At 68.1% G+C, this 56,040-nt stretch carries 61 protein-coding genes (1 of these 61 only partly in view); 27 read left to right on the top strand and 34 right to left on the bottom strand.

Annotated features, from left to right (window positions below; genetic code table 11):
• Together VGC47_03905 and VGC47_03900 are read left to right on the top strand one after the other, a co-directional pair.
• Positions 1-1,231: the 3' portion of a glucodextranase DOMON-like domain-containing protein gene (locus VGC47_03905; GenBank protein HEX9854434.1), read on the top strand. 1,847 nt of this gene lie to the left of the window's left edge; 1,231 of the gene's 3,078 nt are visible here — the last part of the coding sequence; the start codon falls outside the window, past its left edge; the stop codon is at positions 1,229-1,231.
• 121 nt (positions 1,232-1,352) lie between these two features.
• Positions 1,353-2,633, top strand: coding sequence for a DUF222 domain-containing protein (locus VGC47_03900; protein HEX9854433.1), 1,281 nt, complete (start codon positions 1,353-1,355; stop codon positions 2,631-2,633).
• Between the two features lie 40 nt (positions 2,634-2,673).
• Here the strand turns inward: VGC47_03900 and VGC47_03895 are convergent, their stop codons facing one another.
• The 3 genes from VGC47_03895 to VGC47_03885 all read right to left on the bottom strand — a co-directional run bounded on the left by VGC47_03895 (position 2,674) and on the right by VGC47_03885 (position 5,336).
• On the bottom strand, positions 2,674-3,228 hold the full coding sequence (locus VGC47_03895; protein HEX9854432.1) for an HD domain-containing protein: 555 nt from the start codon (positions 3,226-3,228) through the stop codon (positions 2,674-2,676).
• Entirely contained in the window at positions 3,225-4,352 is a 1,128-nt protein-coding gene (locus VGC47_03890; protein ID HEX9854431.1) for a TauD/TfdA family dioxygenase, read from the bottom strand. Before VGC47_03890 ends, VGC47_03895 begins: the two co-directional genes overlap by 4 nt.
• A gap of 225 nt (positions 4,353-4,577) precedes the next feature.
• A complete protein-coding gene (locus VGC47_03885) occupies positions 4,578-5,336 on the bottom strand; it encodes a hypothetical protein (GenBank protein HEX9854430.1) in 759 nt (252 codons plus the stop codon).
• An 82-nt stretch (positions 5,337-5,418) separates the two neighbouring features.
• Here VGC47_03885 and VGC47_03880 point away from each other — a divergent pair, with 82 nt between their 5' ends.
• The 3 genes from VGC47_03880 (at position 5,419) to VGC47_03870 (ending at position 8,549) form a co-directional block, all read left to right on the top strand.
• Complete coding sequence (locus VGC47_03880; protein ID HEX9854429.1) at positions 5,419-5,760, top strand: hypothetical protein; 342 nt, start codon at positions 5,419-5,421, stop codon at positions 5,758-5,760.
• Positions 5,761-5,920: 160 nt separating this feature from the next.
• Positions 5,921-7,363 (top strand): aldehyde dehydrogenase family protein, encoded by a 1,443-nt coding sequence (locus VGC47_03875; protein HEX9854428.1) that lies wholly within the window; start codon positions 5,921-5,923, stop codon positions 7,361-7,363.
• Positions 7,364-7,373: 10 nt separating this feature from the next.
• Positions 7,374-8,549, top strand: a complete 1,176-nt coding sequence (locus VGC47_03870; protein HEX9854427.1) for an acyl-CoA dehydrogenase family protein — start codon at positions 7,374-7,376, stop codon at positions 8,547-8,549.
• A 12-nt stretch (positions 8,550-8,561) separates the two neighbouring features.
• Here the strand turns inward: VGC47_03870 and VGC47_03865 are convergent, their stop codons facing one another.
• Positions 8,562-9,746: an aromatic ring-hydroxylating dioxygenase subunit alpha gene (locus VGC47_03865; protein HEX9854426.1), complete on the bottom strand. Its 1,185-nt coding sequence runs from the start codon at positions 9,744-9,746 to the stop codon at positions 8,562-8,564.
• Positions 9,747-9,787: 41 nt separating this feature from the next.
• On the opposite strand from VGC47_03865, the gene VGC47_03860 reads away from it, so the two are divergent.
• On the top strand, positions 9,788-11,164 hold the full coding sequence (locus tag VGC47_03860; protein HEX9854425.1) for an aspartate aminotransferase family protein: 1,377 nt from the start codon (positions 9,788-9,790) through the stop codon (positions 11,162-11,164).
• A 174-nt stretch (positions 11,165-11,338) separates the two neighbouring features.
• The gene (locus tag VGC47_03855; GenBank protein HEX9854424.1) at positions 11,339-12,451 is read left to right on the top strand and encodes an ABC transporter ATP-binding protein; all 1,113 of its coding nucleotides are present in this window, start codon (positions 11,339-11,341) and stop codon (positions 12,449-12,451) included.
• Between the two features lie 7 nt (positions 12,452-12,458).
• On the opposite strand, the gene VGC47_03850 is transcribed toward VGC47_03855, so the two are convergent.
• From VGC47_03850 to VGC47_03835, 4 genes are all read right to left on the bottom strand, one after another.
• Positions 12,459-13,355, bottom strand: coding sequence for an ABC transporter permease (locus VGC47_03850; GenBank protein HEX9854423.1), 897 nt, complete (start codon positions 13,353-13,355; stop codon positions 12,459-12,461).
• The gene (locus VGC47_03845) at positions 13,352-14,275 is read right to left on the bottom strand and encodes an ABC transporter permease (GenBank protein HEX9854422.1); all 924 of its coding nucleotides are present in this window, start codon (positions 14,273-14,275) and stop codon (positions 13,352-13,354) included. The genes VGC47_03850 and VGC47_03845 overlap by 4 nt, the downstream gene beginning before the upstream one ends.
• A 22-nt stretch (positions 14,276-14,297) precedes the next feature.
• Positions 14,298-15,587, bottom strand: coding sequence for a spermidine/putrescine ABC transporter substrate-binding protein (locus VGC47_03840; protein ID HEX9854421.1), 1,290 nt, complete (start codon positions 15,585-15,587; stop codon positions 14,298-14,300).
• A gap of 87 nt (positions 15,588-15,674) precedes the next feature.
• Positions 15,675-16,319 carry a TetR/AcrR family transcriptional regulator gene (locus VGC47_03835; GenBank protein ID HEX9854420.1) on the bottom strand — a complete coding sequence of 215 codons (645 nt, stop codon included), beginning with the start codon at positions 16,317-16,319 and terminating at the stop codon, positions 15,675-15,677.
• Positions 16,320-16,420: 101 nt separating this feature from the next.
• Between VGC47_03835 and VGC47_03830 the strand changes: the two genes are divergently transcribed.
• The 4 genes from VGC47_03830 to VGC47_03815 all read left to right on the top strand — a co-directional run bounded on the left by VGC47_03830 (position 16,421) and on the right by VGC47_03815 (position 22,058).
• The gene (locus VGC47_03830) at positions 16,421-18,535 is read left to right on the top strand and encodes an acetate--CoA ligase family protein (GenBank protein HEX9854419.1); all 2,115 of its coding nucleotides are present in this window, start codon (positions 16,421-16,423) and stop codon (positions 18,533-18,535) included.
• On the top strand, positions 18,532-19,731 hold the full coding sequence (locus tag VGC47_03825; protein ID HEX9854418.1) for an aminomethyltransferase family protein: 1,200 nt from the start codon (positions 18,532-18,534) through the stop codon (positions 19,729-19,731). Before VGC47_03830 ends, VGC47_03825 begins: the two co-directional genes overlap by 4 nt.
• The gene (locus tag VGC47_03820; protein ID HEX9854417.1) at positions 19,731-21,320 is read left to right on the top strand and encodes an NAD(P)/FAD-dependent oxidoreductase; all 1,590 of its coding nucleotides are present in this window, start codon (positions 19,731-19,733) and stop codon (positions 21,318-21,320) included. Before VGC47_03825 ends, VGC47_03820 begins: the two co-directional genes overlap by 1 nt.
• 123 nt (positions 21,321-21,443) lie before the next feature.
• Positions 21,444-22,058 carry a hypothetical protein gene (locus tag VGC47_03815; GenBank protein HEX9854416.1) on the top strand — a complete coding sequence of 205 codons (615 nt, stop codon included), beginning with the start codon at positions 21,444-21,446 and terminating at the stop codon, positions 22,056-22,058.
• Here VGC47_03815 and VGC47_03810 read toward each other — a convergent pair.
• Entirely contained in the window at positions 22,041-22,226 is a 186-nt protein-coding gene (locus VGC47_03810) for a hypothetical protein (protein ID HEX9854415.1), read from the bottom strand. The two genes, VGC47_03815 and VGC47_03810, sit on opposite strands and share 18 nt — an antisense overlap.
• 61 nt (positions 22,227-22,287) lie before the next feature.
• Here VGC47_03810 and VGC47_03805 point away from each other — a divergent pair, with 61 nt between their 5' ends.
• The 4 genes from VGC47_03805 (at position 22,288) to VGC47_03790 (ending at position 27,585) form a co-directional block, all read left to right on the top strand.
• Positions 22,288-23,472: an acetyl-CoA C-acyltransferase gene (locus tag VGC47_03805; protein HEX9854414.1), complete on the top strand. Its 1,185-nt coding sequence runs from the start codon at positions 22,288-22,290 to the stop codon at positions 23,470-23,472.
• Between the two features lie 5 nt (positions 23,473-23,477).
• Positions 23,478-25,082, top strand: a complete 1,605-nt coding sequence (locus VGC47_03800) for an amidohydrolase (protein HEX9854413.1) — start codon at positions 23,478-23,480, stop codon at positions 25,080-25,082.
• Between the two features lie 86 nt (positions 25,083-25,168).
• Positions 25,169-25,723 (top strand): LemA family protein, encoded by a 555-nt coding sequence (locus tag VGC47_03795; protein ID HEX9854412.1) that lies wholly within the window; start codon positions 25,169-25,171, stop codon positions 25,721-25,723.
• Positions 25,724-25,776: 53 nt separating this feature from the next.
• Positions 25,777-27,585, top strand: a complete 1,809-nt coding sequence (locus tag VGC47_03790; GenBank protein HEX9854411.1) for a DUF2207 domain-containing protein — start codon at positions 25,777-25,779, stop codon at positions 27,583-27,585.
• A 13-nt stretch (positions 27,586-27,598) separates the two neighbouring features.
• Here the strand turns inward: VGC47_03790 and VGC47_03785 are convergent, their stop codons facing one another.
• Positions 27,599-28,192, bottom strand: a complete 594-nt coding sequence (locus VGC47_03785; protein ID HEX9854410.1) for an NAD(P)H-dependent oxidoreductase — start codon at positions 28,190-28,192, stop codon at positions 27,599-27,601.
• A 110-nt stretch (positions 28,193-28,302) separates the two neighbouring features.
• Here VGC47_03785 and VGC47_03780 point away from each other — a divergent pair, with 110 nt between their 5' ends.
• Entirely contained in the window at positions 28,303-28,890 is a 588-nt protein-coding gene (locus tag VGC47_03780; GenBank protein HEX9854409.1) for a M48 family metallopeptidase, read from the top strand.
• A gap of 243 nt (positions 28,891-29,133) precedes the next feature.
• On the opposite strand, the gene VGC47_03775 is transcribed toward VGC47_03780, so the two are convergent.
• From VGC47_03775 to VGC47_03765, 3 genes are all read right to left on the bottom strand, one after another.
• Positions 29,134-30,114, bottom strand: coding sequence for an LLM class F420-dependent oxidoreductase (locus VGC47_03775; protein HEX9854408.1), 981 nt, complete (start codon positions 30,112-30,114; stop codon positions 29,134-29,136).
• Positions 30,115-30,199: 85 nt separating this feature from the next.
• Positions 30,200-31,354 (bottom strand): M20 family metallopeptidase, encoded by a 1,155-nt coding sequence (locus VGC47_03770; GenBank protein HEX9854407.1) that lies wholly within the window; start codon positions 31,352-31,354, stop codon positions 30,200-30,202.
• Positions 31,355-31,395: 41 nt separating this feature from the next.
• Positions 31,396-31,782: a nitroreductase family deazaflavin-dependent oxidoreductase gene (locus tag VGC47_03765; protein ID HEX9854406.1), complete on the bottom strand. Its 387-nt coding sequence runs from the start codon at positions 31,780-31,782 to the stop codon at positions 31,396-31,398.
• Positions 31,783-31,871: 89 nt separating this feature from the next.
• Here VGC47_03765 and VGC47_03760 point away from each other — a divergent pair, with 89 nt between their 5' ends.
• Positions 31,872-32,378 carry a DoxX family protein gene (locus tag VGC47_03760; protein HEX9854405.1) on the top strand — a complete coding sequence of 169 codons (507 nt, stop codon included), beginning with the start codon at positions 31,872-31,874 and terminating at the stop codon, positions 32,376-32,378.
• Here the strand turns inward: VGC47_03760 and VGC47_03755 are convergent, their stop codons facing one another.
• Both VGC47_03755 and VGC47_03750 read right to left on the bottom strand, forming a co-directional pair.
• Complete coding sequence (locus VGC47_03755; protein HEX9854404.1) at positions 32,379-33,521, bottom strand: acyl-CoA dehydrogenase family protein; 1,143 nt, start codon at positions 33,519-33,521, stop codon at positions 32,379-32,381.
• Between the two features lie 120 nt (positions 33,522-33,641).
• Positions 33,642-34,820: an acyl-CoA dehydrogenase family protein gene (locus VGC47_03750; GenBank protein ID HEX9854403.1), complete on the bottom strand. Its 1,179-nt coding sequence runs from the start codon at positions 34,818-34,820 to the stop codon at positions 33,642-33,644.
• Positions 34,821-34,894: 74 nt separating this feature from the next.
• Here VGC47_03750 and VGC47_03745 point away from each other — a divergent pair, with 74 nt between their 5' ends.
• The gene (locus tag VGC47_03745) at positions 34,895-35,878 is read left to right on the top strand and encodes a pyridoxal-phosphate dependent enzyme (GenBank protein HEX9854402.1); all 984 of its coding nucleotides are present in this window, start codon (positions 34,895-34,897) and stop codon (positions 35,876-35,878) included.
• Here VGC47_03745 and VGC47_03740 read toward each other — a convergent pair.
• Genes VGC47_03740 through VGC47_03720 form a run of 5 tightly spaced genes read right to left on the bottom strand, consistent with a single transcriptional unit; the run spans position 35,871 to position 40,009 of the window.
• The gene (locus tag VGC47_03740) at positions 35,871-36,272 is read right to left on the bottom strand and encodes a DUF126 domain-containing protein (GenBank protein HEX9854401.1); all 402 of its coding nucleotides are present in this window, start codon (positions 36,270-36,272) and stop codon (positions 35,871-35,873) included. The genes VGC47_03745 and VGC47_03740 overlap by 8 nt on opposite strands.
• Positions 36,260-37,486, bottom strand: coding sequence for an aconitase X catalytic domain-containing protein (locus VGC47_03735; protein HEX9854400.1), 1,227 nt, complete (start codon positions 37,484-37,486; stop codon positions 36,260-36,262). The genes VGC47_03740 and VGC47_03735 overlap by 13 nt, the downstream gene beginning before the upstream one ends.
• 1 nt (position 37,487) lies before the next feature.
• Positions 37,488-38,189, bottom strand: coding sequence for a ribonuclease HII (locus VGC47_03730; GenBank protein HEX9854399.1), 702 nt, complete (start codon positions 38,187-38,189; stop codon positions 37,488-37,490).
• Positions 38,190-38,242: 53 nt separating this feature from the next.
• Complete coding sequence (locus VGC47_03725; protein HEX9854398.1) at positions 38,243-38,791, bottom strand: YqgE/AlgH family protein; 549 nt, start codon at positions 38,789-38,791, stop codon at positions 38,243-38,245.
• A gap of 33 nt (positions 38,792-38,824) precedes the next feature.
• On the bottom strand, positions 38,825-40,009 hold the full coding sequence (locus tag VGC47_03720; GenBank protein ID HEX9854397.1) for an AI-2E family transporter: 1,185 nt from the start codon (positions 40,007-40,009) through the stop codon (positions 38,825-38,827).
• Between the two features lie 113 nt (positions 40,010-40,122).
• Here VGC47_03720 and VGC47_03715 point away from each other — a divergent pair, with 113 nt between their 5' ends.
• Entirely contained in the window at positions 40,123-41,175 is a 1,053-nt protein-coding gene (locus tag VGC47_03715; protein HEX9854396.1) for an adenosine deaminase, read from the top strand.
• 13 nt (positions 41,176-41,188) lie between these two features.
• Here VGC47_03715 and VGC47_03710 read toward each other — a convergent pair whose 3' ends face one another.
• The 14 genes from VGC47_03710 to VGC47_03645 form a co-directional block, all read right to left on the bottom strand.
• Entirely contained in the window at positions 41,189-41,998 is an 810-nt protein-coding gene (locus VGC47_03710) for an alpha/beta hydrolase (protein ID HEX9854395.1), read from the bottom strand.
• Positions 41,999-42,020: 22 nt separating this feature from the next.
• Positions 42,021-42,773: an ROK family protein gene (locus VGC47_03705; protein ID HEX9854394.1), complete on the bottom strand. Its 753-nt coding sequence runs from the start codon at positions 42,771-42,773 to the stop codon at positions 42,021-42,023.
• Positions 42,770-43,294, bottom strand: coding sequence for a hypothetical protein (locus tag VGC47_03700; GenBank protein HEX9854393.1), 525 nt, complete (start codon positions 43,292-43,294; stop codon positions 42,770-42,772). The genes VGC47_03705 and VGC47_03700 overlap by 4 nt, the downstream gene beginning before the upstream one ends.
• 15 nt (positions 43,295-43,309) lie before the next feature.
• Positions 43,310-44,365: a glycine cleavage system aminomethyltransferase GcvT gene (gcvT, locus tag VGC47_03695; GenBank protein HEX9854392.1), complete on the bottom strand. Its 1,056-nt coding sequence runs from the start codon at positions 44,363-44,365 to the stop codon at positions 43,310-43,312.
• A 13-nt stretch (positions 44,366-44,378) separates the two neighbouring features.
• Entirely contained in the window at positions 44,379-44,828 is a 450-nt protein-coding gene (locus tag VGC47_03690; protein HEX9854391.1) for a hypothetical protein, read from the bottom strand.
• A gap of 38 nt (positions 44,829-44,866) precedes the next feature.
• Positions 44,867-45,358 carry a MerR family transcriptional regulator gene (locus VGC47_03685; GenBank protein HEX9854390.1) on the bottom strand — a complete coding sequence of 164 codons (492 nt, stop codon included), beginning with the start codon at positions 45,356-45,358 and terminating at the stop codon, positions 44,867-44,869.
• A 143-nt stretch (positions 45,359-45,501) separates the two neighbouring features.
• The gene (locus tag VGC47_03680; GenBank protein ID HEX9854389.1) at positions 45,502-45,993 is read right to left on the bottom strand and encodes a bifunctional nuclease family protein; all 492 of its coding nucleotides are present in this window, start codon (positions 45,991-45,993) and stop codon (positions 45,502-45,504) included.
• 12 nt (positions 45,994-46,005) lie between these two features.
• Positions 46,006-46,599, bottom strand: a complete 594-nt coding sequence (gene hpt / locus VGC47_03675) for a hypoxanthine phosphoribosyltransferase (protein HEX9854388.1) — start codon at positions 46,597-46,599, stop codon at positions 46,006-46,008.
• Positions 46,596-47,633, bottom strand: coding sequence for a D-alanyl-D-alanine carboxypeptidase family protein (locus tag VGC47_03670; GenBank protein ID HEX9854387.1), 1,038 nt, complete (start codon positions 47,631-47,633; stop codon positions 46,596-46,598). Before VGC47_03670 ends, hpt begins: the two co-directional genes overlap by 4 nt.
• Before the next feature lies 1 nt (position 47,634).
• Positions 47,635-48,336, bottom strand: a complete 702-nt coding sequence (locus tag VGC47_03665; GenBank protein HEX9854386.1) for a MerR family transcriptional regulator — start codon at positions 48,334-48,336, stop codon at positions 47,635-47,637.
• Positions 48,329-48,739, bottom strand: a complete 411-nt coding sequence (locus VGC47_03660) for an FHA domain-containing protein (GenBank protein HEX9854385.1) — start codon at positions 48,737-48,739, stop codon at positions 48,329-48,331. Before VGC47_03660 ends, VGC47_03665 begins: the two co-directional genes overlap by 8 nt.
• Before the next feature lie 57 nt (positions 48,740-48,796).
• Positions 48,797-49,180, bottom strand: coding sequence for a glycine cleavage system protein GcvH (gcvH, locus tag VGC47_03655; GenBank protein HEX9854384.1), 384 nt, complete (start codon positions 49,178-49,180; stop codon positions 48,797-48,799).
• 64 nt (positions 49,181-49,244) lie between these two features.
• Positions 49,245-49,790, bottom strand: coding sequence for a CDP-alcohol phosphatidyltransferase family protein (locus VGC47_03650; GenBank protein ID HEX9854383.1), 546 nt, complete (start codon positions 49,788-49,790; stop codon positions 49,245-49,247).
• A 1-nt stretch (position 49,791) separates the two neighbouring features.
• On the bottom strand, positions 49,792-50,199 hold the full coding sequence (locus VGC47_03645) for a hypothetical protein (protein HEX9854382.1): 408 nt from the start codon (positions 50,197-50,199) through the stop codon (positions 49,792-49,794).
• 95 nt (positions 50,200-50,294) lie between these two features.
• On the opposite strand from VGC47_03645, the gene VGC47_03640 reads away from it, so the two are divergent.
• The 8 genes from VGC47_03640 (at position 50,295) to VGC47_03605 (ending at position 55,550) form a co-directional block, all read left to right on the top strand.
• Positions 50,295-51,560: a metallophosphoesterase gene (locus VGC47_03640; GenBank protein ID HEX9854381.1), complete on the top strand. Its 1,266-nt coding sequence runs from the start codon at positions 50,295-50,297 to the stop codon at positions 51,558-51,560.
• Between the two features lie 19 nt (positions 51,561-51,579).
• Positions 51,580-52,227: an endonuclease/exonuclease/phosphatase family protein gene (locus VGC47_03635; GenBank protein HEX9854380.1), complete on the top strand. Its 648-nt coding sequence runs from the start codon at positions 51,580-51,582 to the stop codon at positions 52,225-52,227.
• A 46-nt stretch (positions 52,228-52,273) separates the two neighbouring features.
• Positions 52,274-52,654, top strand: coding sequence for a hypothetical protein (locus VGC47_03630; protein HEX9854379.1), 381 nt, complete (start codon positions 52,274-52,276; stop codon positions 52,652-52,654).
• A gap of 66 nt (positions 52,655-52,720) precedes the next feature.
• Positions 52,721-54,052, top strand: a complete 1,332-nt coding sequence (gene xylA, locus VGC47_03625; protein ID HEX9854378.1) for a xylose isomerase — start codon at positions 52,721-52,723, stop codon at positions 54,050-54,052.
• 104 nt (positions 54,053-54,156) lie between these two features.
• Entirely contained in the window at positions 54,157-54,405 is a 249-nt protein-coding gene (locus VGC47_03620; GenBank protein HEX9854377.1) for an AbrB/MazE/SpoVT family DNA-binding domain-containing protein, read from the top strand.
• Entirely contained in the window at positions 54,402-54,794 is a 393-nt protein-coding gene (locus tag VGC47_03615) for a PIN domain-containing protein (GenBank protein ID HEX9854376.1), read from the top strand. Before VGC47_03620 ends, VGC47_03615 begins: the two co-directional genes overlap by 4 nt.
• Positions 54,795-54,912: 118 nt before the next feature.
• The gene (locus VGC47_03610; protein ID HEX9854375.1) at positions 54,913-55,155 is read left to right on the top strand and encodes a type II toxin-antitoxin system prevent-host-death family antitoxin; all 243 of its coding nucleotides are present in this window, start codon (positions 54,913-54,915) and stop codon (positions 55,153-55,155) included.
• The gene (locus VGC47_03605) at positions 55,152-55,550 is read left to right on the top strand and encodes a PIN domain-containing protein (GenBank protein ID HEX9854374.1); all 399 of its coding nucleotides are present in this window, start codon (positions 55,152-55,154) and stop codon (positions 55,548-55,550) included. Before VGC47_03610 ends, VGC47_03605 begins: the two co-directional genes overlap by 4 nt.
• The last annotated feature ends 490 nt before the right edge of the window (positions 55,551-56,040 follow it).

Below are 56,040 nucleotides of genomic sequence, written 5' to 3'. Positions count from 1 at the left end.
GATCGACGGGATCGTCGGGGACGAGGAGTGGCGAACGGCGGGCCGGTACGAGGGAGGAGACGGGCAGATCGCCCGTCTCTCCTTCGGATACGACACTGCCAACCTGTTCATCAGGATCGACTTCGGCACGTCAGGGCCGGGCCCGGTGGAGCTGTACGTCGGATCGCCCGGTATGGAGAGGACGCGCGGCACGACCCTCGACGGCGCAGTTCTCGGACACTCGGCCGGGGCACTCGTGCTGTGGGCGCCGGACGACGGGGATGCGGCGTGCGTGCTCACCGGCCTTCCCGAGGTAGGCGACGAGGACCGCCTCGGAGAGTGTCGAATGGACGCAGCAGGATTCGACGGGACATCCGTGGAGCTCGCCGTCCCGCTCGACGACATCGGCCCCGTCGAGGCGGGCGACGGTGTGCTCTTCAGCGCCATCTCTCCGGACGGGTCACGCCTCCCTGGAGACGGTCCGGGGCTGGCGGCTGTGCCCGACATCTCCAACGTGGAGGCCTTCCTCGAGGTCATCGATCCCGCCGAGGACGACCACGGCCCCGGGACGTACGTGTACCCGACTGACGCCGTCTTCGACGAGCGGAGCTTCGACCTCACGTATTTCGAGGCAGGCACCGAAGGTGACGACATCGTGTTCACGTTCGAGATCGGGACGGCGATCGGGAACCCGTGGGGCTCGCCGAACGGTCTCGCCCTCCAGACGCTCGACATCTACGTCGACGTGGATCCCGGCGCAGGAACGGGCGCCAGGGTCCTGTTGCCGGGGAGGAACGCAGCACTCGAGGAGGGGAACGGCTGGGAATACGGCATCACCGTGGAGGGGTGGGAGCCCGCCGTGTACGTGGCGAGTGTCGGCGGCACGACGACGGAGACGAAGCCTTCGTTCAGGGTGGCCGTGCTCGGTGACCGAGGCAAGGCGATCGTTCGGATCCCGAGGTCTGTCTTCGGGGAGGGAGACCCGTCCACCTGGGGCTATGCCGCAGCCATCCTGAGCCAAGAGGGATTCCCTTCGCCCGGGGTTCGTCGGGTCCGCGACGTCGGCCCGTTCGCCGAGCAGTGGATCGCCGGGGGCGCGACCGACGGCGACAACCACACCCGCATCTTCGACCTCGCCTGGCCCGACGTTGGCGTCCAGGAGATCCTGCTGAGCGACTATCCCCCGCTCCGCGGGTCTGCCGACGACTTCGGGCCGGACGACCTGCCGCAGGTTCCCTTGTTGCTCCGCTGACCCCCCGGCCGGGCAGAGCGGAGGCCTCGAGGCAGTCCATTGTAGATGGTGCTTGTTGCCGCTTGTCCTTGTCATCTGCTCGTAGTATGATCGAACACATGTTCGCTGAAGTAAGGCCATCGTGAAGACCGCCACGGCTGAGGTCGTCCAACTCGGAGGGGTGATCCCTGCCGGTCTGGACGACATGCCACCGGGACCCGAGCTGGCGGCGGTCTTGGGATCGATCGACGTCGCCACGCTTCCCGGCCGTCATCGGGTGACCGTGTTGAAGGCGCAGCAGCGCATGGTGTCGCATTACCAGGCGGCGTCGTACCGCACGATGGGCAGCATCGTCGACAGCGAGGCGGACGTCGAAGGACTCACCGACCCGGTGTCGTGTGCGGAATCGGCTGCCGCGGAGATCGGGTTGGCGTTGCGCCTCACCAGGCGATCGGCCGACATGGAGCTCGACCTGGCGTTGGACCTCAGGGATCGTCTGCCGGCCGTGTGGCACGCGCTCCACGTCGGGATGGTGGATCTGCGCCGCGTCCGGGTGCTCGTCTACGGCACCGGCCACGTGTCGGACTCGACGGCTCGCGAGGTCGTCGGACCGCTGCTCGAGGCCGCGGGGATGCTCACGACGGGCGAGTTGAGCGCTCGGCTGCGACGCCTGTGCATCGCGAAGGACCCGGACGACGCTGCCCGCCGCTACGAGCTCGGCATCGATGCTCGCCGCGTCGTGGCAGAGCCGGACCCGTCCGGGACATGTCACCTGCTCGGTCTCGATCTCCCTCCCGATCGGGTCGCGGCGATCACCGGCAGGCTCGATCGCATCGCCCGCAACCTGAAGAGGGCGGGCGAGGCTCGCAGCATGGACAACCTGCGTGCCGACGCCTTGCTCGACCTGTTGGACCCGGCTCGGCAAGGCACCTGCAACGCCACGGAGCCGAGGGGTGTCGTGGAGATCACCGTCGGTCTCGACACGCTGGCGCGATTGTCGGACGATCCCGGGGATCTCGCAGGGTATGGCCCTGTCCTGGCCGACATCGCCCGTCAGGTTGCAGACCGCCGGCACGACGCCCTGTGGCGGTTCGTCGTCACCAACACGGACTCGGGCATACCCATCGTCACCGGGACCACGAGGCGTCGACCGACGGCGAGTCAGCGCCGGGACGTCGCAGCGCTCAACCGCACGTGCGTCTTCCCGGGATGCCGCATGCCGGCGTCCAACTGCGACGCCGACCATCGCACCAGATGGGTCGACGGCGGCGCCACGCGGGTCGACAACCTCGCCCCTCTATGCCGCCGCCACCACCGCATCCGCCACTCACCGGGATGGGGCTACGAGCGCCTGCCGAACGGCGACTATCTGTGGACGACCCCACTCGGCCACATGTACACCAAGAGCGGGCGCCCTCCTTGATGGCACGTCACCGCGGCCGCCGACCTTCCCCGGCGTCAGGTCACGGTGTCGGCCACCGTCGCTCGCCGAGGAGACGCCGGACGATCGGCTCGAAGAACTCGAGCGGCAGCGTGTCGTAGTCGGGGTCGAAGCAGTTCTGGTCGAAGTCCCGGCAGAAGTCGACGGTGTCGTCGTACCACTGATGGTCGACGTAGCGATCGCGGGCGTTCCGGTCCTCCCCGAAATGATGGAAGTAGTAGTAGCCCTGGAACAGGCCATGGTGCTTCACGATCCAGTAGTTCCTCTCGGACACGTACGGCCGCAGCAGCGCGGCGGCGACCTCGCTGTGGTTGAAGGGCGCCAGCATGTCCCCGATGTCGTGGAGGAGGCAGCAGACGACGAACTCTTCGTCCTTGCCCGCCCGGTGGGCTCGAGTTGCAGACTGGAGCGAGTGCCCGAGCCTGGTGATCCGGTACCCGGAAGGGGTGTCCATGGATCGCAGCCAATCGAGCACCCTGTCCGGGAAATCGGCGTGTTCCCTCTCTTCGATGGCGGCCAGGTACTCGTACTCCTCCTTGGTGCCGTCCTCCATGCGGATGAAGTCGACGGTCCTCATGACGGTCCTCCGATCGAAGCAGGACGCGGCTGATGGATGCCGAGCAGGACGCGGCGTCTCGCCATGAGGTCGTCGAACTCCATGTACACGTCCTGGAGGTGCCGGGCGCCGCTCCCGACGACGAAGCCGCGTCGCCCGTGGAGCACCCGGTGCCCATGCACGGTGAGCAGGTCGCCGTTGCTCGTCTTGAAGGTGTTGCGGTACTCGGCCGAGTCCATCATCCGGCCGAGCTTCCGGTACGCCTCGTAGAACGGCGCAACGTCCTCGAACGGCAGATCCAGCGGTTGAGCGAGTTGATTCGAGAACCGGATCGTCGACACCCGGCCGGCGGTGTCTAGCTGGATCATCGGAGCGACCGCGTAGGTGTCTTCCGTCGCCGAGAACAGCTGGTAAGGCACCGGGCACCTGACGAGGACATCGAATGCCTCAGGATCCTGGCGGCGGAGATCGTCGACCACCCTCCACCCGTCGACGACGATCGACTCGCCGCCCTCCGCCTCGTTGACGAGGAAGTGGAGGAGCTGAATGCTCGGCGGCCAGTGGTACGAGGGAAAGTCGGCGTGCGGCTTCAGCTCGAGGTTGGTGTGAGCCACGTTGTAGCCCGCCGGGTCGTGCATGACGTTGTGGACTCGCTCGAATGCCACCTCGCGCACGTGGCCCAGCTTCTCGGCGAATCGCTCGACCTCGTGATCGACACTCGGGACGCCTGTCACGAGCGCAACGCCGAGGTCGCGGATGGCGTCGAGGTAGGCCAGTTGCCCGGCCGACGTCCCGACGACGGCTTCGTGCTCGAACCGAGGCACCTCGAGCGAGGAATCCCACAGGGTCGGCTCGTGGGCACGTAGTTTCCTGGCATCCGCCGAGTAGTCGTGCCTCCGCAGCCACTCGTGGTTGAACGTCGACACGTGCCCGTCGGACCAGCCGACCTCGATCCCACCCTCCACCGGTGCGGCGCTCACGATGGACAGTTCGTCCGGGATCTCGGCGGTGAACAGCCGCCGTTCGGCCGTCTGCGTGACCCGGCAATCGTCACACCAGCAATTGTCGCGCAGCCAGACGGTGTGGAAGCGCGACGTCCGGTCGCCGAGATCGACTGCGACGACTCCTCTATCGACGGTGACCATGTGCCCTCCGGTGAACGACCTGAAGTCTCGAGGATTCTAGGGAGTCTCGATCTGCGAGCTGAATGGTCGTTCAAGGCTATCCGGTCGGCCGGTCGGCTCACCAACTCGGAAGGGAGCCGCCCATGTGCCCTCCGGTAGACGGCCTGAATGGTCGTTCAAGGGTATCCGGTCGGCTCCACCTGGCGGGGATGCGGCCCTCGAGGTGGGCGCGGTCGCGCCGTGAGCTCAGTCCGGCGTCCGCTCCCACACGTCGAGCCACGAGCTCGGCAGGGAGCCGCCCTCGTCGACGGCGGCTCCCAGCGCGCCGTTGACCGTCCGGCGGATGCCGCGGGCCACCCGCTTCACCCATGAGACGACGGTGACGATACCGGCCACGAACAGGCCGAGGAACACGAGACCGCCGAAGGCGGAGCCGAACAACGACGCGATCAAGAATGCGCCGACGATCCATCTCCACGCTTTCAAGCGCGCCGGCCGGGTGTCGACGTCGACGCCCACCAGGTGGCGATCAGGTCGGTTCTGGGTGACCGACCACACCTCGATCGGCCCTCCCGAGCCACCACCCACCCACGCCACTCGCCGGCCGGCGGGGTGCGGCGCTCTCTCCGACCGGAGCTGGCTCCTGATGCGCTCGACCACCTCGTCGAGGCTGCCCGACGCGATCACGCCGCCCCGGATGACGCCGGGCATCGTGGCCCACTCGACGGCCGTCGCATTGTGGTCCTTGTCGGTGTCGAGCTCCTCGAGGATCGCCTTCTTGAGAGAGTCCTCGGTGATCCCCACCTCGGCAGCGACGTCTCGCAGCGTGTCGTAATCCATGGTGTCGGCCGCTGCTTCGGCGGCGGCGCGTGCTTCGCTGTCGAACTCGATCGCCCGGCCGAGCACCCGGTTGGCGAGCGGAAGGGTGAGCGCGTCGAGGCGCTCGGCCAGCTCATCGGTCGCCACCTGTTCGCGCTCTCGTTTGGTGGGCACCTGACGATCCACCGCGACATTCTGCCAGCGGCAGGCCGGGTGTATCTGCCTCCCGTCTACCAACTCACGTTCTCTCGTGAGCGGAAGGAGCGGCATGTCCAGCCTCGTGGTCTCGGTTGCCCTGCTGCTTTGCCTCGCCGGGCTCGACCTCGTCGCCAGCGTGCTCGCCAAGGAATGGTCGACCGGGAGACCGGCCGTCTGGTTCTGGGCCGGCGCCATCGTCCATCTCGCCCTCTTCGCCGTGTACGCCAGGACGCTGACGCTCATGCAGCTCACCGTCGTGACCTTCGGCTGGATCGTGCTCCTCCAGATCGGGGTGGTCCTCGTCGACCGGGCCCGGTACGGGACCTCGCTCGGGGCCGGGCAGCTCACTGCGCTGGTCGCCATGCTCGCCCTGCAGATGTACGTCATGACCGCCGGCCCGTCCCCGACCTGATCCGTCGCCTCCGGCGACGCATCGCCTCTGGCGACGCATCGCCTCCTGCAGCGCCGGATCGGACGCGACGATCGGTACTACGCTCGCCGTCCGGTGCCATGGCGGCCGGCACCTCCCACTTGGACGGCATGCGCACCAGGCCGGTCGGAGAGAGGTCAACGTGACGAGGAAGCTGTTCATCGACGGGGGCTGGGTGGACCCGGCCGAAGGCGAGACGTTCGAGACGCTCGACCCGGCCACCGGCAACGTGATCACGACCGTGGCGGCGGCGACGTCGCCAGATGTCGATCGGGCCGTAGCGGCAGCCAGACGCTCCTTCGACGACGGCCCTTGGGGTCCCGAGTCGGCGCCGCGCCGGCGCGCCTCCATCCTGCTGCGGGCGGCCGAGCTCATCCGAGAGCGCCAGGAGGAGTTGGCAACGATCGAGGTGGCGGACTGCGGCAAACCGATCGGCGACGCACGAGAGGACGTGGCAGAAGCGGCCTACATGTTCGAGTACTACGCCGGGTGGGCAACCAAGGTCATGGGCTCGATTCCACCGATCGGACCCGAGGCGGTCAGCCTGGTCGTGAAGGAACCGGTCGGCGTCGCCGGGCTCATCACGCCGTGGAACTACCCCATCCTCATGGCGTCCCAGAAGGTCGCCCCGGCGCTGGCGGCAGGATGCAGCGTCATCCTCAAGCCGGCGGAGCAGACGCCGCTGACCGCCCTCGAGCTGGCGACGATCCTCGCCGAGGCGGGACTGCCTCCGGGGGTCCTCAACGTGCTGACCGGCTTCGGAGAGACGGCGGGTGACGCCCTCGTGCGCCATCCCATGGTCGACAAGATCTCGTTCACGGGCTCCGTCGAGGTCGGCAAGCTCATCACGAAGAACGCCGCCGACACGCTGAAGCGGGTGACCCTCGAGCTCGGCGGCAAGTCGCCGAACATCGTGTTCGCCGACGCCGACTTCGACGCGGCGATCTCGGGAACATGTGCCGGGATCTTCGGGAACCAGGGCGAGGTCTGCTCGGCGGGAAGCCGGGTCCTCGTCGACGCCACCCTCTACGAGGAGGCCCTGGCCGCCTTCACCAGGGAGGCGCACTCCATCAAGCTCGGGAGCGGCATGGACCCCGACTCGACCATGGGCCCGCTGATCACCGCCGAGCATCGCGACAAGGTCGTCTCGTACATCGGGTCCGGCAAGGAGTCGGGCGCCCGGCTGGCGTACGAGGGCTCCCTGCCCGTCGACGACGGCCTGGCGGGAGGTTTCTTCGTCCCTCCGACGATCTTCGCCGACGTCGACAACGACATGGAGGTCGCCCGTGACGAGATCTTCGGCCCGGTGATGGCGGTGATCCCGTTCCGAGACGAGGACGAGGCCGTCCGGATCGCCAACGACACCCGCTATGGCCTGGCGGCGGCCGTGTGGACCTCCGACATCAAGCGCGCCCTGCGCATCGGTAGGGCCCTTGCCGCGGGCGTCGTCTGGGTGAACGACTCACAGCCGGCGCCGACGGAGTCGATGTGGGGCGGCTACAAGCAGTCGGGGGTCGGCCGGGAGCTCGGGCCCTGGGGCATCGAGGCGTACCTCGAAGAGAAGCAGATCTACATCAAGCTCTAGGAGAGCACTCATGGCACTCGACCTGTCCCCGGCGGATCGCGAGGTCCAGGCGCGGGCCCGCTCCTTCGTCGACGACGAGTTGATCCCCTGGGAGGTGCACGCCGAGCTCCACGATGGCGAGGTGCCGCCCGAGGTCGGCGAGCGGCACCGTTCGGAGGCCGCCCGTCTCGGATTCAGGGCGATCAACATGCCGGTCGACCTCGGCGGGGGCGGCTACACCGTCCTGCAGCAAGCGCTCATCCAGGAGCAGACCGGCCGTGTCACGAACGGTCTCGGGTGGGTGGTGTCGACCCCGGCAGGCTGGCTTCCGAGGATCGCCACCGACTACCAGATGGCGAGCTACGTGCTGCCCACCATCACGGGTGAGAAGCACGAGTGCTACGCCATCACCGAGGAGGGAGCGGGCTCGGACGTCGACGCCATCGAGGCGACCGCGGTCCATGATGGCGACGAGTACGTGCTCAACGGCGTCAAGTGGCATGTCACATCCGCCAACTTCGCCGACTACGTGTTCTTCCAAGCGAAGCTCGGCGACGGTCCCAACGCCGGGCGCCACGCCATGTTCATCGTCGACATGGACACCCGAGGCGTGCGCTGCGTGCGGGTGCCGGCCTACACCCACACCTATGCCCACCACCATTGGGAGATGGCCTTCGAGGACGTGCGGGTCCCGGCCGCTCACCTCGTGGGCGAAGAGGGCGACGGTATGGCGTTCACCCACGAGTGGTTCCGTTACGAGCGGGTCATGATCGCCGCCCGCTGTTGCGGGGCGGCCGAGCGGCTCATCACGGAGGCCATGGCCTTCGCCGAGGATCGCAAGGCCTTCGGGTCGCCGATCGCCGACTACCAAGGCGTCCAGTTCATGCTGGCCGACAGTCTCACGGAGCTGCTGGCGGCCCGGCTGATGACATACGAGACGGCCCGGGCCATCGACGGCGGCGCCGAGGTGAAGCTGGTCCACGCCATGTGCTCGATGGCGAAGCTGTACGCCTCCGAGATGGCGAACCGGGTGGCAGACAGGGCCGTCCAGATCTTCGGAGGTCGGGGCTACATGCGGGAGAACGTCGCCGAGCGCTTCTTCAGGGAGCTGCGGGTCGACCGAATCTGGGAAGGCACCTCGGAGGTCCAACGCGTGATCATCGCCGACCAGCTCCGCAAGCGGGGCGTCGACGCTCTGATCGGGTGAGCCGCCGGCCGGTCAGGCCTTGACCCGCTGCGGGGGCACCACCGGCGGGCTCACTCCCCTGCCCAGGTACGCCTCGGCGACCATGCGCTGGAACTGGTAGAGCGTCGTCTCCCACACGCTCAGGGGGCCCGGCCGGTAACCGCCGCTGCGAATGCCGCGCTGCACACCCTCGCACGCCGCCCAGTCCTCCCGATTCGTGACGTCCCAGAAGTCGACCGCGTACGCCGGCGAGAACCCGTCCGACGACACTGCCTCGGGATCGAACAGCCAATCGCATCGGATGTGGGTCCGGTCGGGGGCGAGCGGCGTGAGCACGTGGGTCATGACGTAGTCGGCGTGGGCGCTGATGAGGATGTTCGGCCACAAGGCGATGTACAAGACCTCACGTGCCAGCTCGTCGTCGACGCCGCCGAGCCGCACGCCCCCGGACGTGCCGTCGAACGACATCGTCTCGACGCCGTCCATGAGGTCGAGCGTGCCCCCCGACCACAGCCCAGTCGTTCGCAGGTCGTGGCCGCTATCGGGCGGCGACACCTTGCAGAGCGCCGGGTGGATCGTCGAGCAGTGGTAGCACTCTTGGTAGTTCTCGACGATGAGCTTCCAGTTCGCCTCGGCCACATAGTCGTGCGACGCCGCCCGCGTCAGCCGCTCCGGCTCGTAGGGCGCCACCACATCATCGAGATTTCCGACGTGGTCGGCGAGCGCCGGGCCGTGCTCCGAGTAGTCGACGAAGAGCCAGCCGCGCCACACCCCGGAACGCACCTCGACGAGCGGCCAGTCCGTGGCGTCGAAGTCCGGCGCCTGGGTGAACGTCGGGGCGGTGCGCAACGTGCCGTCGAGGCGATATGCCCACGAGTGATACGGGCAGCGAATCTGCCTGGCGTCGATGGCCGCTCCCTCGGGGAGGAGCTCGTGCCCCCGATGCCGGCACACGTTGCGAAAGCCGCGCACCTCACCGCCGGCGTCCCGTGAGACGAGCAGCGACCCCGACAGCGTCGGCAGGGCCACGATCTGGCCGGGCTCGAGCAGGTCGTCGACGCGCCCCACGCACAACCAGCTGCCGAAGAGGTGCTCGACCTCCCAATCGAAGACGGCCTGGTCGGCGTACGCACCGGCCGGGAGCGTCCTGCTCGTGCCGAAATCGGCGATGACGCGCTCGAGATCGCCGGCAGCGAGTGGGGCGACGGGCGCGCTCATGGATCTCAGTATAAACTGAACAGCGGTTCAATGGAGGGCTGATGCAGACCACGACCGCCGCCCGAGACATCGCGGCAGCAGAGCGGATCATCGCCGACGAGCGAGACCGGTTCCGGGATCGCATGACGACGTCTGGGCGCCTGGCAGAGACCGCCAAGGCCCACCTCGCCGGCGGGGTGACGTCGAGCTGGCAGATCTCACGCCCTCACCCGATCTGGATCGAGCGAGGGAAGGGCTCGCACGTCTGGGACGTCGACGGCAACGAGTTCGTCGACCTCCACGGCGGCTACGGCGTGATGCTCGTCGGTCACGCCCACCCTGCGATCGTCTCGGCCGTTCAGGAGCGCGTCGAGCAGGGTACGCATTTCGCCCAGCCGGCTCCGGACGCCGTGGTCGTCGCCGAGAGGCTGGCCGACCGCTACGGGCTCCCGCAGTGGCGGTTCGGGAACAGCGGCACGGAGGCGACCATGGACGCCGTGCACCTGATGCGGGCCGTCACCGGGCGGGACGTCATCCTGAAGTTCGAAGGCGCCTACCACGGCCACCACGACTCGGTTCAGGTGTCGTCGTGGAACGAGGACGAGGACGAGCTCGGGCCGTCGCGCCGACCCCGCAGCGCCGCAGCATCGGCGGGCATCCCTGAGGCGATCGTCGAGCTCACGCTGGTGGCCCCCTTCAACGACCTCGAGGCCGTCGAGGCGATCTTCGCGGCGCGCCGCGAGGAGATCGCCGGGGTGATCATCGAACCCGTGCTGATGAATTGCGGCATCGTCCTCCCGGAGCCGGGCTTCCTCGAAGGTCTGCGGACGGTCACGGAGCGCTACGGCTCCCTTCTCGCATACGACGAGGTGAAGACGGGCCTCACGCTCGGTCCGGGGGGCGCCACCCGCCGCTTCGGCGTGACTCCCGACATCGTGTGCCTCGCCAAGGCGCTCGGCGGCGGCCTGCCGATCGCGGCCATCGGCGGGACGGCCGAGGTGATGGGGGCCATCAGCAGCGGCCTCTACGAGCAGGTCGGTACCTTCAACGGCAACCCGCTCTGCATGGCCGCCGCCAAGGCGGTGCTCACCGAGATCATGGTCCCCGAGACGTACGCCCGGCTCTTCGAGATCGAGGACCGCATGCGGAATGGTGCCCAGAGGATCGTCGACGAGTTCGAGCTACCGGCGTACGTCGTCACGATCGGTGCCAAGGGTTGCATCACGTACTCGACGGAACGTGTCACCAACTACCGGCAGTTCCTCACGATCGACGAGCGATTCGCCTATGCCGCCTGGCTCATGCAGCTCAACCGCGGCGTCTTCCTGCCGCCGTGGACCAAGGGCGAGCAATGGCTCACTTCGATCCAGCACACCGACGAGGACATCGACCTCTACCTGGAGACCCTCGAGGCTTTCGGGCGGGCATTCCGCCGCTGAGCAGGCAGGATCGGCCGGCGATAACATCGTCACATCGCCAACGGCAAGAGCAAACGAGAAGCCCTCCGCATCCTGAATCGACGCCTCACCGACGTCGCCTACCGCACCATGATCAACGACACGCACACCGCTCGAGCAGCCCAATCCGGGGCCGCTTGACATAGGAGACAACGGATGAGCGGCGGAGCAGTACAGCTCGTCTCGCTGGAGAAGCGCTACGGCGACGTGATCGCCGTCGACCGCATCGACCTGGTCATCGAGCCCGGTGAGTTCTTCTCGCTCCTCGGCCCATCTGGGTGCGGCAAGACGACCACACTCCGGCTCATCGCAGGCTTCGAACGGCCGACGTCCGGTGAGGTGCGGATCGACGGGATCGACATGTCGCACACCCCGCCCCACGACCGCCCGGTCAACACCGTCTTCCAGAGTTACGCCCTGTTCCCTCATCTGAAGGTGGCCGACAACGTCGGTTTTGGTCTCCGCTACCTCGGAGTCACGAAGGGCGAGGCGAGGGAGAGGATCGGCCGCGCCCTCGACCTCGTGCAGCTCTCCGGTCTCGAGGAGCGCAAGCCGAACCAACTCTCGGGCGGCCAGCAGCAGCGCGTCGCGCTGGCGAGGTCACTCGTCCTCAACCCGTCCGTCCTCCTCCTCGACGAGCCGCTCGGAGCCCTGGACGCCAAGCTGCGCAAGGCGCTCCAGGTCGAGCTGAAGGCGTTGCAGGAACGGGTGGGGATCACGTTCGTCTACGTCACCCACGATCAAGAAGAGGCGCTCACCATGTCCGACCGCATGGCAGTGATGTCGCACGGCCACATCGAGCAGGTCGGCCCGCCCGCAGACGTCTACGAGCACCCGAGCACGGCATACATCGCCGACTTCCTCGGCGCCTCGAACCTGATGCCTGCGCTGGCGGCCGGCCGCACGGCCGAGGGGGGCTGCGCCGTGACGCTCGCCGGCCACTCCCTGGTCGCAGGGGAAGGCGACCTCGACGCCTCGGGCGAGGTGGAGGTGTGCATCCGGCCTGAGCGCGTGCTCATCGAGCGTGGAGGATCGAGCGCCCCGAACGCCCTGCCGGGCACGATCGAGCGCGTCGTGTACGTCGGGCCGGCTCTCCAGGTCTTCGTCGACCTGGGCGATGCGGGAACGATCCAGGTGTCCACCCCGAACGCCGGGAGCGGTGTCTGGTTCGCCCCGGGCGACGCCGTCACGGTGCGGCTCCCGAAGGAAGCCCTGCGGGTGCTGGCAGCCGAGCACGCCGACCTCTCCGAGGTCGTGGAGATCCTCTGACCGAACGTCAGATGTCGAATCGGGAGAGCGCCTCGAGGGCGGTCCCTCCCTTGGTGTCGCCTCGCCTCGTGAGCCGCAACGCCAGCCAAGCGGCCACGACGGCCATCATCGTCGTGAACAGCAGGAGCGACGCCAGGGCGTTCAGGGAGGGAGGAGGCGCCAGCCGGGCCCCCGAATAGAGCCGAACCGGGATCGTCACCGAGGCGGCGTCCCTCACGAGGAATTGGCTGATCACGAAGTCGTCGATCGAGAGGGCGAACACCATGGCGTACGAGGCGAATATCGCGGGCGCCAGCATCGGCAGGAGCACGCGCCGCATCGCCTCCCATTGCGAGGCGCCGAGGTCCATGGCCGCCTCTTCATAGTCTCGCCCGATGGCGAACAACCTCCCGCGTACGATGATCACGACGAACGAGATCGAGAACGTCACGTGCCCGAGGAACTGCGCCCACGTTCCGAACGGGACGAAGTCGTAGAGGTTGGAGAAGACGAGGAAAAGGGCCACCCCCATCACGATCTCCGGCGTCACCAACGGGAACAGCATCAGGAACCCTGCCGGTCTGGCTCCTCGCCCCCGCCAGCGAGCCAAGCCGATGGCGAGGGCGACTCCGATGGGGGTGGCGACGAGCATCGTCAAGGACGCCAGCCGCAGACTCTGGATGAGGGCGAGCCGAAGCGAGTCGTCCTTGAACACGGAGCCGTTCTCGTAGAAGTACCAGCGCAGCGAGAACCCCTGCCAAGCACTGCGTGACCGGCCGTCGTTGAACGAGAACTGCACGGCGATGAGCACCGGGATGATCGACCACAGGATGTAGAAGATGGTGATCATCCACAACATCCTCGGCTGGTCCCATGGGTTCCGGAACCAGCCGCGAATCCGGGCTGCCGGGCTCCGGGTGGTCACTCGCGCGCCTCCTCGGTGACCCTGGCGATGTTGAACAGGTAATAGAGCATGAGCACTGCGACGAACGACATGAGCACGATCGTGAGCGCCGCTCCCCTGCCACCCGCCGAGGTGGTCTGGTTGATGAACTGATCGATGTCGTTGCCGATCAGCCTGGTGCGAGGCGAGCCGGACAACAGCGTCGGCGTGTAATAGTCGCCGAACATCGGGAGCATGATGATCACGAGGCCCGCCAGCATCCCCTGCTTCGACAGCGGCAGCGTGATCCGCTTGAACGCCTGCCACGGCCCCGCCCCCAGGTCGCGAGCGGCCTCGAGCACCCGTTGGTCGATCCGGTCGAGGGCGGCGTAGACCGGCAGGATGAAGAACGGGATGTAGCCGTACACCAGACCGAGGATGACGGTCTCGTGGCGCCCGGACAGCCAGTCGACGGGGCCCACCTGAAATATCCCGAAGAAGTCGTTCACATAGCCGTCCGGGCTCAGCAGGTTCACCCACGCCAGCATCCGCATCAGATAGTTGATCCAGAACGGCGCCAGGATCAGCAGCAGGACGACGCCTCGCCAGCGGCCCGCCCTCCGGGCCACGAAGTAGGCGACGGGATAGCCGATGAGCATGCACATCGCCGAGGCGGCTGCGACGTAGACGATCGTCCGGGCCGCCGTCTTGCCGAGTTGGCCGCCAAAGAGGTCTCCGAGGACATCCCCGAAGACGCTCAGGTCCCACTGGAGCGGGTTCCACTCAGGTCTCGGTTGCAGGAAGATCGGATCGAGCTTCCCCATCGCCACGGCCAGGATGGCGTAGAACGGGACCAGGAAGAGCAGCGCCAGCCAGATGAGCCCGGGGGCTGCGAACGCAGGCCAGACCCACCGCTTGATGCCGACAGCCTCGCTCTCCGATCCCTGGATGTTCGAGGCCATCTGGCGAGATCCTCAGCGTCTCTCAGCCGCCGGACTTCACCGTCGACCAGGCGTCCAGCCAGGTCGCCTCGGTGCCTGGATCGAGCTGCACCGGCACGTATCCCCTCGGATTGGAGAAGTCCTCCTGGCGCACGATCGCCGTCGAGATGTACTCGGCGACCCACTCGTCTGCGACCAGGGTGTCCGGATCGATGCCGAGCTGGGGGGGCTGGTACCCGAGCCAGCCGAAGTTCTCGAGGGCGTTCGCCTCGTCCAGCATCCAGTCGAGGAACTGGTGAGCGAGCACGGGGTTCTCGGCCCCCTTCAGCACGGTCATCGTGTCGTTGCTGATGGCGGCGTGGGCCTCCGAGTTCTCCGCCTTGGCGGGCCACAGGTAGCGGATCACGCTGACGTCGGCGTCCTCGGGGAAGTAGTACTGGGCGTTCACCAGGTCGCCGGACCAGGCGTGGTGCACCGCGAAGCGTCCCTCGGGGATGCCCACGTAGGCGCCGTCGATCGTGTAGCGGATGTTCACGAGATCGACGAGCTCGGTGAGCGCCTCGGCCGCAGCCTCGACGTCGCCCGCCGAGGCCGACCGCGGGTCGGCGACGCCGTTGCGGAACATGGCGGCCGCCAGCGTCTCCTTGAAATCGTCGTACATGCCGATCACGCCGTTGTACTTCGGGTTCCAGAACACGTCCCAGGGGTTCTCGAGTCCCAGGATGTCCTCGTCGTCGGCCATGTCGACCCGCCAGCCGATCCCCGTCTGGTACAACACGTACGGAACCGTGTACTGCGAGCCCTGGTCGTAGAACGGGTCCTGCAGCACGGGCCAGACGTTGGCGAGGTTGGGAATGTAGTCCATGTTGAGCGGCTGGATGAGCTCGCCGGCAACGGACTTCGACACGATCTCGGCCGTCGGGAACCACACGTCGAAGTTCACCTCGGCGCTCTGGAGCTTCTGCAGTGCCTCCTCCTCGTTGAAGAAGGTCGTCACCTCGATGTCGACGCCGAGCGCCTCCTCGGCGAGCGGGAGGACGTCCGGGTTGATGTAGTCCGCCCAGTTGTAGACCCTGAGCGGGCCCGACTCCGCTTGGAGGCCGGACGCGATCATCGGGTTGCTGTCCACGATGGGCTGGGTGACGGGGTTGCCCGGCGTGCCGATGAGTATCTCGACGTCCCCGGCGTCGTCGCCTCCTCCACAGGCTGCCAGCAGTGCGCCGAGCGTCGGGTATGCGAGCCCGATCACCCCAGCCGTCCGCAGGAAGTCACGCCTGGTGTAGAGGCGCCGCCGGGTGCGGGGGTCCCAGTTCTCTCGAGGGTGATAAGCCACGAGCGTCCTCCTCGTACTCCGATTTGCACTGATGTCACTCAGCGAACGTCACTCAACAGATGTCACTGAATCGTGGTTCAGTCGAGCCTAACGAGATTTCTTGCTGGTTTCTCGGGGGCGCAGCGCAACGCCGAGCTGCTCGCCTGCGACGTCGAGGCACATGTCGCGCATGACGGCTCGGGTGACCTCCCCGTCTCCCAGCATCACCTGGATGGCGAGGCCGTCGATCAGCGCCGAGAGGTGCAGCGCAACCCTGTCGGGGTCGGCGGGCCCGAACTCGCCGGTTTCCTGTCCCTGCCTCACGACATCGGCGATCGCCTCCCGCCAGACGCGGTCGAGGCGGCTCCGCTCGTCGGCGAGCTCCGGGTCGAGCCGGGCTCGCGCCCAGAGGTCGAGCCACAACACCCAGTCCCGATCGGTCGGGCTCCCCCCTTCGGCGGCCGGGCCGGGGCAGCTCGCCTCGATCATGACGCGCAGCTTGGCGGGAGCGTCGCTCGCCCCGTCCAGCAGTGCGGTCACCCGGTCGACGAAGCCCTGGTCCTCGTGGCCGAGCGCCTCGGCGAGGAGCCGCTCCTTCGTCGGGAAGTAGTAGATGACGAGGCCGGGGCTGGCTCCCACCCTGGCGGCGACGTCGGCGATGCGGGTGTCGCACAGCCCCCGCTCGGCGATCACGGCGGCGGCCGCCTCGAGGATCTCCTGCCGGCGCCGGTCTGCGGTCTTCGTCCTGGACATGCGCGGAGGTTGGTATCGGGGCGCGCCGCTGTCAACGTCCCGTCGTGCGCCGGCGGTGGCGGCGCGGTAGACTGAACAGCCGTTCAACTTCGACGTGAGGCATGGCGAGACGCTCTTCCCTCTCATCGCTCTTCGAGGCGAGGCGAATCGCCGTCGTGGGCGCCAGCGCCCGCAGGGGCAGCGTCGGCGACGTCGTGTTCCGCCAGCTCGTCGTGTCGCGTGGACGCCACGCGGTGATTCCCGTGAACCCTCGCTACCGGGAGCTGGCGGGCGGGCCGTGCCTTCCTGCGCTCGGTGCGATCGATGGTCCGGTCGACCTCGCCGTGCTCGCCGTGCCGGATGCCGCTCTCGAATCGGAGCTGGCGAGCGCCATCCGGGCAGGTGCGCGATCCGCCGCCATCTTCGGGCCGTGCCGCGGCGTGGCGTCTGACGGCTCGCCCCTCGTCGAGCGCCTCGGAGTGATGGCACGCACTGCCGGTCTGCCGGTTTGCGGCGGCAACGGGATGGGCTTCGTCAACGTCGAGAACGGCCTCACAGTATGTGGGTTCCACCAGCCGGCGGAAGCGGAGAGCGGCCCGGTGACCCTGCTCACGCACTCCGGCTCGTTCTTCTCTGCGGCCCTGCACGCCGCCAGCAGGCTCCGCTACGACCTGGTCGTCTCGACCGGCAACGAGCTGGCGACCACGATGGACGAATACCTCGACTACGCAGTCGATCGGGCATCGACCAAGGTGGTCGGCCTCTTCCTCGAGACGGTGCGCAGGCCGGCGGCGCTCGCCGCCGCCCTCGAACGAGCGGCCTCCAGAGACATTCCGGTCGTTGCTCTCAAGCTCGGGAGAACCGAGCGGGGGCGAGCCGCGGTCGCCACCCACACCGCCGCCATCGCCGGCGATCACGAGGCGTGTTCCGCTTTCCTCGAGAGCCACGGGGTCCACACGACCGACTCACCGGAGGAGCTCGTCGACACGCTCGAGCTCTTCGCCGCGGGACGGCGCGCCGCACCGGGCGGGCTCGGCGCCATCAACGACTCCGGTGGTGAGCGCACCCTCCTCATCGACACGGCGGACGAGCTCGGCGTCCCACTGCCCTCCGTCGCCGCCGACACCGCGGCGCGCCTGGTGGCCGTCCTCGACGAAGGGCTCGAGCCCGAGAACCCCGTCGACGCTTGGGGGACCGGCCGGGGGGCCAACGACGTCTTCGAGTCGAGCTTCCTCGCTCTTGCCGACGATCAGAACGTCGGTGTCCTGGCGTACGTCGTCGACCTCACGCCTGAGGAGGACGAAGCCGCCTCGTACGTGGGAGTCCTGACGCGCACGTCCGAGAAGACGACGAAGCCGGTCACGGTCCTCGCCAGTCTCGCCGCAGCCGTCGACCCGGGCCAAGCAGGCCGCCTGCGCGGCGCCGGCATCCCTGTGCTCGGCTCTCGCACGGGACTCTTGGCGGTGAGGCATCTCCTCGACCATCGTGACCGGCGCCCCGGCCGGGAGCCGTCGACCGTTGCCGCTCCCGCCGCCGCCCGATGGGCGAGCCGACTGGAGCGAGGCGGCGTCCTCGAGGCGACGGAGGGCCTCGAGTTGCTCGCCGACTTCGGGATTCCCGTCGTGGCGACGGTGGCCTGCGCCGGCAGGGACGCCGCCGTCGAGGCTGCCGGGTCGATCGGCTATCCCGTCGTTCTCAAGACGGCGGCGAGCGTGGCGCACAAGTCCGACGTCGGAGGCGTCGTGCTCGGCCTGGCCGACCAAGACGGTGTCGCGGCAGCGTACGATCGCCTCGCAGCCCTCGGTCCCGAGGTCCTCGTGCAAGCGATGGCGCCTGACGGAGTCGAGATCGCGGTGGGCGTGCTCGCCGACCCACAGTTCGGGCCCGTCGTCGTGGTCGCCGCCGGTGGCACCCTCGTCGAAGTGCTCGAGGACAGGTACGCCGCCCTTCCGCCGATCGACGCAGACGCAGCCGAGCGGCTCCTGCGGCGCCTCCGCGTCGCCAGGCTGCTCGACGGTCATCGCAGTCGCCCTGCCGCGGCCGTCGCCGAGGCCGCTTCGGTGATCGCATCCGTTTCCGCGTTGGCCGCCGCCATCGGGGACCGGCTGGCAGGACTCGACATCAACCCGATCATCGTCGGCACGGAGGGCGCAGTCGCCGTCGATGCACTCGTCATCGCCCGCGACGACGCCGGCCCCGATATCGTCAAGTCGTCCGAAGAAGGAGAACGATCGTGATCGCTCGGACCCCGTTCCACGAGCGCGTCGAGGAGCTCAACGAGACGGGCCTGTACAGCCATTGGGCAGGGCACCTGGTCGCCGAGAAGTACCAGATGTCGGAGAAGTTCGAGTACTTCGCGGTGCGCAACGCCGCCGGGCTCTTCGACACGTCTCCGCTGTACAAGTACAGGATCACGGGGCGCGACGCCGAGGCATACCTCTCGGGGGTCCTCGCCAGGGACGTCACGCGGTGTCGACCAGGGAGGGCCCAGTACACGATGTGGTGCGACGACGGCGGCGCCGTCATCGAGGACGGCGTCGTGTTCAGGTACAGCGACACCGAATACCTCCTCACCTCGGCCGAGCCGAATCTCGCCTACTTTCGTGGCCTGGTCGGCTACGAGCAGGTCGAGATCGAAGACGTGTCGGACGAGCACGGCGCCCTCGCCCTCCAGGGGCCCCGCGCCAAGCAGATCCTCGCCTCGCTCGCCCCGGAGATCGAGGGCCTCGGCTACTTCCACGTCATTCCGGCCAAGGTCGGAGACTCCTCCGTCGTCGTCTCGCGCACCGGGTACACCGGAGACCTCGGCTACGAGATCTGGATCCCTCGCCAGGAGGCGCTCGACGTGTGGGACGCCGTCATGGAGGCGGGACGTCCCCACAACCTCATCCCGTTCGGTCAGATCGCTCTCATCGTCAGCCGAATCGAGGCCGGCCTCATCCTCATCGGCGTCGACTACGAGTCGAGCCGGCACGCCTGGACGGCGGCGCAGCGCTCGACACCACTGGAGCTCGGCTACGGGTGGATGTTCCGTGACCTCGAAACGGACGACAGGGCATTCATCGGCCGCCGCGCCATCGCCGGGGAGGCGGGAGAGGGAACGTCCCGCTGGCGGCTGGTGGGCCTGGAGATCGACTGGCGGGCTTGGAACGAGGTCCACTTCGCCGCCGGGCTGATCCCGCCGAAGGATCACACCCCGATCCAGGAGCAGATGATGCTCTACGACGAGCACGACAAGCGGGTCGGATACTCGACGAGCTTCGTCTACTCGCCGATCCTGCAACGCCACATCGCCATCGCCAGGGTGAGGCCCGCCCTGGCGGAGCAGGGCTCCGTCGTTCGCCTCGAGTACACGGTGAACCACGAGTACGAGCTGATCCCGGCGACCGTGACCCGGATGCCCTTCTTCAACCCGGAGAGAAAGACCGCCTGATGCCACAGAAGACCAAATACGACGCCATCGTCATCGGCGGCGGCCACAACGGCCTCGTGAACGCGGCCTACCTGGCAAAAGCCGGGCTCAAGACGTTGATCCTCGAGCGGCGACACCTCGTCGGCGGGGCCGCCATCACGGAGGAGCTGCATCCCGGCTTCAAGTTCACGACGTTCTCCTACGCCCTGAGCCTTCTCCGACCCGACATCATCCACGAGCTGGAGCTGACGAGGTTCGGCTTCATGCCGTTGCTGATGCCGACGACCTTCGCCCCGATGGAGAACGGTGACTACCTCCTCCTCGGACAGGATCACGGAGAGAACCGGCGTGAGATCGCCCGCCACTCCCAGGCCGACGCCGATGCGATGGACGACTTCGAGCACGACGTCTCACAGGTGTGCCAAGCGGTCAAGCCGCTCCTCGACATGGTGCCGCCGAACGTCTTCAGCAAGGAGCCGGAGGAGCTCGCCCGAATGGCCGCTCTCGCCGATCACATGCGGAGCCTCGAGCCGCGGGTGCTCCACAACCTGGTCAGGCTCCTCACGGGGAGCGCATCCGACTTCCTCGACGACTACTTCGAAGCCGACATCCTCAAGGCCTGGATCGCGTCGTCCGGCATCATCGGGACGAAGGTCGGGCCGCGCTCGCAGGGATCCGGGCTCGTGATGCTCTACCACACGATGGGCGAGCACGACTCCGTGTTCGGGGCGTGGGCCTTCCACAAGGGCGGCAACGGCGGCTTCACCCAGGTGCTCGCACGAGCCGCCGAGGCGTTCGGCGTGGAGATCGCCCTCGAGTCTCCCGTAGCGAACATCGTCACGAAGAACGGAAAGGTGACCGGCGTCGCCCTCGAGAACGGGACCGAGCTCACCGCCAAGATCGTCGTCAGCGCCGTCGACCCGAGGCGCACGTTCCTGCAGCTCGCCGATCCCCGCGAGCTCCCGGCGGACCTCGTCGAGAACATCAAGCGCATGAAGTTCCAGGGCACGTCGGCGAAGGTCAACTTCGCGCTCGACGGCCTGCCGAGGTACCCGGCGCTGGGCGACCGAGGCGACCAGTTCCGCGGGTTCGTGAACATCGGTCCGTCCATCGACTACCTCGAGCGGGCGTACGACGACGCCAAGTACGGGCGGTACAGCTCCAAGCCGTACATCGACATGTGCATCCAGTCGACGATCGACCCCGACATGGCCCCCCCGGGCAAGCACGTCATGTCGTGCTTCATCCAGTACGCCCCATACGAGTTGAAGGACGGTGACTGGGACACCGAGAGGGAGCAGTTCGGCGACACGGTGCAGGCCACCCTGGAGTCGTTCTTCCCCGGGTTCGGCGACCTGGTGCTCCACCGTGAGATCGTGACGCCTCTGGACATCGAACGCGTCGTCGGGCTCACCGAAGGCAACATCTTCGCCGGCGAGTTCCTCGCCCCCCAGATGTTCCTCTTCCGGCCCGCCCCGGGCTGGAACCAGTACCGGACGCCGATCGACGGCTACTACCAATGCGGCTCGGGAACGCACCCCGGCGGGTGCGTCATGGGTGCTCCTGGGAAGCTCGCCTCCCAGCAGATCATCGGAGATCTGGCCAAGTAGGACGGCGGGCGGTCGTCCCCGACCCCCCGTAGCCACCCGCCGTGGTCATGCGGCCACGGCAGGCATTCGATCGAGACCGCCGGCGACGACTACAATCAGCCCACCCCCGCCGAGGAATCCCAGATGGTACGTCCCCCAACCATCGCGGCGCTGACGATCGCACCGCCGATCCTGTTCGCGACGGCGGCCGACACCGGCGGTCCGCAGGCGGAGACCCCGATGGCATTGCTCGTCATCGCCGGCCTCCTTCTCATCGCCCTCACCACCGCCGGGTTCGTGGCCCTCGTCAGAGAGCGCAACGATCGGCGGCACCACGGTGACACGAACGTCGAGGACGAGCCTGAGACCGGGGCTGCGGCGTTCGTCGTCGACCTCCGCCCGGTGGTGACGGCACCCGGCATGGACCGTGAGAGACGGCACGACCAGATGCGCCTCTCAGATCCGTGGATCGGATCGGACCGACCGTCGAACGGAGCGGGCAATCGACTCCGCGACCCATGGCAGCCGTCGGGCGGTCCGACTGCTGCACCGAGCGAGCTGTGCGCCATCGACGGCATCGGGGCCGCCATGGCGAAGCGACTCAACGCCCTCGGCGTCGCCCGGTTGGCCGACCTGGCGTCACTCGACGAACACGCCACAGCCGAGCTGAAGTCAAGGCTCGGACGCTTCGGCCACATGCTCGACCGATACGACTGGGTGGGACAGGCGCGCCGACTGCACTCATCGAGCGGAGTCTGAGCCGGCGCCGTTGGCAGGTCCCTCGACGCCTCCCGATATTACGAGGTCGCGCAACACCACCCCGTCCCCTGCGATGGTCACCACATTGCCGATCCCGGCGCCCGCTATCCCCGCATTGGCGTCTCCGCCGACGAGCGGTAGAAACGGCCGGTTGGCATCAATTGCCACGAAACGCCGACCCATCCGGCCACGGGTAGGCTGCCGCGATGCCTGGATCCGGCGCCTTGCCATGAACGAGGCGGTCATCGTCTCGACGGCCCGCACCGCGATCGGCAGGGCCTACCGAGGCGCCTTCAACGACACGGAGGCACCTTCCCTCGCCGCGGCCGCCATCGAAGCCGCCGTCGCTCGCTCCGGCGTCGAGCCTGCCCTCGTCGAGGACGTGATCCTCGGCTGCGCGATGCAGCAGGGCACCCAAGGGATCAACGTGGCCAGGGTGGCGGCAATCAGGGCCGGCCTACCGACCTCCGTGTCGGGGATGACCATCGACAGGCAGTGCTCGTCCGGTTTGATGGCGGTCTCCGCCGCCTCCAAGCAGGTCGAGGTCGACGGAGCGTCCGTGGTCGTCGCCGGCGGGGTCGAATCGATCAGCCTCGTGCAGAACGAGCACATGAACCTCTACCGCGCCGCCGACCCGGCGGTCCTCGACATCGAGCCGAACATGTACATGCCGATGATCGACACGGCGGAGGTCGTGGCAGTTCGGTACGGCATCGACAGGGAACGCTGCGACGAGTACGCCCTGTCGTCGCAGCAGCGCACCGCCGCGGCCCAAGCCGGCGCCCGGTTCGCCGACGAGATCGTGCCGGTGGCGACGAGGCGGGCCGTGGTCGACCGCGAGACGGGAGCCGTCGAGCACGAAAAGACGACGATCGACAGGGACGAAGGCGCCCGACCAGGAACGACGCTGGAGGGACTCGCCGGCCTGGCCGCCGTGCGAGGAGACGGAGGGAACGTCACCGCCGGCAACGCCAGCCAGCTCTCGGATGGCGCGGCGGCCCTGGTCGTGATGGATGCCCGGCATGCGGAGCGATCGGGTATCGAACCGCTCGGCGCCCTTCGGCGAGTCGCCGTCGCCGGCGTCGACCCCGACGAGATGGGGATCGGACCGGTTCACGCCGTTCCGAAGCTCCTCGATCGCTCCGGGCTGACGATCGACGACATCGAGTTGTGGGAGCTCAACGAGGCATTCGCCGTGCAGACCGTCTACTGCCGAGACGTGCTCGGGATCGACCAGGGCATCTTCAACGTCGACGGCGGAGCGATCTCGATCGGCCATCCGTACGGCATGAGCGGAGCCAGGATGGTCGGTCACGTACTGCTCGAAGGACGCCGCCGCGGCATCCGGTACGGCGTGGTGACCATGTGCGTGGGCGGAGGTATGGGCGCCGCCGGGCTCGTCGAGGTCTTCTGAGACAAGTGACCCCGCTCGCCTTCGTCAATGGGCCGATCTTCGTCGAAGGAGGCCGTCGCACCGGGCTTGCCGTGGGGGCGAGAGGCGGCCGCATCGTCACCATTGGTCCCCCGGCCGACGTGCTCGCCGATGTCGGCGCCGGCGCCGACATCGTGGATCTCGAAGGTCGCATGCTGCTTCCTGGATTTCAGGACGCACACGTCCATCCAGGCAGCAGCGGCCTCGACAGCATGCGGTGCAGCCTCGACGAGTGCGAGAGCGCCGAGGAGGTCGCCGCCGCGATCGCGGGCTACGCCGCCACGCGGCCACCCGGGGATTGGATCAGAGGCGCCGGATGGACGTACACCCACTACCGGCGCGGTTGTCCGAGCGCGCAAGAGCTCGACAGCATCGTCGGTGACAGGCCGGCGTTCCTCGAAGTGCGGGACGGCCACAGCGCATGGGCCAGCTCGGAGGCGCTCCGACTGGCCGGTATCGGCGTGAACACGCCCGATCCCAGAGGCGGCAGGATCGAGCGCCTCGCGGACGGACGGCCTCAGGGGACCCTCCACGAGGCGGCGATGCACCTCGTCCGAGCGGTCATACCCGAGGACACGCCGGACGAGCGGGAGGCGGGCATCCTCGAGGGACAGCGATACCTCCTCTCGCTCGGCGTGACCGCATGGCAGGACGCCTCCGTCGAGCCGGGTTTCCACGACGCCTACCTGGCGCTGGCAGGACGCGGCGAGTTGCACGCCCAGGTGCGGGGAGCCCTGCGGTGGGATCCGGATGGCGGCGTCGAACAGACTGAGGCGCTCGTGGAGCGCCGCTCGCAGGGGTTGGGCAACTACCACCCCGAGGCCGTCAAGCTCATGCTCGACGGCGTCATCGAGAACTACACCGCCTCCATGCTCGAGCCGTACATCGACGAATCGGGACGACGGACGGCGGCAGCGGGGCTCGACTTCATCGATCCTGCGGCACTCGCAGACCACGTCCGGTCCCTCGACGCGCTCGGCTTCCAGTGCCACTTCCACGCCATAGGCGACGGGGCCGTGCGCAGCGCTCTCGATGCCACCGCCGCAGCCCGACTTGCGAACGGCGACCGCGACCTGCGCCACACTGCCGCCCACATCCAGGTCGTCGATCCATCGGACATCCCCCGGTTCGCCGCGGTGGGACTCATCCCGAACGCACAACCGCTGTGGGCGTGCATGGAAGAGGCGATGACGGTGCTCACGATCCCTCACATCGGGGAAGGGCGCGGGCGCCACCAATACCCCTTCGGGTCGCTCCACCGCTCCGGCGCCCGCCTGGCGATGGGTAGCGACTGGGGAGTCACGACGGCAAACGTCATGAAGCAGGTCCACGTCGCCGTGCACCGCAGCCTCCCGGGAGGCGATCCTTTGCTCACCGAGGAGTCGATCGACCTGTCGACTGCGATGACGGCGTTCACCGCCGGCTCGGCGTACGTGAACCACCTCGACGCCGATCGCGGGACGCTCGCCGTCGGGAAGGTCGCCGATCTCGTGGTCCTCGACCACGACCCCTTCGAGCAGCCCGGGACATGGGACGTCGCCGTCGATCTCACCCTCGTCGGAGGCGTCGTGCGCTACGAGCGGGGCCGGTGACTCGCCTGGGCGCCGCGACCGGCGGTGCACGACCGTGCAGTGACCGCATTCGAGACGTCGCCGGCAGTTGTCGATAATGTGACCGCATGAAGATCGCCCTCATCGTCATCGCCATCGTGGCGGCGCTGCTCGTCATCGGCGGCATCGTCATCTACAACCGACTCGTGCGCCTCCGCAACAGAGTCGACAACTCGTGGGCCCAGGTCGACGTGCAGCTGAAGCGGCGTTACGACCTCGTCCCGAACCTGGTCGAGACGGTCAAGGGATACGCCGGCCACGAACGAGAGACATTCGAGGCGGTGGTGAACGCCAGGAACGCGGCGCAAGCGGCTGCCACCGTCCAGGAGCAGGCGCAGGCGGAGAACATGCTGACCGCGGCGCTGCGCCAGCTCTTCGCCCTGGCCGAGGCGTACCCGGAGCTGCGCGCCAACACGAACTTCCAGCAACTCCAGGCGGAGCTCGCCGACACCGAGAACCGGATCGCCGTGTCCCGCCAGATCTACAACGACTCGACGCTCACGTACAACAACACGGTGCAGACGGTCCCGTCGAACATCGTCGCCGGGATGACGGGATTCGCCACGAGACCCTACTTCGAGGTCGAGGAAGACGCCCGCAGCGCACCGAGGGTCGAGTTCTGAGGCGACTCGCCGCACTGCTCTTCACGGCGGCGTTCGTCGTCGCGGCGACGCCTGTGGCCGCCGTCGCTCAGGGCTCGTACCACATCTCGGACGCTTCGATCGACATCACCCTCCGGGAGGACGGGAGCCTCCACGTCACCGAGGTGCTCACGTTCTCCTTCAGCGGAACCTTTCAGGGGGCATATCGGGACATCCCGATCCGGTCCGGCGAGACCGTGACGAATCTCGTCGTGTCCGAGGCCGGGAGCGAGTACGCGCCGGGCGGCAGCACCGAGCTCGGCTCGAGCGACGCCGCCGGCAGGTATGGCGTCCAGGACCTCGGCTCCGAAGTGCGGGTCGTATGGCACTACAGGGCGGATAGCGAGTCGCGCGCCTTCACCATCGACTACGACTTCGAGGGACTCGCCATAGCGTACGACGACGTGGTGGACGTCAACTTCCAGGTGTGGGGAGACCACTGGTCCGTCAGCCTCTCCCACATCGAAGCCAGGCTCCGCTACCCGGGCGAAGCCCAACCGGGGGAAGTGCTCATCTGGGGGCATCCGGGAGGCATCGACGGCACCGTGTCGCTCGGCGCAGACGACGTGACGCCGTCCCTCGAGGCTTCATTCGTGTCGGATCATCAGTTCGTCGAGCTGCGCGTGTTGCTCCCACGATCGGTGCTGACGTCGACGACCGGAGCGACCGTGCGTGACGGAGAAGGCGCCCCCATCATCCTCGAGGAGGAAGCCGCCCTCGTCGCCCAGGAGGAGCGAGGGCGCCGCAGCATCGCCGGCGTCCTCATCGGCTTGGCGGCGCTGTTCGCCCTCATCCCCCTGGCGCTGCTCTGGGGCTACGTGCGGTACGGCAGGGAGCCTCGGGTCGACTACGACAGGGAGTACGAGCAGAGCCCTCCGACCGACGACTCGCCCGCCGTCGTCGCAGGTCTCTCCGGCCAAGGCGAGACCGACGAACGGGGCTTCACCGCAACCATGTTCGACTTGATACGCAGGGACGTCCTCACGGCGGTTCCGGTCACCGTCGAGAAGAAGACCTGGCTCGGCCTGCGGACAGAGTCGATCTCGGACCTCGAGATCTCACTCGTCGAAGGTGCCCACGACCTGGCGCCCCACGAATCGGCTGTCATGCGAGTGATGCGCCGCGTCCTCGATGAAGGGCCGGTGGCGTTGACCGAGTTCCGGCATTCCTTGCGCGAGACGCCGTCGAGCAGCGCCGCCGACTTCAAGAGCTTCACGCAGTCCGTGAGGAACGACCTCGTCTCCCGGGAGCTGATCGACCGCTCCGGGGTGACATACCCGATGAAGATGGTGATCGGCGCCGCTGTCATCGCCGTCTTCGGCTGGCTGGTGGTCATCCCCATCATCGGCGGAGCCCTCTCGCCTCTCTCGGAAGGGGCGCTCAAGGTCGGCCTCGTCGCCTTCGTGGTCGTGACCGGGCTGGTGGCAGCCATCTCGAGGGCCATGACGAAGGTCTGGGTGCGACGCTCCAGGCACGGTGCCCTGGTGAACGCCCGCTGGCAGGCCTTCAGGGACTACCTGCGCGACTTCAGCCGACTCGAGGAAGCGCCTGCTCTGTCGCTCGGGCTGTGGGAGGAGTATCTGGTCTACGGCATCGCCGTCGGAGTGGCCGAGGACGTGCTCGAAGCCGCCCGATTGCTCGCCCCTCCCGAGCTCGAGACGAGCTCGAACGTCTACTGGTACGGGAATCAGGGATACAGCGGCGGGCATTCGTTCGACGCCTTCACGGGCATCGAGTCCTCGCTCCGCGGCGCCTTCGCACCGCCCTCGTCGAGTGGAGGTGGAGGCGGCTTCTCGGGTGGAGGGGGCGGTGGAGGCGGTGGCGGTGGCGGTGGAGCGTGGTGACGGCCGCCTCCCGTCAGAACTGCGGCTGCGGCGGGTCGAGCGCTTGAGCTTCGCTCGCCGCCACGAACCCCTTCACCCATTCCTCGAGGACCGAGCGGGCTTCCTCGTCGGCCAATGCGCCGTCGACGAACACCCGGCGCGCATGGGGGATGCTGAGGCTCGGCTCGTGCACGGTGACGTAGATGTTCCTGAAAACCGCCTCCATCTGTGCCAGGCCGAGAACCCCGCCCTTGACGCCGGGCGTCGTCGTCGAGATCCCGACCCTGCGAGGCAGGAACAGGAGCTTGTCGATCCTCGTCGCCCAGTCGAGAGTGTTCTTGAACAGCGGCGTATAGCCTCCGTTGTACTCGGGAGAGGCGATGAGAACCGAGTCGGCCGCCTCCACCCTGGCCACGAACCTGCGGGTCGTTTCCGGCACGCCCGCCTCACGTTCGAAATCGGCGTTGTAGATCGGCATCGGGAAGTCCTTGAGCAGCAGGGAGTCCGTCTCCGCCCCGAGCTCCTCTGCGATGACGCAGGCCTGGTCGACGAGGAGCTGGTTGAACGATCCTGACCGCGTGCTGCCTGCGAAGGCCACGATCCGCACCGGCCTACCCAGCTCGACCAAGCCGTTGCCTCCTCATCGCCACGCCGGCCGCACGCTAATCGCCCACCGCCCCCGCCCCGGTCGCGGGGGGTGTGCCGAATCGTCACTCGGCCGCGGTAGCTTGTCACTCCATGGATGTCGAAGTCACCCGCAGCCCGAGACGGCGCAAGACGGTCGAGGCGCGCATGATCGATGGTGTCATGCACCTCGCGATCCCTGCCTCCATGACGGCGGCCGAGGAGTCGCACTGGATCGACGTGATGCGGAGGCGGCTCGAGCGGCAGGGTCCGGCGAGCCCCCCCGACATCGCCAAGCGAGCCGCGGCGCTGAGCCGCCGGCTCGGGCTTCCGATGCCGAGGAGCATCCGATGGTCGGACCGGCAGAAGACGCTGTGGGGCTCGTGCACGCCCCGCACCGGCGCCATCAGGCTCGCCAGCTCAGTTGCGGCGTTCCCGGCGTGGGTCGTCGACTACGTCATCGTCCACGAGCTCGCTCACCTCGTCGAACCGCGTCACGACACCGCCTTCTGGGAGCTGGTGTCGAGATATTCACTGAGCGAGCGAGCACGCGGCTATCTCATCGCCAAGGGTGAGGGAGCTCCCGGCGGCGATCAGCCGGGCTGTGATGAGGACCCGGGTCAGGACCAGGAGGCGCCGAGGAGGAAGAGCACGGCGCGCGACCAGGATGCTCCGGCGGCGACGGCGCCGAGAGTCGAGTAGAGGTAACCGGCCGCCAGAGCGGCCATTACGAGGCCGACCGCCATGAGGTTGCCCCGTGGCCTTGCAGAGACGCGCGTTGTCGAGGGTGACATGACCATCTTTCCGAATTCGCCTACCTACCAGCGGTGAGTATCGGTCCGATCCGGGCCTCGTGACAGGCCGATTCTCGACCGTTCCATCGGCGCTAGTCACAGGCAGCCGACACCGTGCCGACCTCACGCCGCCGACCTCACCCCGCCGATCTCAGGCCAGCGCGGGTGCAACCTGGCTGGCGAAGAGCTCGAGCCCTCCGGTGTCGTATGCGGCCTCGGGGAAGTTGACGATCAGGTACTCGGCACCGGCTCTCTTCCACGGAAGAAGCTGCTCGACGAGCTGATCCGGGGTGCCGGTTGTCCCGGCGTACATCCGCATCGCAGATTCGAGCCGCTCGTCGCTGAGGAATGGCCGGTAGTGATCGCGCATCCAACCGACCCTCTCCGCCACGTCCGCCTCGGTCTCCGCGCAGATGATCGTGAAGTTCGAGGTGCGAGTGATCGTCTCGTACTCCCTCCCCACGGCGTCGCAATGAGCTCGCAGGATCTCGCTCTTGGCCACGAACTCGTCGAGCGTCTGCCCGAAGTTCGTGTATGCGGCGTGGCGAGCTGCGACCCGGAGCGTGAGCTGCTCCCCGCCGCCGGCCACCCATATCGGTATGTGGGGCTCCTGGACCGGCTTCGGCTGGCAGATCCCCCCGCGCAGCTGGTAGTGCTCCCCGGCGAAGTCGACGACCTCCTCCGTCCACATGCGCTTCATGATCTCGACGCCCTCGCCGAGCTGTCCGATGCGCACCGACGGCTTGGCGAACTCGTATCCATAGCCGTCGTACTCGTGCTCGTACCAGCCGGCCCCGATGCCCATCTCGAGGCGGCCGTTGGAGATCACGTCGATCGAGGCTGCCACCTTGGCGAGATAGGCGGGGCTGCGGTACGAGTTGCAGGTGCACATCTGGCCGAGGCGCACGGTGGTCGTCACGGTCGCCAGGGCGGCCATGAGCGTCCACGCCTCGTACGTCGCTTCCTGGGTGGGCACCGGGACGGTGTGGAAGTGGTCGAAGACCCACAGCGAGTCGTAACCCGCCCCCTCGATGGTCTGGGCGACCGCCGTCATGGTCGGCCAGTGCTGTGAGCGATCGATGCCGACCAGGTCGAGCCGCCAGCCTTGTGGAACGAATGCGCCGAATTGCATTCGTGCAGCGTAGGTGACCGAGGTGTCGCGGCCAATCCGGTTCGAGCCGTCTACCTCGGGTTTCCATGTGCCGCGTCGGCCGCGCTCAGTCGCCCAGGTGGAGCGCCGCCTCGACGTATGTCCGAGCGGCCGTCGCCAGCTCCTCGACTTCGACCCACTCGTCCGCCGAGTGGGCGACGGCCAAGTCACCCGGGCCGTACACGACGGCCGGGCATCCCAAGTTGGGAGCATCCGTCGCCGCAGGGAAGGCGTCGATCCGGGCCACGGAGCCTGTCGCTGCCTCGTGCGCCGCGCCGGCCAGCCGGACGACCGTGGAGTCGACCGACACGTCCAGGGGCGGTATGTCCCACGTCGGGCCCTCGACCTCGAAGCGGACCCCCTCCTCTCGGAGCGACGCCAGGTGGGCCTCGATCTCAGCGGTGACCCCGTGGTACGTCTCGCCCGGCAGCGTTCGCCTATCGACCTCGACCTGGCACGACGCGGGCACGATCGACGCCACCGTCCCTCCGGCGATCACGCCGACGTTGAATCGAGCCCGGCCGCACAGCGGGTGCGGCGGCGCCGCTCGGAGAACGGCGTCGTACGAGCGGAGCCTCTCGAGGACTCGGGCCATGCTGTCGATGGCGTTCTCCCCCAGCTCGGGCATGCTGGAGTGCGCCGATCGCCCGAGGGTTCGGATCACGACGCCGAGCTGGCCCTTGTGAGCCGGGCACACGATCAACCCGGTCGGCTCCGCAACGATCGCCATGTCGGCGTGCGGGCCTTCCCTCCCGACGGCGCGTGAGCCGAGCATGGCGAACTCCTCGTCGCACAGGGCCGCCACGATCACCTCACCGCCCCGCGGCGCGCCGGCTGCCGCCAGCACCGTCGCCGCCTCGATGATGGCCGCCAGACCGCCCTTCATGTCGCACGCTCCCCTGCCGAACAGCTTCCCGCCGGAGAGGCGAGGTGAGAACGGGTCGGCGTATCCCTCGACACCGACGGTGTCGAGGTGGCCGGCGAACATCAGGGTCTTGCCTTGGCCGTCCCCCGCCAACCTGGCGTAGACGTTCTGACGCCCGGATGCGACTTCGCGGACGTCCACGACGGCGCCGATGTCGGCGAGGCGCCCTGCGACGAACGCCGCCAGGTCCGCCTCGGCGCCGCCCTCGGAGCCGCCGAACGGGTTGACGCTCGGAATCGCCACCATCGCGGCGGCCAGTTCGGTGAGCCGCTCTGGCGACACGGTCTCCGCGGGCATGCCGTCCCTCTCTGATCGGTTCGCTGCCTGGCCGGCCGAGCTCACTCCTCTTCGGAGAGGACGAGCACCTCGTCGACGCGCAGTGCCTTGAGGATGGGTCGAACAGGCGCCGGGATCGCCTCGAGCATCTCGTCGATCGCCGTGACCCTCGGCTGCACGAGATGGAGGAGACGCTTGCGCCTCACGAGGTCGCATCGCCCGGCCACCAGCACGTTCTCCAGCCAGTCGGTGTGCGAGCCGTAGGTGAGGGCGATGACCCATCGACCGTCGCCGTACGGGAACGCCATGAGGGGCGTCTTGTATGTGGTCCCCGACGTGCGACCGGTGTGCACGACGATGGCCAGCGGGGCAACCCGGTCGGCAACGAGACCCGCCACCCGGTTCGCCGCCACTCGATTGACGCGACCGACGATGGGCGGCAACGGCACCGTTCCTCCTGCTCCTCCGTGTGGCGCGAGCGTACCGTCGAGTGGCGGGCTCGGTCTCGGCGTGTAGCCTGCGAGGCCGGAGGAGAGAGATGCCTGAGATCGACGTCGCGATGCTCGTGCTCCGGGTGTGGCTCGGGACGGTCATGCTCGCCCACGGTGTGAAACACCTTCGGGGCCGGGAGCGAACCACGAATTGGCTGGCGTCGATCGGATACCGCCAGGCACCGCTCCAATGGCTCGCGATGACCGCGTCGGAGATCGGGGCAGGCGCCCTGCTGGTCGTCGGCCTCCTCACCTCACCGGCAAGTGCCGCCGTCGTCGCCATCGCCGTCGTCGCATACGCCACGGTGCATCACAAGGCGGGCTTCTGGGTGACGGCTCGTCCCGACGAGGGTTGGGAGTACGTGGCGACCCTTGCGGCGGCGGCCCTCGCTCTGGCTGCAGTCGGTCCTGGTCGCCTATCGCTCGACCACGCCATCGGCATCGCCGACGACCTCGACGGCTGGGTCGGCATCGTGGTCGCAATCGCCGGAGCAGCGCTCTCTGCCGTCCAGTTGGCCGCCTTCTTCAAACCTTCCGCTGCGGACGCCGGCTGATCACTCGACGGGGAGACCCAGCCCCCGGCTGATCACGAGCCGCTGGATCTCGGACGTGCCCTCGCCGATCTCGAGCACCTTGGCGTCGCGGTAGAGACGAGCGACGGGCGAGTCCTCCATGAAGCCGAAGCCCCCGTAGATCTGGGTGGCGACCCTGGCGGCGGTCACAGCCGACTCGGTCGCATGCAGCTTGGCGACTGCAGCCGCCTGTCGTATCGGGCGGGCAGCGTCCTTGAGGGCAGCCGCCCGATACGTGAGCAACCGGGCTGCATCGACCATGACTTGGAGGTCGGCGCACTGGAAGGCGACGCCCTGGTGACGCCCGATCGGCCCGCCGAAGGCCTGCCGGGTCTTGGCGTACTCGACGCTGTGCTCGAGGCAGGCTTGGGCGAGGCCGACCGCCAGTGCCGCGATCGCTATCCGGCCATCGTCGAGTGTCGCCAAGAACTGGCTGAAGCCCCTGCCCCGTTCACCGAGGAGGTTGCCGGCGGGAACCCGGCAGTCCTCGAAGAGGAGTCCGTGGGTGTCGGACGCATGCCAACCGAGCTTCTCGTACGCCGGCTCGACGACCATGCCGGGGGTCCCGGCGGGGACCACGATCGTGGAGACCTCGTCGGGGCCGGTTCGGGCGGTCACCGTTACGAGCGACGTGATCGCCGTCCCCGAGTTGGTGATGAATGCCTTCGCGCCGTTGATCACCCACTCGTCCCCGTCGAGCTCGGCGCGTGTCCTGGTCGCCCCGGCGTCCGAGCCGGCGTCCGGCTCTGTGAGGCCGAAGGCCGCAAGGGCCTCGCCGGTCATCAGGTCGGGAAGCCATCGCCTCTTCTGCTCCACGGTCCCGAACTCGTGGATCGGGTTGATACCGAGGCCGACCGCCGCTTCGAGGGTGATGCCGATCGACTGGTCGACACGGCCGATCTCTTCGATTGCGACGCAGAGGCTCGTGAAGTCACCGCCTCCGCCTCCATACTCCTCGTCGAATGGTATCCCGAAGAGCCCGAGTGCCCCCATCCTCGCCACGATGTCGAGCGGCAACTCGGCCGCCCGGTCCCATGCGGCCGCGTGGGGTCGGATCTCGGACTCGGCGAACTCTCTGACCGCGCTGCGGAGGTGCTCGTGCTCCTGGCTCAGCTCGAACGGCATCGACACCATGGAGACGCTAGCTGTGACGAGCGCCTTTCGGCCGCCGGGCGGACGCCACGGCCCCTACCTGCCGCAGCGACCCCTGCAGGCTGCGACTCCTTCGGCTGAGCTCCCCGCCGCCTAGCTGAAGGCGTTCTCGCCCGTGATCTTCTGGCCGAGGATCAGGGTGTGGATCTCGTTCGTCCCCTCGTACGTGTACACCGACTCGAGGTTGTTCATGTGGCGCACCACCGGGTACTCGAGGGTGATTCCGTTGGCGCCCAGCACCGAGCGCGCCTCCCTGGCCACTTCGAGCGCCATGCGGACGTTGTCGAGCTTCCCGAAGCTCACGTGCGTCGGGTCGAGGGACCCCGAGTCCTTCATGCGGCCGATGTGGATGGCGAGGAGCATGCCGCGATTCACCGCGACGAGCATCTCGACGAGCTTGCGCTGCGTGAGCTGGAACCGGGCGATCGGAACGCCGAACTGGTGGCGCTGCTTGGCATACGACAGGGCAGACTCATAACAGGCCCTGGCAGCCCCTACGGCCCCGAAGACGATCCCGAAGCGCGCCTCACCGAGACAGGAGAGCGGCCCGCGCAGACCCGACACCCCTGGAAGAACGGCGTCCCCCGGGAGCCGAAGCTCGTCGAACACGAGCTCCGACGTGACCGACGCCCGCAGCGAGAGCTTGTGCTTGATGTCGCTCGCCGAGAAGCCCTTCGAGTCCGTCGGGACGATGAAGCCTCTGATGCCGTCGTCCGTGTGCGCCCACACGATGGCGACTCCTGCGATGCTCCCGTTCGTGATCCACATCTTGGATCCATTGAGGACCCAGTCGGGTCCGGCTCGCCTGGCGTTGGTTCGCATCGAGCCCGGATCGCTCCCGGCATCCGGCTCGGTGAGGCCGAAGCAGCCGATGACGTCGCCTGCCGCCATCTGCGGGAGCCATCGCTGTTTCTGCTCCTCGGAGCCATAGGCCCAGATCGGGAACATGGCGAGCGAGCCCTGCACCGATACGAAGCTCCTGACGCCGGAGTCGCCGGCTTCGAGCTCGGCGCATGCCAGGCCGTAACTCGTGGCGTTGGTGCCGGCGCAGCCATAGCCCTCGAGGTGCATCCCGAGCAGGCCCATGGCGCCCATCTCCTTGGCGAGCTCCGTCGGCGCATGACCGTGCTCGAACCACTCGGCGATGTCCGGGAGCACGCGATCGGTGACGAACTGCCGCACCGTGTCGCGCAGCAGCCGCTCCTCGTCGCTGAGAAGGTCGTCGATCCTCAGGAAGTCGAGCGGATCGACTGCTCGGTTCTCGGTGCTCATCGCCCTCCCGTTCGTCTCTCGCAGTTTGGTGGCAACCGGCCCGCTCGGCCAGTCCCGCCCTCTACCATCGCCCCGTGCCGACGACGCCGGACCGGATCGACCTCGCCACGCTCCCGACACCCCTCGAACGCGCCGATCGCCTGTCGGCGGCGTGGGGAGGCCCGACGATCTGGGTCAAGCGAGACGACCTGACGGGATTCGGGTTGTCGGGGAACAAGGTGAGGAAGCTCGAATACCACTTTGCGGCGGCGATCGCCTCGGGGGCGGACACCGTCGTGACCTGTGGGGCGGTCCAGTCGAACCACTGCAGGGCGACGGCCGTGGCGGCGGCCCGCCTCGGGCTCGCATGTGACGTGTACCTGCGCGCCGCGGCCCCGCCCCGATCGGTCACGGCCAACCACCTCCTGATGCGCCTCGCAGGCGCATCGGTCACCTTGGTGACCCCGGACGAGTACTCGGCTCGGGACAAGCTCATGGAGGCCCGGGCCGCCGAGTACGCCGCGGCAGGCCGTTCCGCCTGGGTGATCCCCGAGGGCGCATCGGACGCCCTGGGGATGTGGGGCCTCGTTCGGGGTACGCGGGAGCTCGCCGATCAGGCGGCGGTGATCCCGGCGAGGAGGATCTCGATCTGGCATGCCGCCTCCTCCGGAGGGACGACCGCCGGGATCGCATGGGCGATCGATCGACTCGGCCTGGACATGGACGTCACCGCGGTCTCGGTCGGCGATTCGGGCGACGAGTTCGGGTCGCGCCTCTCCGCCATCTGGTCGACGGCCACGGCCGGATGGGGTGGGGCGACGCCGGGTGTCCCCATCGACTTCGTCGACGGCTACGTCGGCGGAGGCTACGGGGTCGCGTCGACCGAGCAACTGGCCGTCGAGGCCGAGGCGACCGCGCTCACCGGGCTCCTCTTCGACCCGACCTACACGGGCAAGGCGCTGTTCGCTCTGAAGAGCGAGATCGAGGCCGGCCGCTTCGGGCGGGACGACCACGTGGTGTTCTGGCACACAGGAGGAGGCTTCGCGGTGTTCGCAACCGATTACGGAGGAGTCATCTGACCTCGACGTGACCGGCCGCGGTCACGGTCGCCTCCCTGCCGTCCGGCAGGTCGGCGCTCGTCACGACGACGGGGCACACGATCCCGTACAGCTCGCGTGCGACGAGCGCTCCGGCCGCCAGTATCGGGTCGAGCTCGCGCAAGATGACCGCCGCCGGTCCCGTCCCCGACCGCAGCGCCTCCGCCAGGACCGAGCTCGACGAGCTCGAGCCTCTCCCGGCCGGCATCACGAGCAGGGTCCCCGTTATGCACGACCCGTGCTGCGGGTGGTGCCGGTCGATGATCTCGCCCGTTGCCGGGTCGACACCACCCCAGAAGCTGAGTGGCTCGTCGAGGACCATCAACACGCCGCCGGCCTCGCCCGCCACCGCCACCCCGGCCGTCACGGCGGCCATCGTCGAGTCTCGAGGCGGCCGCTCACCGCCGATTCGACACACTCCTCCATCGAGCCGAATGCCACGTCGACGCCGAGGTTCCCGGGCGCGTAGTAGGCCCACTTGGCCGAGTCGGTGAGCACGCAGCCGCGGGGCTTTCTCATGATCGGCGTGAAGTAGGTGCACGTGTCGGTCACGAGTTGGACTCCGGACCTCTCGAGCGCCGCGGTGACGGGTGCGCTCTCAGCAAGCGTGTCGCGGCCGGCAGATACGTAGCACGGGACGGCAACCTCCCGTCCGGCGAGCTCGTCGGCGAAGGCGGTCAGCTGGCGGGTCGAGTAATGGGGCGTCCCCACGCTGACGGCACCGAGAGGGCCGTCGGCGAGGGTCGCCAGGTCGGCCCTGGCAAGACGTAGCTCGTCGCGGCCGACTCTCACGTGGCGCCTCGGGGGCGCGTCGCCGAGGGCGGCTGCGAGGCTCGGCGCTTCCGGAGTGACACCGACGACGTGGAACAGCCCTACTGCCCCCGACGAGGCCGCCGCGGCACCGAGCGCCTTCAGCTGGTCCTCGGTGGCCGCGTCGATTCCCACGACTGCGACGACCTCGCTGCCTGCAAACCGCCCCAGCCAGTGTCCGAGCACCGGGAAGAGCATGTCGTCGACTGCCACGTCGACGAGCTCGACGACGGCCGTGGCAACTCGGTGCTCGTCGAGGTGGAGCCCGCCGGCGGGGGCGCGACCCGTGATGGCGCACGCCACGTCGAGGAAGTCCCCGTACCGCTCCGTGCGCGCCCCCAGGACGCTGTTGGCGAAGACGATGGCGTTCGACTCCCCCCAGGCGATCTGCTGGCCGAAGCCGGGACGTGTCGCCAGTTGGTACGGGGCGCAGGTCCAGGTCGGGCGACACCCGAGATGCTCGTACGCCTCCATCTGCATGCGTGCCCGGCGAGCCTCCTCCTCGTCGCCGAGGTGGAGGCCGGGGTGGAGCAGATCGAGTGAGGTCACGTTGAGCGTCGTCGGCACCGCCACCCTGGCGTCGAGCTGTGACAGGCGTGTCACGAAGTCGAGGCCGGCCGGCCCGTGGTACAGGCAGCCGTCGATGTGTGCCATCTCGATGTCGAGAAGCGATCCGGCGTCGATCCAGGTGGCCGCAGCCACGACGAGCTTCATGGCGAGTTGCGTCCCCGGGCCGGCCTCGCCCGCCAGCTTCGCCTCGTCGTCGCCCGAGAGCTGCACGTCAGTCGAAGAAGGTGCCCTGGGCGTCCGGTCGCACCAGCCGGGGCAGCCCCGTCCACGGCAGGTGCTCCATGAACACCCAGCTGCGCCGGTGGATGGCGCTCGGCCCGAAGTGCTGCAGGGCCGCCTTGTGGCGCGGCTCCGGGTATCCCTTGTTCTCGGCGAAGAGGTAGAAGGGGTAATGGTGGTCCTGGCTTCGCATGATCCGATCGCGGCACACCTTGGCGAGGATCGAGGCCGCCGAGATCGACAATGAGGTGGCGTCGCCGCCGACGATCCGGATCGAGTTGCCGGCGCCGACGAAGTCCCAGTTGCCGTCGACGAGAACCCTGTCCGGCGCCACCCCGAGCTGGTCCATGGCGCGGCGAGCCGCCAGGCGCTGCGCCTCCGACATGCCGAGGTCGTCGCACTCCTCGTGGCTGGCATGGCCGACCGCCCACGTGACGCACCAAGCGGCGATCCGTTCGAACAGCGCCTCCCGCTCCGGTTCGGTGAGCACCTTCGAGTCGCGGATCTTGTAGACGCGCCGATCCTGCGGCACGACGGCCGCGCCGACGCTGATGGGCCCCGCCCACGATCCCCGGCCGACCTCGTCGACCCCGACGACGACGGCGTCCCCTCGCTCCCACAGCTCTCGCTCGACGTGGAGGCCGGGCGACTTCGACTTGATCGCCTTGCGGAGCTTCGGGACGGTGGTCGTCACCGGCCCGAGGTTAGGGATGCGAGCGGTTCCCGCAAGGACCCCGCCCACGCCGGTCAGTTGAGGGTCGGGTCGACCGGGAAGGTTGCGTACGCCGCCACGAGCCCCGGCTGCCTGCGCAGGACGTCGTGCCACAGGTCACCGGGATACACCGTGAACACGTCGTCGGGCGAGGCATCGAGGACGAACCAGCCGCCTTCGGCGAGCTCCCCTTCGAGCTGGCCCGCTTCCCACCCGGCGTAGCCGCTGAAGATCCGCAAACGGCTCACCGACCCGACGACGTCCCGTGACTCGCCGAGATCGACGAGGCCGATCGACCCGAGCACGGGGCGCCAACCGAGGGGCGGGGTGCGAGGCGACTCGGCCACGCCGACGGCGATCTCGTTGCGCACCGGGCCTCCGAAGAAGATCACGTCCGGGTCTGAGATCTCCGCCGCCCACGCCGCCACGTGCACCGAGGCGGGCTCGTCCGTCGGGCGGGTGAGCACGACGCCGAGCGAGCCGTCGTCATTGTGCTCGAGGAGCAAGACGACGGTGCGATAGAAGTTCGGGTCATAGAGGTGCGGAGTCGCGACGAGAAGCCTGCCCGGTCCGGGTTGCAGCATTGCCTCATCGTATCGGCAGGCCGGTCGCAGGTGTCACCGGGTGCTGGAACGCTCCGTCGCCTCACCCGTCTCACCCATCTTGCGCTGGCGGGGCTGCTCGGCGTCGCTCAGCAGGGCGGAGTCGACGAGCTCGTGCCGGTCGAGGTACGTCGAGACGAACGCCTGGATCGTCGCCGCCGCCGGAAGGGCCATGAGAGCTCCCGGGGCGCCCATCAGCGTCGCCCCGACGATCGCCGAGCCGAAGGCGATGGCGGGGTGCAGCGACATCGTCCTGGCGGTGACGCGCGGGCTGATGACGTAGTTCTCGACCTGCTGGTAGACGGCGATGAACACCGCGACTGCGATCCCCTTGCCTGCCGACTCGAGGAAGCCGATGAGGATCGGGAGGACCCCGCCGAGGTAGGTTCCGACCACCGGCACGAATTGCGACAGCAGTCCGACCCACAGTGCGAGCGGGACTGCGAACGGGATCCCCACGATCCTGAAGGCCACCCAAGCCACGAATGCCGCCACCGCGGCGAGCAGCGCCCTCGAGTAGAAGTATCCGCCCGTCTTGTCGATGGCGATCTCGATCACCCGCAACACCTCGACCTGGCGCTCGCGCGGGAGCACGGACAGCAGCGTCCGGCGCAGCCTCGGAGCGTCTGCCGTCAGGTAGAACGTGAACAAGAGGATCGTGAGCCCCTGGAAGACGGTGTTCAGCAAGGTCGTGCCGACGCCGAAGATGCGGCCCGCCAGGTCGCCGGCGTACGCCTGGAGAGTCCTGTCGATGTCAGCGAACGCCGCCTCGACTCTGTCCGCGGAGATGCCGAGGCCGAGGTCGGCCAGGACGCGGCTCGCCTGGTCGGCGTACTCGGGCAGGTTGTCGATCAGCCTCCTGATCTGGTCGACGATGAGCGGGACCATGAGAGCGATGAACAGCGACCCGAGGACCGTCACCACCAGGAAGATGAAACCGGTGGCGAGCCCGCGCCGCCAGCCACGGTTCGAGAGGTAGGCCACGGCCGGCTCGAGGGCGATCGCCAGGAAGAGCGAGATCAGGACCAGGACGATGAAGCCGCGTAGCGCCCGCGTGAGGTGGTACGCGATGAACAGGACGATGATGATGGCAACGATCCACCTGAGCAGCCTCGGCATCCACGAAGGCATGCCGTCGTGCTCGGCGAGACCCGGTGCCGGCCCGGCCTCGCTCGGTCCAGGGGCTGTCGTCTCGCTCACAGGCGGATGAGGGTACCGACGACCGGGTCAGAACAGAAGCACCGGGATGGGCGACGCCGCCACGCCGGTCGACGATCGGCCTCTCCCGGGTTCGACCTAACCTCACGCCGCTGATGCAGATCGAGACCATCCGCCGTCTCCCCAAGGCACTGCTCCACGACCATCTCGACGGGGGCCTCCGGCCACAGACCGTGATCGAGCTTGCCGACGCCGCCGCGTACACGGCCTTGCCGACCACCGATCCTCGGGAGCTGGCCGACTGGTTCGACCAGGGCCGCTCGGGGTCGCTCGAGGCCTATCTGGCGGCTTTCACCCACACCGTCGGTGTGATGCAGACGACGGACGCCCTGGAGCGAGTCGCCTACGAGGCCGTCGTCGATCTGCACGCCGACGGCGTGGTCTACGCAGAGACCCGATTCGGTCCCTCGCTCCACACCAAGGGCGGATTGGGGCGTGAGGACGCCATCGAGGCGGTGCTGGCAGGGTTGCGGCGCGGCGCCGGCGAGACGGGGATGGTGACCGGTGTGATCGTCGACGCCCTCCGCAACGAGACCGACAGCGAAGCCGTCGCCAGAGCGGCGGCACGGTTCTCCGGTGCCGGCGTCGTCGCCTTCGACCTCTCCGGGCCCGAGGCGGCTCATCCCGCCGACGGATTCCAGGCAGCCTGCCGCATCGCCAGAGAGAGCGGCCTCGGGCTGACGATCCACGCCGGCGAGGGAGCCGGCCCGAACAGCATCTGGAGGGCCCTTGCCGTCTGCGGTGCGCAGCGCATCGGACACGGGGTCCGCATCGTCGAGGACATCGAGCTGCGCGGCGGAGAGGCGGTCCGCATCGGACCCCTCGCCGCCAGCGTGCGTGACCAGCGCATCCCGCTCGAGGTGTGCATCACGTCCAATCTGCACACCGGCATCGCAGAGGATGTTGCCCACCATCCCTTCGGAACACTGTTCGACGCCGGCTTCGCCGTCACGTTGAACACCGACAACCGGCTGATGAGCGCCGTGATGCTGTCCGACGAGATCGCGGCCGCCTCCACCGCCTTCGGACTGTCGCTCGCCGACCTGGGGTGCCTCACCCGGCGGGCGATCGAAGCCGGCTTCGGAGATTGGGGCGACCGGCGCCGCCTGCTGCGCGACGTCATCGAACCGGCCTATACCGCCTCCTGAGGCTGCCGCGGCGTCAGCCGGCGAGGCGCGATTCGACCCACGAGGCGACGAACCGCAGCACGTCATCCTGTTCCGGCTCGTTGTGCAGCTCGTGCCGCAGTCCCGGGAAGAGCCTCCGCTCGACGGTGGCCACCGCCGCCAGCGGAGCGCTCGCCCGCGGGGGCACGAGCCGGTCGTCTGCGCCGTGGATCACGAGCGCCGGCTTCGTGATGCTCTGGACGTTCTTGCGCGCTTTGACGCCGGCAGCCAGCAGCGCCGCACCGAGCCTCGTCGTCGGCTTGAGGTAGACGAGAGGGTCGGCGAGATACCTGACGCCGACATCCGGGTCCCTGGAGAGATGGCCTCCGTCGATGTTCGACGGGACACGCAGACGTGGCGCGATGTGAGGGAGGACCTTGGCGGCAGCCCGCAGCACCGCGGGCACGTCGGCGTCCAGCGCGGGGGCAGACAGGACGTAGAGGTCCGGCTGCGGTCGGTTGGACTCGGCGTATAGGGTTCCGATGAGCCCCCCCATCGAGTGGGCGTACACCACGAGAGGGACCCGCGGCTTGCGGTACCGCTGGATCATCACCTCGAGGTCGTCGAGGAACAGGTCGAAGCTCGGCACGTCGAGCAAAGGGCCCCCCGACTTCCCGTGTCCTCGGTGGTCGTAGGCGTACACCTCGAAGTTGCGACCCTGGAAGAACTCGGCGACGTGCGCCCAGCGGCCGACGTGCTCCGAGATGCCGTGCACGATGAGCACCGTCGCCTTCGGCGCGTCGACCGCCCAGGAGCTCACGTACAACTCGACGCCGTCGCGGGCCGAGATCAGCTCGATGCTCACCGTCGCCTCGCCTCCTCGATGCTCACCGTCGCCTCGCCTCCTCGATGCTGACCGCCATCGCAGCTCCGACGATCCCGGCATTGTTGCGCAGCTGGGCCGGCACCACCGGCGCCCTGACGTCGAGGAGAGGAGCGATCTCCTCGAAACGTTTCGAGATGCCGCCACCGAAGATGATCAGGTCCGGCGAGAAGATCCGCTCGACATACTGGAGGTACTCGGCAACCCGTCTCGCCCACGGCGTGAGGTCGGGCTCCTTCCTGTCGATGAGACGGCCCGCCGCATAGTGCTCCGCGGGCCCCCCGTGGAGCTCGATGTGCCCGAGCTCGGTGTTCGGGACGAGCACTCCCTCGTTGAAGATGGCGCTGCCGATCCCCGTGCCGAACGTGAGGACCACGACGACGCCCCGGCGGCCCCGGCCGGCCCCGAAGGTCATCTCGGCGATTCCCGCCGCATCGGCGTCGTTGAGCACCGCAACGTCGCGCCCGGTGACCTTGCGCAGCAGCTCGCCGGCGTCCGTGCCGATCCACGAGGGATCGATGTTTGCGGCAGACCAGACGACGCCGTGCTGCACGATGGCCGGTACGGTCACACCGAAGGCTCGATCCCAGCCGAAATGGTCGACGATCTCGCAGACGACTTCGGCCACGGCTTCCGGGACGGCCGGCACCGGCGTGTCGATCCTGTACCGATCGGCGGAGAGCCCTCCCATCTCCATGTCGACAGGCGCCCCCTTGATGCCGGACCCTCCGACGTCGACCCCGAACCCCAGGCTCATAGCGCTGCCTCTCCTCGAATCGCCTGCGCCAGGTCAGCAGCATATCGGGCGAGAGACCCCCGCTCGATACCCGGGTCGACGTCGAATCGCACCGCGCCCGGGAGATCCGCGAAACCGTCGAGGGCGGCGGCGGAGATCCCGGCAGGCGGCGCCACGGATCCGAGCACGGCTCTTGGGCTGACCGGCAACAGCACGACGGCCACCGACGTCTGCGCGGCGCCGTGCGGCACCAGGACCCCCGGCGCCTGACCGAGTGCCTTGGCGAGGTAGCGCATGGCGCCCGGCTGGCGGGTGACGACCCGCTCGACCGTCGTAGGGACGGCGAGCCGGGAGACGAGGTCGTCCCGTTCGTGGACGCCGAACCAGTTGGGGGTGACCACGTGGGCCCTGTCGGCCCGCTCGCCCCCGCTCCAGATGGTCACCCCGCGCAGCACCGGCGCCTCGACGACGCGCCCCTCTGACGAGAGCCGGGCGACGACGGCGGGATCGCATGCCCTGGACACGAGGATGCGATCGTTCATCGAGGCGGCCGAGCCTCAGCGGTCGATGAACGGTGGTTCGACGAGGGTCACTGGATGCCATACCCCTCGTATCTCGACTTCGGCCTCGACTTCGGCCTCTCCCGAGGACGAACCTGCCCCGGCGACGTATCCCATGCCGATGCCGCACCCGAGCACCGGACTGAAGTTGCCGCTCGTCACCACGCCGACCGCATCGCCCACCCGCACCCGATGGCCATGACGCGGGATGAGGCGTCCCTCGGTGCGGAACGAGACGAGGTGCTTCGGCAGGGCGCCGTCGCGCTGGCGCATCAACGCAGCCCGCCCCACGAACTCGTGGTCCCAGTCGACGACCCACGCCAGCCCCGCCTCGAGGGGTGTCGTCTCTTCGTCGAGGTCCTGGCCCCACAGCGGGTAGCCCATCTCGAGGCGCAGCGTGTCACGGGCGCCGAGACCGCACGCCTCGGCCCCGCCGGCGACCAACGCCTCGAACAGGACGGCACCTGCGGCGGCCGGGATGGCGATCTCGGCGCCAGGCTCTCCCGTGTACCCGGTTCCCGCTACCCGATATCGCCTTCCTGCGTACTCGCCTTCCTCGACCCGGAACCGGCCCGGGAAGCCGCCGAGCAGTCCGGTGACGAGCTCTCCGGCCGCCGGACCCTGGACCGCGAGGAGAACGGTGTCGTCCCGCAACGGACGAACCCGCACGGCTGCGTGAGCGCCGAACCGTCCGAGCACCTCTTCGTAGTTCGTCCCGTTCGGCATCAGCCAGTGGTCGTCCCCGGCGAGCCGCCAGACGATGACGTCGTCGACGACGCCGCCGAACTCGTTCAATGCCATGGTGTACTGGGCCTGCCCGACCCCGATCTTCCTGACGTCGTTGCACAGCTCGGCTACGACCGCCTCCGTCGCGCCCGGGCCCTCGACCGAGAAGCGGCCGAGGTGGCTCACGTCGAAGACGCCGGCGTGCTCCCTCACGGCCATGTGCTCGGAGAGCACCCCGGCGTACTGGAGGGGCATCGACCACCCACCGAAATCGGTGAACCGGGCCCCGAGCGCTTCGTGCATCGCGGCCAACGGCGTCGTGCTCATCGACCCGGCGCCGTCACCCGGCCGCGTCTCTTGCGGCGTCTTCTCCGAGATCGATGACCTGAGGCGGTCCTGGAATGCGGGTCCCGAGATCGATGACATGAGGCGGTCCCGGGATGCGAGTCGGTGCCGCCGTCTCGTCTTCGCTCGTCACGTCTGCGAGGCCGTACTTGACGAGAAGGTTCAGGTAGTCCCTCTGGTAGAAGATCTTGATGTTCGTCCCCGGGTAGATCTCACGAAACTTTCTGACCTTCTTGTTCTTCTTCGTCACCAGCTTCTGGTTCATCGTCGTGATCTCGATGTAGACGTTCTCGCCCGGCAGGTAGAAATCGGGGCGGAAGAACTTCGTGGCCTGCCCATCGTCGTCCCACTCGACGGCGAACTCGTGGGGCTCGTAGATCCACTCGACGTCGTAGAAGTCCAGCAGACTGGCGAATTGCCGTTCGCTCTCGTGAGCGAACGGCACGAGAGCGGATGGCTCCGGATCGAAGTCGGCTTGGTAGGTCAGTTGGCGTGGACCTCTCTGGCTTCCATGTCCTCGTCCTCGGCTTCGGGGAACAGCCGGTGGATCTCGCCGACGAGCTCCTTCTCGACGGGCCCGACGGCGATCCCGAAGACTCCCTGACCCCGCTGGAACACGTCGACCACCTCATCGGCACTGTGGGCGGCGTAGATGGTGGTCCCGTCCGAGAGCAGCGTGACGTCGGTGAGCGGATTGTTGCTCTCGAGTTGCTCGGCGAGGATGTCCATCGCGGTGCGGATCTTGTTGAGGCTCATGCCGGCGTCGAGGAGCCGCTTGACGACCTTGAGCTGCACGATGTCGCTGAACGAGTAGCGGCGCTGCGACCCGGAGCCCTGGGCGTGCTGGATCGACGGAGTGATCAACCCGGTCCTCGCCCAGTAGTCGAGCTGGCGATACGTGATGCCAACCAGCTTGCATACCTGCGGCGCCCGGTAACCGTCCGCGGTGCCAACACCGATCTGCTGCCCGGTCACGTATGCCTCCTCGTGGTGACTAGCTTACACCGACGTAATTCCGCCCGCAGAACTACGGCAGTGAAAGTTAGGGGCCGCCTGTGCCACTTGTCAACAACCTGTGGACAACCCCCTGCTGGACGGCCGGAGCATCCCGCCTCTGGTCACTGCGTGGGGCCGAAGTCCTCCGGGGTCACGTCGTCGAGGAACTCGCGGAACCGCTCGATCTCCTCTTCCTCGCCCTCGTCGCGGATCTCGACGCCTGCCTCGTCGAGGACGGCACGCTCCGCGAAGACCGGAGAGGCGGTGCGCGCCGCCAGGGCGATGGCGTCGGACGGGCGCGATGAGACCTTCACCTCGTCCTCGCCGCGCTGCATGACGAGGTCGGCGTAGTACGTGCCTTCGGTGAGGGCGGTGACCACGACGCGCGTGACGACTGCGCCGAGCGTCTCGGCGACGATCTTGAGGAGGTCGTGGGTCATCGGGCGCTGCGGTTCGACCCCCTCGAGGGCGAGTGCGATGGCCGTGGCCTCGTTCGTGCCGATCCAGATCGGAAGGAAACGGGTCCCGCCAAGCTCCCTCAAGAGCAAGATCGGGCTGTTGCTCGGCAACTCGATCCGCACCCCTACCAGCTCCATCGGGACCGGGTCCGTCATTCGGCCAGGTTATCACCGACCCGATCCGACGCCCGCGGGCAGTGGGGCGCGGAATCGCTCCATCGAGAACTCGCCCGGGTGGTCTCGCAGGGCCGCCATGTCCATGACGGCCCACAGAGACCGGAGGTTGCGGAAGCGCCCTTCCCAGTCGAGGCCGTAGCCGAGGAGGAACTCGTCACCCACCTCGAACCCTCGATATTCCACCGCCACGTCGACGATGCGGCGAGCGGCCTTGTCGAGGAGGGCGACGGTGGCGACACTCCTCGCCTCGTGCATCTCGATGATGCGCCGCAGCGATGTGAGCGTGAGCCCCGTGTCGACGATGTCCTCGACGATGATCACGTCCTCGCCTGCGACCGGCAGCGACAGGTCGAGGGCGATCCCCACCCGCCCGTCCTCGCCGAACCGGGTCAGCGACAGGAAATCGATCGAGAGCTCGAGGTCGATCTGGCGTGACAGGTCGGCGATGAAAGGCATACAACCGGTCAGAATCCCGATGAGGATCGGCGACCTGGCCTCGTAGTCCCGAGCGATCTCCGTCCCGAGCTGGGCGACCCGCCGCCTCAGGTCGACCTCGGTGACGACCTCGATGTACTGATCCGTCACCCGCTGCCTCCGAGCACGACGGGTGTGATGGCGCGAAGGTTCTCCCTGATGCGGACGCCTCGCTCCGTTCGGTTCGGGGGCGTCAGCGCCGAATGGCCATCCGGCAGCTCGAGCACCGCCGACAGCCTCGCCTCCTCTGCCTCCGAGAAGCGGCTCGATCCGCCCACCCCTCCCCCGCCCTCCTCTGCGAGGAGCGGTGCGCCGAGCCGATCACGGAGGGTCACGGTGCCGAAGCCGAAGGCGAGCAGTTCGGCGGTGTCTGCGAAGTGGTCGTCCGAGCCCATCACGACCGTGACGATCGTGCGACCGTTTCGCTCGAGAGCGGCCACGAGCACCAGCAGCGCGTCGTTCGTGAAGCCGGTCTTGATCCCGACGACGCCTGGGAACACGCCGAGCAGCCTGTTCGTGGTGCGCGCCTGCCTTGGGATCCCTGACGAATCGGGCCGGAACGAAACGAATCGGGTGCGGACGATCTCGGCGAGCACCGGATCGCCGAGCAGCTCGGTGGCCATGACGCTCAGATCGCGGGCCGTCGAGTAGTGGCCGTCGGCGTCGAGGCCGTGCGGATTCACGAAGTGGGAGTGGGACAGTCCAAGCGAGATCGCCTTGGCATTCATCATCGCCGCGAAGCCCTCGACCGACCCGCCGACGTGCTCGGCGAGCGCCATGGCGGCATCGTTGCCCGACCGGATCAGCATGGCTTCGAGAAGGTCCTCGACCGGCCACACCTCGCCCTCGGTGAGGCCGATCTCCGACTCGCCAACGGAGATGGCGGTCCGCGAGGCCCGCACTCTCTCGTCCAGCTCGGTTTGGTCCCGCACCACGAGGGCGGACATGATCTTCGTGACGGACGCCATCGCCGACTCTTCGTCCGGGTTCCTGGAGGCGAGCACGACGTCCGCCGTGACGTCGTACACGATCCACCGGGGAGCCGTGATGCTGGGGGCGGCGATCGACTCGAGCGAGACGGGGACACCGCCCGGGGGTGGGAGGAGGGCAGCGGCCATCGCCAGTCCGGCGAGCAGCCTCCTCACGTCATCCCTCGAGCATCTTCTTGACGCGGGCGCGCACGATGCCCTCCTGCATCAAGGCCGACGCCTGCGAGCAGTCGGCGAGCATCTCTGCAGCCCTCCTGCGGTTGTCCGGATTGCGGTGCCGCAGCAGAGGAGCGACGAGCTGGCGCATCAGGTCGACTTCGCGGTCTGCTGCGAGCCGCACGGCTCGCAGGTGGCGCGGCTCGAGGCCCTGACGGAGGAGACGGGCGGCGGCTCGGGCGATCGTGAGCGCGTCGTCGAGGAAGACTCTGCCCTCTCCCGGCAACTCCATGGCCTCGAGCACCCCCTCGGAGACCAGCAGTCCTATCTGGCGAGGGCTGAGCCCGGTCGCACGCGACAGCTCGTCTTCGTTGAGAGAGACACCCGAGGCGGCGAAGTACGCCTCCGGCGGGGGCCCGGACTCGGTGGCGGCCGACGGCTCCTCGCCCCGCTCCCATGCGGTCAGCTTCGATTTGATGACCTTGAGGGGGAGGAAGTGGTCGCGCTGCTCGCGGAGGATGTACTGGATGCGGCGCACGTCGACGTCGGTGAACATCCGGTAGCCGGCGGGGCTCCTCTCGGGCTCGACGAGCCCCTGGCCCTCGAGGAACCGGATCTTCGAGACGCTCAACTCGGGGAACTCTTGGCGGAGCATCGTGATGACCTCACCGATGCTGCGCCCGCGCTCGCGGCGCTCAGCCATTGCCGACCACGACTCCGAGGTGGAACTTGCCGATGATGATCTCGTCGCCGGGGTGCAGTTGCCGGCTGTCGAAGCGCTCCATGTTCACGTAGGTGCCGTTGGTGCTCCCGAGGTCGTCGACGCTCAGCCCTTCCTCGTCGACGACGAACTTGGCGTGCATGCGGCTCACCGTGACGTCGCCGAGGTAGATGTCCGCCTCGTCCGACCTGCCGACGGTCGTCTCCCCGGTCCCCAAGACATACGTCAGGCCCGCCTGGGGCCCACTCTCGACGACGAGGGCGTACCTGAAGGCACCGGCGACTCTCGACCCCTGACCCTCGGCGGCGCCCTGCCGGGTCGCCGGGGCGTAGGCAACGGTCGGGTCGTGCTCCTCCAACGGCTCGCCCCGTTCCTCATCCTGCATCCGGTCATCGTACTACGTGACCCTCAACTTCGAGTTGAGGGTCAGCAGGTGCTGCGGTCAGGTCTCGACGAACGCCCGGTAGGCGGCGGCGTCCATGAGACGGTCGAGGGATGAGACGTCTGCGGCGCGGATGACGATCATCCATCCTTCGCCGTACGGGTCGGCGTTCACGCGCTCCGGGGCGTCGCCGAGCGCACCGTTCACGGAAGCGACCTCGCCGGTGACCGGGGCGTAGAGGTCGGAGACAGACTTGGTCGACTCGATCTCCCCGAACGGCTCACCGGCGGTGACGGTCGCTCCGACGGCGGGTAGGCCGATGAAGACGACGTCGCCGAGCTGGCCCTGGGCGAAGTCGGAGATCCCGAGCGTCACGGTGCCATCGTCCACGAGGCGAGCCCACTCGTGCGTGTCGGCGTACTTGAGATCGTCTGGAACGTTCACGTCTGCTCCCCTTCGACCGTCGATCGTAACCGCCGGGCCGCCTACTCGTCGGCCGCCCCGCCCATCAGCGTGACCCCGTGACCATCCGCCTGGCGTCGCCCACGTACTGGACCCCGACGACGTAGTACAGGACGAGCCCCGGGATCCCGACGATCCAGGCAGCGGCGACGATCCAGTCGAGGTCGGCCCCTCTCCCGACGAAGAACCAGGAGATGGCGGCATACAGCAGGAGCGTCGCCAGCTTGCCGAGGCGGCGCACCTCCATCTTCCTGCCTGCGGCCAGCCCGACCCACGCCGCTCCGACCGCGATCAGGGCCTCCCGCACGATCAGGGCGACGGCGAACCAGGCCGGCAGATCCCCCGAGATGAGGCCTCCGATCAGGGCCGCGGCCACGGCGAGCCGATCGGCGAGCGGATCGAGGAGCTTCCCGACCTCGCTCACCTGGTCGAGACGGCGCGCCAGGAACCCGTCGACCCAGTCCGTCGAGCCGATGAGGCCGAGCAGTAGTCCCGCCGCCAAGGGGCTGTCGGGCGAGCCGAGCAGCAGCCAGAGGAACACCGGCACGAGGAGCAGCCTCACGAAGGAGATGACGTTGGGGACGGTCAGCATGTCAACCCGATCTCAGTGCGCGGAAGCCGATCCTGGCGAGCTCTTCGCCCTCGAACGAGACGACGAACGCATATCCCTTCGGCTCCGGGATCGAGATGTTGTGGAACGGCGTGACGATCGGGACGACGCTGGGCGCTCCAGGAGGGAGGGCTGCCGGGGCGCCGACGCGCAGGCTGCCCTTCGCCTCGATGGCGAGCCGGTTGCCGTCCTCGTCGATGAGCTCGAGCTTGAGGTCGAGGTTGCGGTGCCGCTCGTCCGGTTCGATCTCGGCGATCAACGCAACTGCCAGGCTGCGGTGGACGACGGGGAAGGAGGAAGCGCTGATGGTGGAGAACCCGCCCCCGAGCACGAAGAGCTTGCCCCCCTGCACCTGGGCGGCGTCGGCGAGCATCGCCGTGGTCAGCCTCATCGTCCTCCTCGCTGACCACGGACACTAGGAGGGCCCGTGATCAGCGTCACGCCGTGGACGGTCTAACGTGTCGCAACCAGGGGGGTCCCGCAATCGTGAGCCGCTCGATCACAACCATCGCTGTGCTGTGCCTCGCGGTCGCGGTCGCCGTCGCCGCTCCTGCAGGTGGCGCCGCAGACCCGCACCATGCGTCGTCGGCCGACACGACTGCACCGAAGGCGTATTACGGGTTCCCGGCGGGCTCGGTGTTCCCGAGCAAGGCGGTGCTCGTCGGGATGGCGAGAGACGATCGGAAGGTCGTCGCGGTGCGGGTCGCCGTCAAGGACGTGGCGACGGGCCTGTGGCGTCAGAAGAGCGGCGGGTGGGGCCCGCAGCGGACCGCCTGGAAGGCCGAGCTGAGCGACCGGGGCGCCACCTTCGCCACCTGGACCCACCGCGCCGATCTACCCGACGGCACCTATCGCCTCGACGTGAGGGTCGAGGACCGCGCCGGGAACACGACCCGCCTGCGCCCGAGGCGGCTCTTCTCCGTCGACGAGACGGCGCCGAAGGCGGCGCTCCTGGTGGCGGCGGGCGACATCGCCCGATGCACCTCGGATGACGACGAGGCCACTGCGACCCTGCTCGACGGCCTCTTCGCCGAGCGGTCAGGCGTGGTGGCGGTCCTCGGCGACACCGCCTATCGGGATGGAACCGCTTCGGACTACGCCGACTGCTACGACCCCACGTGGGGCCGGCATGCCAAGAGAACTCGAGCCACAGTCGGCAACCACGAGTACCACACGTCGAACGCCAGGGCGTACTGGGACTACTTCGACGCCAGAGCGGGAGAGCGACGTCGCGGATGGTACGGGTTCGACCTCGGCGCCTGGAGGATCGTCGTCGTCAACTCCAACTGCTCCGAGGTCGGCGGGTGCGGGCCGTCCTCACCCCAGGGAATCTGGCTGGCCGCCGAGTTGGAGGACCACCCCGCTCAGTGTACGGCCGTGCTGATGCACCATCCGCGCTTCTCGTCCGGCTCGGAACACGGCGACGATCCGGCGATGGGCCCGTTCTGGAAGCAGTTCCACACGACGGGCGTCGACCTCGTGCTCGCCGGCCACGACCACAACTACGAACGGCTGGCGAAGCTGGACCCGACGGGTCACCTCGATCGTGACGGCGGTATCAGGTCGTTCGTCGTCGGTACCGGGGGGGCGTCCCTGCGCCCGGTCACGATCGCCCGGCCGCACTCCCGGGTGACCGTCGACGATCGCCACGGCGTCCTGGCGCTCGAGCTCATGCAGACGAGGTACAGGTACTCGTTCGTGACGACCCCGGGCGGCGAGGTCGCCGATTCGGGGAAAGGGAGTTGCCACTGAAGTGGGCACCATCAGGGTCATGAGCATCAATCTCTTGGTGGGCCGGGCAGACCACCGCGCCCTCGAGCGGGTGATCGAAGACGTCGACCCGGACGTGCTCGCCTGTCAGGAACTGGTTCCTGAGCACGCCACCATCATCACGAGGCTGCTCCCCTACGGTCATCTCGACCCGACGAGGAACTACCACGGTCTCGGGATCGCAACTCGCTTCCCGTCCCAGGTCGAGCGGTTTCCGCTGGCGCACAGGGACGGATGGCGAGCAACGTTGTCGGCCGACCGGTGGCCCTCGCTCGACCGCGACCTGGAGGTGATCAACGTCCACATCCAGAGCCCGGTCGACTCCCACCCGGTCCGGGCACGGCGCAACCGCAAGTCCCAGACGACGGCGATCATCGATCACGTTCGCGAGAACCGTCGCCCGAGGGTGCTCGTCGGCGACATGAACGCCACGCCGGCGTGGCGCACGTACCGCAGGATCGCCGCCACGATGCAGGACGGACCGGTCGCAACCGGCACGGCGGCTCGCACCTGGGGACCGTGGTGGTGGGCGCCGCGGTTGCTCCGCATCGACCACGCCTTCGTCGACGGGGCCCTGCCGCTGCGGAGTTGGATCGAGCGCATCAGAGGAACCGACCACGCCGCCCTCGTGATCGAGATCGATGTCTGAGCGGACCGGCTCGGAAGAGCCGCCCCGGCGTGCAACAATCCCCGACATGCGCGGCGCGGTTGGGATCCAGTCATACGCAATCGGAGTCGTCGCCGTCGTGATGCTCGCCGCCCCGGGCTTCGTGCTCGGCTACACGTCTGCCGAGGCATACGAGGTCGAGATCGTGCGATGGGCGGGCTTGTTCACCCTGGGGCTGGCCGCCGTCCGTCCTTGGGCGATCCGCGATGGAGGCCGCACCGCCTGGCGTATGCGTGCCTGGACGACCGTCGTCGTCGGGTGCGGGTTCGCCTACATCGTGGGGACGAATCCCCTCTTCCTGGTGGTCGGACTCGCCGCCATCGCCGCCGCCATGCTCGACACGTCGATCGAGTGGGCGACCAGGGCATCGGAGGATCTCAGGCTGCGCCTGATGCGGGACCGCGGCTAGCCGGCTCCCGAAACGCCGCCCGTTCGGCGATGGATAATGTTCGCCGCGTTCGAACCAGGAGATGCGATGACAAGCCCCGAGTTCTTCGAAGACGTCCCCGAGCCGATCCGATTCGAGGGTGTCGACTCGGACTCGCCGCTGGCATACCGGGTGTATGACAAGGATCGCGTCGTCGCCGGCAAGCGCATGGAAGACCACCTGCGGATCGCCGTCTGCTACTGGCACTCGTTCAACTGGCCCGGCAGCGACGTCTTCGGCACTGGCACGTTCGACAGGCCGTGGCTGGTTGCCGCCGGCGATATGTCGGCCGCTCGCCAGAAGATGGACGCCGCCTTCGAGTTCGTGACGAAGCTCGGCGTGCCGTACTTCTGCTTCCACGATCGCGACATCGCTCCCGAAGGCGCTTCGTTCGCCGAGTCTGCGAAGGACCTCGACGCCATGGTCGATTACGCCGCCGAGCACATGGCCCGCTCCGGCGTCGGCCTCCTCTGGGGGACCGCCAACCTGTTCTCCCATCCCCGGTACGCCGCAGGGGCCGCCACGAACCCCGACCCGGACGTCTTCGCACACGCCGCCGCCCAGGTCAGGCTGGCACTCGAGGCCACCCACCGGCTCGGGGGCGCCAACTACGTGCTGTGGGGCGGCCGGGAGGGATACGAGACCCTGCTGAACACCGACCTCCGCCGTGAAGCGGACCAGCTGGGGCGGTTCCTCGCCATGGTCGCCGAGCACAAGCACGCCATCGGTTTCCAGGGAACCCTGCTCATAGAGCCGAAGCCGCAGGAGCCGACGAAGCACCAGTACGACTACGACTGCGCCACCGTCCACGGGTTCCTGGACCGCTACGGGCTCACCGACGAGTACCGCGTCAACATCGAGGTGAACCACGCCACGCTGGCCGGCCACAGCTTCCACCACGAGGTGGCCTACGCCATCGCCAACGGGATCTTCGGCAGCGTCGACGCCAACCGGGGCGACTACCAGAACGGATGGGACACCGACCAGTTCCCCAACTCGGTCGACGAGCTGTCGTTGGCGCTGTACGAGATCCTGAAGGGAGGCGGCTTCGAGACGGGCGGCTTCAACTTCGACACCAAGCTGCGGCGCCAGAGCATGGATCGGTCCGATCTCTTCCACGCACACGTCGGAGGCATCGACACCCTCGCCAGGGCCCTGCTCGTCGGCGCCGAGCTCGTCGAGCGGGGAGACCTGGCAGCCGCCGTCGCCGAGCGCTACGCCCGATGGGACGGAGAGCTCGGACATACGATCACGTCGGGTACGTCGCTCGCCGAGCTCGGCGACATGGTGATGGCAGGGGACATCGCCCCCGAGCCGGGCTCCGGCCGCCAAGAGCATCTCGAGAACGTCGTCAACCGGGCGATCTGGGCGGCGAACTGAACCGAGGCGTGCTCCGCCGGAGTTCCGCGGACCCAAGATCAGGCTCTGGTCGCCTGGCGCCTCGGCTGATATCCTTACCTTGCCGGCATCGTAAGGAGCCCCGTATGGATCTCGTGGCCAGGGTGACCTCGAAAGGCCAGATCACCATCCCAAAGGAGGTTCGCGACCGCCTCGGCATCTCCGAAGGCGATCACGTCGTGTTCCGAGTGGAGGAGCACCGAGCCGTACTCGCCAAGATTCCCAACCTCCTCGACCTCGCCGGCACCGTCGAGGTCCCGGCAGCGAAACGGGGCACCGCATGGGACGAGGTCCGCCGGAGCACCCGACGCACCCGCGCCGAGACGCGGCGGTGACGGCGTTCGTCGACACCAACGTCCTGATCCGCCATCTCACCGGTGATCCACCCGACCGCGCCGCTCGTGCCACCGCCTTCCTCGCTGCGGCCGATGAACTGCTCCTCCCCGACCTCATCGTCGCCGAAACGGTCTACGTGTTGGAGTCCTTCTATGAGGTGCCGGTCGATGAGGTGGCCCGCCTGGTGCGTTCCGTGATCGCCTACCCCGCCATCCGAACCGCCGATCCTGCCTTGCTCCTGCGCTGCCTCGAGGTCTACGAGACCCACCGCATCGACTTCGCCGAGGCGTACCTCGTCGCTTCAGCCGAAACCGCCGGAATCGAGGAGATCGTCTCGTTCGACCGCAGCATCGACCGCGTCACAACCGTCAGCCGCATCGAGCCATGACCGCACGCCGACGTGCCGATAACTCGATGGCTCGCAGAGTCTGCTCGGTCTCGTCCGATTGCGGGTGATCGGCGAGGCAGAGGGTTCACCTTGCGTGTGTATCTGATAATCTGATCGCATGCCTGACATCACTGCGACCGATGCGGCCCGCCACTTCGCTGATCTGCTCGACGGTGTTGAGCACCGTGGTGAGCACTACACAATTGTTCGTCGGGGCAAAGCAGTCGCGCATCTCGAACCCGTATCCAGTGGACGTGGCATCGACGTGAAGTCGCTCCTGCGTCGGCACCGGCCGGACACTGCGTGGCCGGGGAACCTGACTGATCTTCGAGCTCTGTTGGAGATTGAAGATCGAGGATGAGCCTGCTCCTGCTCGACACCACGTTTCTGATCGATGCCGAGCGGGGCGGCGTCGATCTCGACGATGTCATCGACGATGACGACGACATAGCCATCGCAGCGGTCACTGTCGCTGAGCTACTCGTGGGTGTCGCGCTCGCCTCCGGAAGGCGACGGAATGCCCGTCAGGCCTACGTCGATGAGATCATCGAGTCGCTGCCGATCATTGCCTACGACCGCGATGTAGCGGTCGAACACGCCGATCTGCTCGTCGCTGTTCGCGACCAGGGCCGTCCACGGGGAGCTCACGGCTTGCTGATCGCAGCTACTGCTCGAGCTACCGACCGGGCGGTTGTGACCGCCGACCAAGAGGCATTCGCCAACCTCCCCGGTGTCGCCACCGCCGGCCACCGCTAGCGCACGATGTGCCGCTCGGCGAAGTGTGGGATCGGGCGCGTCATTGCCCACATCGGACGATCTGGTTCGAGATGCTATTTGCCAGCCGATCGATAGTCGGGCAGGTCGAGCTGGATCTGTCCCCCGCCGAGGTTCGGCGGTGACCGCCGAACCTCGGCGGTCACCGCCTTGATTCCCGAACGCCTGCATCCGGCTGTGGCCAGAACGGCGGTCGCTGATGAATCCGCCGCACGTCAATCGCGAATGAGACGATTCCCGCGATCAGCCACGACAGGACCACAGCGGCTGTCGCCGTCGCCGCGGCCGACCTCGCTGCGACTACGCCCGTCAACATAACGCCGGCCCAGACTGCCGACCAGAGCAGGACGATGCACGTTGCACGAATCGGGAGACTCAGACTGCACGTCGGCCACGGCCTCGAGACGGACCGCAACGCGTGCTGCCAGCTCCCGGTCCGCCCGCCCCCGAACCCGCCCTTGGCGCGGGCGGC

The organism is Acidimicrobiia bacterium (genome assembly GCA_036396535.1).
Taxonomy (GTDB): Bacteria; Actinomycetota; Acidimicrobiia; order Spongiisociales; family UBA5794; genus DASWKR01.
This window is presented reverse-complemented; position numbering and strand designations above follow the sequence as displayed.

Excerpts from the sequence above, each read along its gene's own strand:
- VGC47_03895 (HEX9854432.1), bottom strand. The coding sequence starts at position 3,228 with ATGAGGACCGTCGACTTCATCCGCATGGAGGACGGCACCAAGGAGGAG.
- VGC47_03890 (HEX9854431.1), bottom strand. The coding sequence starts at position 4,352 with ATGGTCACCGTCGATAGAGGAGTCGTCGCAGTCGATCTCGGCGACCGG.
- VGC47_03880 (HEX9854429.1), top strand. The coding sequence starts at position 5,419 with ATGTCCAGCCTCGTGGTCTCGGTTGCCCTGCTGCTTTGCCTCGCCGGG.
- VGC47_03870 (HEX9854427.1), top strand. The coding sequence starts at position 7,374 with ATGGCACTCGACCTGTCCCCGGCGGATCGCGAGGTCCAGGCGCGGGCC.
- VGC47_03865 (HEX9854426.1), bottom strand. The coding sequence starts at position 9,746 with ATGAGCGCGCCCGTCGCCCCACTCGCTGCCGGCGATCTCGAGCGCGTC.
- VGC47_03860 (HEX9854425.1), top strand. The coding sequence starts at position 9,788 with ATGCAGACCACGACCGCCGCCCGAGACATCGCGGCAGCAGAGCGGATC.
- VGC47_03855 (HEX9854424.1), top strand. The coding sequence starts at position 11,339 with ATGAGCGGCGGAGCAGTACAGCTCGTCTCGCTGGAGAAGCGCTACGGC.
- VGC47_03845 (HEX9854422.1), bottom strand. The coding sequence starts at position 14,275 with ATGGCCTCGAACATCCAGGGATCGGAGAGCGAGGCTGTCGGCATCAAG.
- VGC47_03835 (HEX9854420.1), bottom strand. The coding sequence starts at position 16,319 with ATGTCCAGGACGAAGACCGCAGACCGGCGCCGGCAGGAGATCCTCGAG.
- VGC47_03830 (HEX9854419.1), top strand. The coding sequence starts at position 16,421 with ATGGCGAGACGCTCTTCCCTCTCATCGCTCTTCGAGGCGAGGCGAATC.
- VGC47_03820 (HEX9854417.1), top strand. The coding sequence starts at position 19,731 with ATGCCACAGAAGACCAAATACGACGCCATCGTCATCGGCGGCGGCCAC.
- VGC47_03815 (HEX9854416.1), top strand. The coding sequence starts at position 21,444 with ATGGTACGTCCCCCAACCATCGCGGCGCTGACGATCGCACCGCCGATC.
- VGC47_03805 (HEX9854414.1), top strand. The coding sequence starts at position 22,288 with ATGAACGAGGCGGTCATCGTCTCGACGGCCCGCACCGCGATCGGCAGG.
- VGC47_03795 (HEX9854412.1), top strand. The coding sequence starts at position 25,169 with ATGAAGATCGCCCTCATCGTCATCGCCATCGTGGCGGCGCTGCTCGTC.
- VGC47_03780 (HEX9854409.1), top strand. The coding sequence starts at position 28,303 with ATGGATGTCGAAGTCACCCGCAGCCCGAGACGGCGCAAGACGGTCGAG.
- VGC47_03775 (HEX9854408.1), bottom strand. The coding sequence starts at position 30,114 with ATGCAATTCGGCGCATTCGTTCCACAAGGCTGGCGGCTCGACCTGGTC.
- VGC47_03770 (HEX9854407.1), bottom strand. The coding sequence starts at position 31,354 with ATGCCCGCGGAGACCGTGTCGCCAGAGCGGCTCACCGAACTGGCCGCC.
- VGC47_03760 (HEX9854405.1), top strand. The coding sequence starts at position 31,872 with ATGCCTGAGATCGACGTCGCGATGCTCGTGCTCCGGGTGTGGCTCGGG.
- VGC47_03755 (HEX9854404.1), bottom strand. The coding sequence starts at position 33,521 with ATGCCGTTCGAGCTGAGCCAGGAGCACGAGCACCTCCGCAGCGCGGTC.
- VGC47_03750 (HEX9854403.1), bottom strand. The coding sequence starts at position 34,820 with ATGAGCACCGAGAACCGAGCAGTCGATCCGCTCGACTTCCTGAGGATC.
- VGC47_03740 (HEX9854401.1), bottom strand. The coding sequence starts at position 36,272 with ATGGCCGCCGTGACGGCCGGGGTGGCGGTGGCGGGCGAGGCCGGCGGC.
- VGC47_03725 (HEX9854398.1), bottom strand. The coding sequence starts at position 38,791 with ATGCTGCAACCCGGACCGGGCAGGCTTCTCGTCGCGACTCCGCACCTC.
- VGC47_03715 (HEX9854396.1), top strand. The coding sequence starts at position 40,123 with ATGCAGATCGAGACCATCCGCCGTCTCCCCAAGGCACTGCTCCACGAC.
- VGC47_03705 (HEX9854394.1), bottom strand. The coding sequence starts at position 42,773 with ATGAGCCTGGGGTTCGGGGTCGACGTCGGAGGGTCCGGCATCAAGGGG.
- VGC47_03700 (HEX9854393.1), bottom strand. The coding sequence starts at position 43,294 with ATGAACGATCGCATCCTCGTGTCCAGGGCATGCGATCCCGCCGTCGTC.
- gcvT (HEX9854392.1), bottom strand. The coding sequence starts at position 44,365 with ATGAGCACGACGCCGTTGGCCGCGATGCACGAAGCGCTCGGGGCCCGG.
- VGC47_03680 (HEX9854389.1), bottom strand. The coding sequence starts at position 45,993 with ATGACGGACCCGGTCCCGATGGAGCTGGTAGGGGTGCGGATCGAGTTG.
- VGC47_03665 (HEX9854386.1), bottom strand. The coding sequence starts at position 48,336 with ATGGCTGAGCGCCGCGAGCGCGGGCGCAGCATCGGTGAGGTCATCACG.
- VGC47_03660 (HEX9854385.1), bottom strand. The coding sequence starts at position 48,739 with ATGCAGGATGAGGAACGGGGCGAGCCGTTGGAGGAGCACGACCCGACC.
- VGC47_03650 (HEX9854383.1), bottom strand. The coding sequence starts at position 49,790 with ATGCTGACCGTCCCCAACGTCATCTCCTTCGTGAGGCTGCTCCTCGTG.
- VGC47_03645 (HEX9854382.1), bottom strand. The coding sequence starts at position 50,199 with ATGAGGCTGACCACGGCGATGCTCGCCGACGCCGCCCAGGTGCAGGGG.
- VGC47_03635 (HEX9854380.1), top strand. The coding sequence starts at position 51,580 with ATGAGCATCAATCTCTTGGTGGGCCGGGCAGACCACCGCGCCCTCGAG.
- VGC47_03630 (HEX9854379.1), top strand. The coding sequence starts at position 52,274 with ATGCGCGGCGCGGTTGGGATCCAGTCATACGCAATCGGAGTCGTCGCC.
- xylA (HEX9854378.1), top strand. The coding sequence starts at position 52,721 with ATGACAAGCCCCGAGTTCTTCGAAGACGTCCCCGAGCCGATCCGATTC.
- VGC47_03620 (HEX9854377.1), top strand. The coding sequence starts at position 54,157 with ATGGATCTCGTGGCCAGGGTGACCTCGAAAGGCCAGATCACCATCCCA.
- VGC47_03610 (HEX9854375.1), top strand. The coding sequence starts at position 54,913 with ATGCCTGACATCACTGCGACCGATGCGGCCCGCCACTTCGCTGATCTG.
- VGC47_03605 (HEX9854374.1), top strand. The coding sequence starts at position 55,152 with ATGAGCCTGCTCCTGCTCGACACCACGTTTCTGATCGATGCCGAGCGG.